39 protein-coding genes and 3 pseudogenes are annotated in these 46,226 nt (G+C 59.0%); 30 read left to right on the top strand and 12 right to left on the bottom strand.

The features are described 5' to 3' along the window. The first annotated feature begins 163 nt into the window (after nucleotides 1–163). Nucleotides 164–451, top strand: a complete 288-nt coding sequence (locus NKJ00_RS29355) for a hypothetical protein (RefSeq protein ID WP_352632252.1) — start codon at nucleotides 164–166, stop codon at nucleotides 449–451. Nucleotides 452–1,177: 726 nt separating this feature from the next. Beyond that, nucleotides 1,178–1,558 (top strand): hypothetical protein, encoded by a 381-nt coding sequence (locus tag NKJ00_RS29350; RefSeq protein WP_023760385.1) that lies wholly within the window; start codon nucleotides 1,178–1,180, stop codon nucleotides 1,556–1,558. A 385-nt stretch (nucleotides 1,559–1,943) separates the two neighbouring features. Here the strand turns inward: NKJ00_RS29350 and NKJ00_RS32265 are convergent. From NKJ00_RS32265 to NKJ00_RS29325, 5 genes and pseudogenes are all read right to left on the bottom strand, one after another. After that, nucleotides 1,944–2,132: pseudogene (locus NKJ00_RS32265) on the bottom strand (ABC transporter permease); the annotation flags it as partial. 264 nt (nucleotides 2,133–2,396) lie between these two features. Then, complete coding sequence (locus tag NKJ00_RS29340; protein WP_352632256.1) at nucleotides 2,397–3,017, bottom strand: nitrogen fixation protein NifQ; 621 nt, start codon at nucleotides 3,015–3,017, stop codon at nucleotides 2,397–2,399. A 329-nt stretch (nucleotides 3,018–3,346) separates the two neighbouring features. Continuing rightward, nucleotides 3,347–3,538: a ferredoxin gene (locus NKJ00_RS29335; RefSeq protein ID WP_352632250.1), complete on the bottom strand. Its 192-nt coding sequence runs from the start codon at nucleotides 3,536–3,538 to the stop codon at nucleotides 3,347–3,349. Between the two features lie 39 nt (nucleotides 3,539–3,577). Beyond that, entirely contained in the window at nucleotides 3,578–4,795 is a 1,218-nt protein-coding gene (locus NKJ00_RS29330; protein WP_352632248.1) for a cytochrome P450, read from the bottom strand. An 898-nt stretch (nucleotides 4,796–5,693) separates the two neighbouring features. Continuing rightward, nucleotides 5,694–6,761, bottom strand: coding sequence for a hemin-degrading factor (locus NKJ00_RS29325; protein WP_352632246.1), 1,068 nt, complete (start codon nucleotides 6,759–6,761; stop codon nucleotides 5,694–5,696). A 686-nt stretch (nucleotides 6,762–7,447) separates the two neighbouring features. Between NKJ00_RS29325 and NKJ00_RS29320 the strand changes: the two genes are divergently transcribed. The 9 genes from NKJ00_RS29320 (at nucleotide 7,448) to nifA (NKJ00_RS29280) (ending at nucleotide 16,715) form a co-directional block, all read left to right on the top strand. Beyond that, nucleotides 7,448–7,768: a HesB/IscA family protein gene (locus NKJ00_RS29320; protein WP_023766895.1), complete on the top strand. Its 321-nt coding sequence runs from the start codon at nucleotides 7,448–7,450 to the stop codon at nucleotides 7,766–7,768. Between the two features lie 431 nt (nucleotides 7,769–8,199). After that, nucleotides 8,200–9,366: a cysteine desulfurase NifS gene (gene nifS, locus NKJ00_RS29315; RefSeq protein ID WP_352632244.1), complete on the top strand. Its 1,167-nt coding sequence runs from the start codon at nucleotides 8,200–8,202 to the stop codon at nucleotides 9,364–9,366. A gap of 25 nt (nucleotides 9,367–9,391) precedes the next feature. Then, nucleotides 9,392–10,600, top strand: a complete 1,209-nt coding sequence (gene nifV / locus NKJ00_RS29310; protein WP_352632242.1) for a homocitrate synthase — start codon at nucleotides 9,392–9,394, stop codon at nucleotides 10,598–10,600. Next, the gene (gene nifW / locus NKJ00_RS29305) at nucleotides 10,597–10,977 is read left to right on the top strand and encodes a nitrogenase stabilizing/protective protein NifW (RefSeq protein ID WP_023736300.1); all 381 of its coding nucleotides are present in this window, start codon (nucleotides 10,597–10,599) and stop codon (nucleotides 10,975–10,977) included. The genes nifV and nifW overlap by 4 nt, the downstream gene beginning before the upstream one ends. Nucleotides 10,978–11,165: 188 nt before the next feature. Beyond that, a complete protein-coding gene (locus NKJ00_RS29300) occupies nucleotides 11,166–12,017 on the top strand; it encodes an electron transfer flavoprotein subunit beta/FixA family protein (RefSeq protein WP_023795975.1) in 852 nt (283 codons plus the stop codon). A 17-nt stretch (nucleotides 12,018–12,034) separates the two neighbouring features. After that, nucleotides 12,035–13,144, top strand: a complete 1,110-nt coding sequence (locus NKJ00_RS29295; RefSeq protein ID WP_023766900.1) for an electron transfer flavoprotein subunit alpha/FixB family protein — start codon at nucleotides 12,035–12,037, stop codon at nucleotides 13,142–13,144. 9 nt (nucleotides 13,145–13,153) lie between these two features. Beyond that, a complete protein-coding gene (locus tag NKJ00_RS29290; RefSeq protein WP_352566231.1) occupies nucleotides 13,154–14,461 on the top strand; it encodes an FAD-binding protein in 1,308 nt (435 codons plus the stop codon). Nucleotides 14,462–14,472: 11 nt separating this feature from the next. After that, nucleotides 14,473–14,772 carry a ferredoxin family protein gene (locus tag NKJ00_RS29285; protein ID WP_023678245.1) on the top strand — a complete coding sequence of 100 codons (300 nt, stop codon included), beginning with the start codon at nucleotides 14,473–14,475 and terminating at the stop codon, nucleotides 14,770–14,772. Nucleotides 14,773–14,951: 179 nt separating this feature from the next. Next, nucleotides 14,952–16,715, top strand: coding sequence for a nif-specific transcriptional activator NifA (nifA, locus tag NKJ00_RS29280; protein WP_502906419.1), 1,764 nt, complete (start codon nucleotides 14,952–14,954; stop codon nucleotides 16,713–16,715). Between the two features lie 217 nt (nucleotides 16,716–16,932). Here nifA (NKJ00_RS29280) and NKJ00_RS29275 read toward each other — a convergent pair whose 3' ends face one another. After that, a complete protein-coding gene (locus tag NKJ00_RS29275; RefSeq protein ID WP_352632258.1) occupies nucleotides 16,933–17,106 on the bottom strand; it encodes a hypothetical protein in 174 nt (57 codons plus the stop codon). On the opposite strand from NKJ00_RS29275, the gene nifB reads away from it, so the two are divergent. The 7 genes from nifB (at nucleotide 17,021) to NKJ00_RS29240 (ending at nucleotide 24,056) form a co-directional block, all read left to right on the top strand. Next, a complete protein-coding gene (nifB, locus tag NKJ00_RS29270; protein WP_352632240.1) occupies nucleotides 17,021–18,433 on the top strand; it encodes a nitrogenase cofactor biosynthesis protein NifB in 1,413 nt (470 codons plus the stop codon). The two genes, NKJ00_RS29275 and nifB, sit on opposite strands and share 86 nt — an antisense overlap. A gap of 31 nt (nucleotides 18,434–18,464) precedes the next feature. Beyond that, nucleotides 18,465–18,659, top strand: a complete 195-nt coding sequence (locus NKJ00_RS29265) for a 4Fe-4S dicluster domain-containing protein (protein WP_023672218.1) — start codon at nucleotides 18,465–18,467, stop codon at nucleotides 18,657–18,659. A gap of 95 nt (nucleotides 18,660–18,754) precedes the next feature. Further along, on the top strand, nucleotides 18,755–19,075 hold the full coding sequence (locus NKJ00_RS29260; protein WP_352632238.1) for a nitrogen fixation protein NifZ: 321 nt from the start codon (nucleotides 18,755–18,757) through the stop codon (nucleotides 19,073–19,075). Then, nucleotides 19,072–19,284: a putative nitrogen fixation protein NifT gene (gene nifT / locus NKJ00_RS29255; RefSeq protein WP_023678250.1), complete on the top strand. Its 213-nt coding sequence runs from the start codon at nucleotides 19,072–19,074 to the stop codon at nucleotides 19,282–19,284. The genes NKJ00_RS29260 and nifT overlap by 4 nt, the downstream gene beginning before the upstream one ends. A gap of 33 nt (nucleotides 19,285–19,317) precedes the next feature. Next, on the top strand, nucleotides 19,318–20,211 hold the full coding sequence (locus tag NKJ00_RS29250) for an SIR2 family NAD-dependent protein deacylase (protein WP_352632236.1): 894 nt from the start codon (nucleotides 19,318–19,320) through the stop codon (nucleotides 20,209–20,211). Between the two features lie 85 nt (nucleotides 20,212–20,296). Continuing rightward, nucleotides 20,297–22,141 carry an ABC transporter ATP-binding protein gene (locus tag NKJ00_RS29245; protein ID WP_352632234.1) on the top strand — a complete coding sequence of 615 codons (1,845 nt, stop codon included), beginning with the start codon at nucleotides 20,297–20,299 and terminating at the stop codon, nucleotides 22,139–22,141. Nucleotides 22,142–22,163: 22 nt separating this feature from the next. Next, on the top strand, nucleotides 22,164–24,056 hold the full coding sequence (locus NKJ00_RS29240) for an ABC transporter ATP-binding protein (RefSeq protein WP_352632232.1): 1,893 nt from the start codon (nucleotides 22,164–22,166) through the stop codon (nucleotides 24,054–24,056). Between the two features lie 599 nt (nucleotides 24,057–24,655). On the opposite strand, the gene NKJ00_RS29235 is transcribed toward NKJ00_RS29240, so the two are convergent. The 3 genes from NKJ00_RS29235 to nifA (NKJ00_RS29225) form a co-directional block, all read right to left on the bottom strand. After that, nucleotides 24,656–25,696 (bottom strand): LLM class flavin-dependent oxidoreductase, encoded by a 1,041-nt coding sequence (locus NKJ00_RS29235; RefSeq protein WP_352569645.1) that lies wholly within the window; start codon nucleotides 25,694–25,696, stop codon nucleotides 24,656–24,658. An 89-nt stretch (nucleotides 25,697–25,785) separates the two neighbouring features. After that, on the bottom strand, nucleotides 25,786–26,925 hold the full coding sequence (gene hisC / locus NKJ00_RS29230; RefSeq protein ID WP_352632230.1) for a histidinol-phosphate transaminase: 1,140 nt from the start codon (nucleotides 26,923–26,925) through the stop codon (nucleotides 25,786–25,788). 219 nt (nucleotides 26,926–27,144) lie between these two features. After that, nucleotides 27,145–28,911, bottom strand: a complete 1,767-nt coding sequence (nifA, locus tag NKJ00_RS29225; protein WP_352632228.1) for a nif-specific transcriptional activator NifA — start codon at nucleotides 28,909–28,911, stop codon at nucleotides 27,145–27,147. 1,776 nt (nucleotides 28,912–30,687) lie between these two features. Here nifA (NKJ00_RS29225) and NKJ00_RS29220 point away from each other — a divergent pair. Continuing rightward, a complete protein-coding gene (locus NKJ00_RS29220; RefSeq protein WP_023775538.1) occupies nucleotides 30,688–31,257 on the top strand; it encodes a hypothetical protein in 570 nt (189 codons plus the stop codon). A gap of 156 nt (nucleotides 31,258–31,413) precedes the next feature. Here NKJ00_RS29220 and NKJ00_RS29215 read toward each other — a convergent pair whose 3' ends face one another. Further along, nucleotides 31,414–32,250: a hypothetical protein gene (locus NKJ00_RS29215; RefSeq protein WP_023775537.1), complete on the bottom strand. Its 837-nt coding sequence runs from the start codon at nucleotides 32,248–32,250 to the stop codon at nucleotides 31,414–31,416. A gap of 587 nt (nucleotides 32,251–32,837) precedes the next feature. Further along, a complete protein-coding gene (locus NKJ00_RS29210; RefSeq protein WP_352632226.1) occupies nucleotides 32,838–33,791 on the bottom strand; it encodes an IS1595 family transposase in 954 nt (317 codons plus the stop codon). 560 nt (nucleotides 33,792–34,351) lie between these two features. Here NKJ00_RS29210 and NKJ00_RS29205 point away from each other — a divergent pair. Together NKJ00_RS29205 and NKJ00_RS29200 are read left to right on the top strand one after the other, a co-directional pair. After that, entirely contained in the window at nucleotides 34,352–35,680 is a 1,329-nt protein-coding gene (locus tag NKJ00_RS29205; protein WP_023770900.1) for a dicarboxylate/amino acid:cation symporter, read from the top strand. Between the two features lie 304 nt (nucleotides 35,681–35,984). Next, the gene (locus NKJ00_RS29200) at nucleotides 35,985–37,016 is read left to right on the top strand and encodes a LacI family DNA-binding transcriptional regulator (RefSeq protein WP_352632224.1); all 1,032 of its coding nucleotides are present in this window, start codon (nucleotides 35,985–35,987) and stop codon (nucleotides 37,014–37,016) included. Nucleotides 37,017–37,520: 504 nt separating this feature from the next. Here the strand turns inward: NKJ00_RS29200 and NKJ00_RS29195 are convergent. Then, nucleotides 37,521–38,546: a LysR family transcriptional regulator gene (locus NKJ00_RS29195; RefSeq protein ID WP_352603625.1), complete on the bottom strand. Its 1,026-nt coding sequence runs from the start codon at nucleotides 38,544–38,546 to the stop codon at nucleotides 37,521–37,523. 238 nt (nucleotides 38,547–38,784) lie between these two features. Here NKJ00_RS29195 and NKJ00_RS29190 point away from each other — a divergent pair, with 238 nt between their 5' ends. The 9 genes and pseudogenes from NKJ00_RS29190 to NKJ00_RS29145 all read left to right on the top strand — a co-directional run. Next, complete coding sequence (locus NKJ00_RS29190) at nucleotides 38,785–39,378, top strand: NodA family N-acyltransferase (RefSeq protein WP_023736281.1); 594 nt, start codon at nucleotides 38,785–38,787, stop codon at nucleotides 39,376–39,378. Continuing rightward, nucleotides 39,375–40,034: a chitooligosaccharide deacetylase NodB gene (gene nodB / locus NKJ00_RS29185; RefSeq protein WP_023766912.1), complete on the top strand. Its 660-nt coding sequence runs from the start codon at nucleotides 39,375–39,377 to the stop codon at nucleotides 40,032–40,034. Before NKJ00_RS29190 ends, nodB begins: the two co-directional genes overlap by 4 nt. A 14-nt stretch (nucleotides 40,035–40,048) precedes the next feature. Further along, nucleotides 40,049–41,407: a chitooligosaccharide synthase NodC gene (nodC, locus tag NKJ00_RS29180; RefSeq protein ID WP_023784692.1), complete on the top strand. Its 1,359-nt coding sequence runs from the start codon at nucleotides 40,049–40,051 to the stop codon at nucleotides 41,405–41,407. 35 nt (nucleotides 41,408–41,442) lie between these two features. Beyond that, the gene (nodS, locus tag NKJ00_RS29175) at nucleotides 41,443–42,051 is read left to right on the top strand and encodes a nodulation methyltransferase NodS (protein ID WP_352632222.1); all 609 of its coding nucleotides are present in this window, start codon (nucleotides 41,443–41,445) and stop codon (nucleotides 42,049–42,051) included. A 35-nt stretch (nucleotides 42,052–42,086) separates the two neighbouring features. Then, nucleotides 42,087–42,332: pseudogene (locus tag NKJ00_RS29170) on the top strand (carbamoyltransferase N-terminal domain-containing protein); the annotation flags it as partial. A 43-nt stretch (nucleotides 42,333–42,375) separates the two neighbouring features. Next, on the top strand, nucleotides 42,376–43,287 hold the full coding sequence (gene nodI, locus NKJ00_RS29165) for a nodulation factor ABC transporter ATP-binding protein NodI (protein WP_023736276.1): 912 nt from the start codon (nucleotides 42,376–42,378) through the stop codon (nucleotides 43,285–43,287). Nucleotides 43,288–43,290: 3 nt separating this feature from the next. Further along, nucleotides 43,291–44,079 (top strand): ABC transporter permease, encoded by a 789-nt coding sequence (locus NKJ00_RS29160; RefSeq protein WP_352632220.1) that lies wholly within the window; start codon nucleotides 43,291–43,293, stop codon nucleotides 44,077–44,079. Nucleotides 44,080–44,145: 66 nt separating this feature from the next. Then, nucleotides 44,146–45,096: a LysR family transcriptional regulator gene (locus tag NKJ00_RS29155; RefSeq protein WP_352632218.1), complete on the top strand. Its 951-nt coding sequence runs from the start codon at nucleotides 44,146–44,148 to the stop codon at nucleotides 45,094–45,096. 902 nt (nucleotides 45,097–45,998) lie between these two features. Then, nucleotides 45,999–46,226, top strand: a pseudogene (locus NKJ00_RS29145) (HlyD family type I secretion periplasmic adaptor subunit); the annotation flags it as partial.

Raw genomic sequence — 46,226 nt, 5'->3', positions numbered from 1 at the left:
CCGCGCACGATTCACCCTCCGCATTCTCGCGAAATGAGTGAATCACGGAGCTACCCCAACCGCGAGCCCCTTTTTCAACAGCCTGTTAGAGCACTACCTGCGAAGCTTCCTCCTTCTCCAAGGAAAAACACCGGCTGACATCCGGGGCTATCAGCATCATTTCTTGGACATGCTGGACGAAGGAAGACACCTCGGGTTGGAGATGCCGAGCGAGGTAGAAGACTTCATCCGCTCACGCACGGTCGCGAACGAATACACGCAGATCCGATACGACTACAAGCTTGACAAGGACGGGCCGCGTAGGACTGCGCGAACCATGGAGCGATTGCGGCTGGTGGTTTGGGAGATAGAGAAAGCCGTCGGTCTGGCTATCCGGAAGACGGGCATCGAGGCTGTGTATGGTGAACGACCATCGGCAAGTCCACTAAACGGATCGTTTGCCAAAGCATGAGGAGACCATTTCGGCTTCGGCACTGGCAACTCCCGCAGACCCACGGCGGCGCCAGGTTTTGTACGGCTGCCCGACCAGGTCGAACAGGGAACGAGGCGTCGGCCTCGGCAAAAGCTCCGATCAGCAGATTATCGATTGGCTTCACGGCTTGCCTCTAGCATGCCGGGTCATTATTTCGGTGCTTGGCACAAAGCCCAAAGGTCATATGAGTGAATGGTCGTTCTACTCGTTCGACAAAAAGGGCTTCAGCTTCCAAAACTGGTTAGACGAGAATGCACTTGGGTACATCGTCTTAGAGCGACCAACATTCGATTTTACCCCCGTACCGGTCGAGATCTGCCAATAAATATTGAGCGACGTCCAGAAGTGCGAGTCTAACTTTGGCTACATTCCAGTGATCATGGATTCGGGTGGGGTGGGCAGGACTGGTCAGGTGTGCCGGTGGATGAAAGCTGTGGAACGAAGCGACAGCTAACCCTGGCTTCATAGCCTAGGTTTGTAGCGCTCTTGACTGCCTGACCGCGCCGGATAAATTCCATGCCGTGCCTTGAGAGAAGCGGCCCTGGGCATCTTGGCTAAGCCGCGTGATAACCGACGATGGGGGAGCCCTTACGTCGTAGACAACGAGCAGCACGGCTGCCCAACAAAACTCCTTGAACACATCAACTGGCCCGCTGACCTGCTCACGCAGTCGGCGGCCGAACGAACACGTTTGGAGATGGAGTCATGCGGATACAGAGTGGCTATTGGTGGGCGATTAGCATTCGGCAGGAGGATGATCGGCCCGAGATCATCGACGTAGGTTCTTATTCCTTTGGCCAAATGGCCAATCGTGTTGGGGATGCCGATCCATTCGACTTAATAGAATTCGAGCTACTGCAATGGCTTGATGCCAGCCTCTGGCCAACGGAGGGCGCCGTCGATCCATCGACAGTTCGCGAGGGCTATTGGTGGGCGCTTGACCCGGCAGAGAACGCATATCAGATCGTCTTGGTGGGCAAAGATAGAGCAGTTCGAACCTTCAATGGCGATTTCGATAGCTGTCTGGACGAGTTCGAATTTCTGATGCCTCTGGATCTCATCCCCACGGCTCGCTCCGATCACTAGGGCCTGTCGCCGTCACGTTGGCTGCTTGCGCGTCACCTCGAACCTTGGTCATGTCGCCTCCTGATCCGTTACGCGATAGGCTCCATGGCCAACCTTGATGAGTAGGCGCTCGTTACACATCCGAATGAGATAGCAACGAGCTGAACGGTGCGCGGACAGAGGCAATTCTGCCGATGCGGCTATCTGAACCCCTTGATATCAGCGCATCAACTCGGTTGAAGCAAAACGAGATCTAATCGCATTAACTCACCGCGAATGGTCCGTTAGCAGACTATTTCAACAACAGCGCTGTATTGGCGGTAGCCCTCTCCCGACTCGAACCCCCGAATAAGCGGTTCGATCATGCTTGCATCACTGTATGTCCAGGGCCGTCAACTTCCTTCATGAGCGCGCGAAATTCAGCTGGAGGCGCAAGGCAGAAAGTTCGAAAAGCTTCCAGGAACCCCAGCGCGCGCGCCGCCGGAACCTGGCCGAGAATGATGGCGGAGCCGGCAGCAACGAAATTGATGGCGACGCCGGAGACAATCTGGCCGCCCCAATGGGTGATCGAGGCGAAACTGTGCACCAGCGCGAACAATGACGGCGGTGAACCGCGGCCGCCCAGGCGCCGCAACCGCCAGGCAGGCGAGCAGCAACGGCCCGGAGAACACCAGTTGCTCGGCGGCGATGGTGCGGGTCGCATCCCGCACCGCCATCATGACGGCGCCCGCCGAAGTGAGTATGGCGACTAATCGGACAGCAGGCACAGCATTCAATCCCCGAAGGCGTCAGTCTACGTTCGTAAGAGACATATGGCGCGGCGCGAGCGCTGCGGCTGTACGACAGACGAAAGCGGTTCTCAATCCGAGGCGATGCCGTTCTTGATCCGTGTGAGGCGGCTTTCGCCTTCCTCCGGGCCGAAGCAGCTTTCGACATCATTGCATTCCCGGCAACTGGGCGCGCTGCACAGCGAAAAACCTTCGGCCTCGCAGAGCTTGCGGTAGAAGTATTTCTTCCATTTCATGTTTTGGGTGTTGCCGGCCGCCAGCGTCGGAAAATGCGAGGCGAGCAGGCGGCCGAGCTCGGTCCGATTAAAAAGGCCAAGCTCCTGCCAGAGGTGGTCATTGCGCATGGCACGCCGGGCGATGATCCTGGCGAAGCGGGCGCTCGTCGGGTCGCCAGGACGGGCATGCGCCAACAGCAGTCCATGCAGCAGTTCTTCCTCCAGATCCGGCTCGGGCTCGCTCACCTCTTTCAAGGCAAACGCGTTGATAGGAATAGCAGGAAAACAGCGGGCCAGGACATCGCGCAGCTCGGCGCGCGAAAGTCCGGTTGCCTCCGTCACAGTCGCCTCGCCGGCCTCGATCTCCTCGAGCGCACGTGAAAGCACACAGGCAAGCACATGCTGGTCGAACCTCCTCTCCAGCTCGATCTGCGGCCATTGGCCGGTGCTGAGCCGGGCATAATGTTGGGCAAATATGGTGCGTTCTCCTGGTTTGTCCTATCAAATCATGCCGAGATCCGGCCTGCCGCAACATGGGTCGGGCAGTTCTTCGGGTATACGCAGTCGCCGATCGCCTCGCGGTCGAGTAGTTCGGCAATTTTCGTCTGGTTCACTCGGCTCTGTCGCAAATTCTGTGATTGGAAGGAGGCGTTTCGCGAACCCCGGCCCTGCCGTTTGCGCTCACGGGGAACACAGGCGCGGGAAATGCCCCCGCAGAGTTGGACGTGAACCGTGCGGGACCGTGCTGAGTGGCCACATGGTTCAAGCCGCCAGACTCACGGTTGAATGACGTCTGATTCAGAGCGTCAGAGAGTGAGTTCCAGCGCACGTTCAGGACAGGATCGCACGCCTCGTGATGCAGGCAGTTCCTCCCCTTCCGCAACTTGAATGTCACCAAGCAGGATGTAACCGTCATCATCGAGTTTGAAGATGTCAGGCGCTTGCGCCGCGCATCGCGCGTGGCCCTGGCATTTGGCCTTTTGGACGATGATGCGCATGGCACTGCCTCCATTGTTTGTGCCCGGCTCGGGGCGGGCCTAAGACCAGTCCAGGATCAAATTTTCGATCCCGAACACATGGCCGCCAGAAGTTATCGGTGCCGTACCCTGCTTGATCTTGAAAGCCGGAATGCGCGCCAGCCACTCCTCCAGGCCAATGACAATCTCCCGCCGGGCAAGGTGTGAGCCAAGGCAACGGTGGGGACCATAGCCAAACGCTGCGTGGCGGTTGTCCTCCCGCTCCAAATCGATAGCGTTGGGGCATTCGAATTCCGCCGGGTCACGATTGGCAATCATAGTGGCGCAGGAAACATAGTCCCCCTTCCGGATCGGCGCGCCTTCGAAGTCGATATCTTTCGTGGCCACGCGGATCAACTGAATGGGCGGATAGGCCCGCAGCAATTCTTCGGTTGCGAGCGGGATGCGGTCCGGTTCGCTCCGCAGCAATTGCTGATCTTTGAGATTGCGTGCGAGGTACGCCAAGTCAAAGCCTATAGCTGCTGCGACCGTATCGAGCCCAGCGACGAAGACAAGCACGCCGATGCCGCGGACTTGGGTGTCCGTCAGCCGGCGGCCCTCGACCTGTGCCTGCACGATAAAGGTCATGAAATCGTCAACCGCCTCATCGCGGCGCATGGCTGCAAGTTCGTCGATGAATGCCACGATCGTCCGGGCAGCCACAGGTCGTTCCATATCGTCACCGTGGAGCAGATCTTTCCCCCAGCCGACGAATGTATCGAGTCGGTCATCAGGCAACCCCAGAAAGCGAAGAAAGGTGCTCACCGCGAAAGGAAATGCAAAATCCTTCATCACGTCGCAGCTTGTGCCTGACGCGGCGATCCTTTCGATCAGCTCGACCGCCCGTTCGCGGACAGCCGGTTCCAAAGCCAACACCCGCTTTGGCGAAAGCAGCGGATTGAGCAGTGAGCGAAAGACGCCATGGGCCGGTGGATCGAGCTCAAGCGGGATCGTCGGCCAGTTTTCACCCAGTATGGAGGAGAAGATGCTGCGATGGCTGGAAAAAGTCTCTGCGTCCTGCAGCACCCTCCGCTGGTCCGCGGCACGGGTGATGACCCAGGTACCCCGGCCATCTTGCGTGTTGTAGCGGGAGTAAAAGATCGGAGGCCCGTCATGTACGCAAGCGACAGCTGCGTGTGGATCCCCGTTGGGTGTTGGTGGCATCCCTGGCGATGTAAACAGGCTGAAGTCCCTCACCATTTCGGGTGGGACATGATCTGGAACGGGGTTGGTCGCCATTTTGTTTTCTCTACATTGGCGTTCATGGCTCGATTGAGATTGCACGGCTGTTCATAAAGTCGATTTCCAGCATGGGCACGTCTCTTGTCGGGCGCCTTCTAGATTCTGTCGCCTGATACAGCCCACCTGCACCAGCGCGGATGAGATCGGTTGCGAAGTCGATCAGAAGGGGCATCTCCGCCGCTCTGCGGTCATGAAGCAAAGCCGCCGCTATCCCCGTTGGGGTTGAGAGGCTGGTCATCACCGCTGAGCTCCGTGACGCACTGCTGATGCCCTGCTGATCAAATCGTCGAAGCAAGTCGCGTGCCGGATAGGCGTACCCATGGCGCTGCACCAAGCGACGCCAGCCTGCACTGGGCCCGCCGCCGCTAAGTTGATGATCACCTGTCCATCATTCTTAGGACAACATCCGACAACCGACATCCACGGTCGGTTTTGTCGAGTCCGCGACATCGGGCTGTTCGGCCTGCCTGCTGCTGCACTGCCTTCCGGTCGATGAGCGAGGAGATCGTTCGCACGGCCCGGATTGAGCAACGACGCGATCCCGCGCAAGGATCGGGTGCGGTCCGACAAGACCCGGCGGCGCTTGCGCGCGATGATCGAAATTATCAACAAGGTCGAGCCGCGCTTCGATTCGGCGCTGATGGCGTATGCGTTGTATCGCTCGCAGCCGCTGCAAGGATCTCCGGCTAGACGGCGATGCACTCGTGCGGAGCGGTCCGGCCGACGACGAGCTTGACTGTATCGATGCGGACAATTCCGGCGTGCACACCTAACCGTGCGTATGCGCTGCGACGGCAAGCTCTATCGCACATGGACCTATATTTCCTCGCGAGCCGCTGTCGGAACGTGGTGCCGAGTCCTATGGCGACCGGTTCAATCCGAGGGCCTGTCGGCTCTACACATCCCTGTCGGTCGGACCGGGAACGCGTGGCAGACTCTCGGCCAGAAACCGCCAGTCGCTGCGCTCGCGTTCGCCTTCCTTGCGCGTGCCGAAGAACTGGATGATCATCTTGCCGTCGGCGCCATAGGCTTCAATGGACGTGACGTGACCGTCCCTCGTCGGCTTGCGCACGGCCCAGACCTCGCGGATGTGATGGGTCCTAAGATGCAGATGGAAGGTCTCGTCGAGCACATTGATCCGCGGCCCGATCTGCTTGACCGACTTGATCGGGCCGGAATGGATCTGGATGCAACCATGATTGCCGACAAAGCACATGATCGGCATCTCGTCTTCGGCCGCCTGTTGGAACAGGGCGCCGACGGCATCATTGTCGAGCAGCCAGGCGTAATCCTCGTCGGCCATACGCATCGCCTGGCAGCGGCTGAGCTTCAGTGCCTTCAACATATGGTAGAACTGATGCACGTCGCTCAGCCGGCTCCAGTGCTCGCGTAGGTCGTCGACCGTGGCGGCTTGGTCTGGACTCACTGCGTTATCGCGCGCCCCGCTCGCCTCGACCGATATGATCGGCTCCTGGTCGGAGGATGCGAGCTCTGCCGCCAGATTCTGATAGGCGTGCAGGTTCGAGGCGGGCCTGAGATGTACTTTGTGCATCGCCTCGCCGGTGGCATCAAAGAATTGCAGGCTGCGGCGGATCTCGGCTCCCTCGCGCTTCTCGACGGCGAAGCCATACGCCCACGCTTTCGGGAAGATGCGCAGGTCGATCTCGTCGCCGAGCACCATGGCATGCTGGTTGCCGGTGACAACTTTGTCGTAGACGCCGATCTTTTGGTGCACGGCACTTTCGTTGCGGGTGACCGCCATCACCTCGCCGACCGCTTCGAGGCCGGTCAGCAGATCATCGACGCGCGGCTTGATGCGCACCGCGCCGTGCCCACAATGCGCCGCGACCAATTCGGCTTCCGAAATGCCCAATCGAGCGGCGAGATCATGCTCCCGGATTTTCGGATTGTCTTCGCACGCACACCGTATTTCATCCGGCGACGGTTTCTCGCGCTGGTCCATGTCTTACCCCTGGTTCTACCTACGTTTAAGGATCAGCTGCCCTGCCGGGGAATCTTCAGCCGATAGGGCGGCCGTAATGCTCGCCCCTGATCTGCTGCTGGCCCATGAACAAAGTGTCGCTGGACAGCGTGCACACGGCGTCGCACCCGCGCCAAAACCGGCGAGCATGCACATGCCGATGGCAGCATCGCATCGAGCCTGTCGGCGGCTACTGGGCGGTGGTGAGCGAGTATGGGTGTTGTCGCAATCGGCCAGGCGGGCATTCGGATGCCACGGGCGGCGCTGCTTTGCCAAACAAGGCGTATCTGACCCGGTCCTGACATGTTGCCCCCTTGCTTCGCCCCATCCATCGCGAGGGCACCCACGGCATGATTGTGGATCGGCATACTCTTGCCGCCTCGCCTAAACGGAGCTTCAAAAACCGTGCCAATTGCGCCGAAGCAAGCTCAGAAGACGTTCTGTATTTGCTGATGTGAGTTCAACCAAGAACTCAGGCCCAACATCCCTCGTGGCGATCCCGACAAACCCGACAGTACGTGTCGGTTGGCCGACAGCTTCGCAGCAATACACTCACAAGAAGCACGGCAGTGTCAGAGATGCCGCGCTGTGTTGAAACGTTTCTTCGCTTTGGCACGGTGCATGCGACGTGATGCGCAAGCAGGTCCCGGACTGAGGAGAATGGAGCCATGATTACGCTCACCGACAACGCTGTTGCCGCCTTCAAGACTGCTCTTTCCCGCGCCAGCGAGCCGGCGGAAGGCTTTCGCATCATGGTCGAGGCCGGCGGCTGCGCCGGCTTCAAATACTTAATGGGCCTGGAGAGCGTGTCGCGCGAGGGCGACGCGATCACTGGCACAAATGGGATCAAGCTGTTCGTGGACGCGGGTTCCCAACCACATGTCGCCGGCATGACCGTCGACTTCCTCACCGGGCTCGAATCTTCCGGCTTTGTCTTCGATAACCCCAATGCGCGCGAGAAGTGCGGCTGCGGCAAGTCCTTCAGTTAAACGCCCGAAGCGCCTATGCGGCCGTCGGACTCATTTTGCGGCAGAGGAGACTTATATGGCCGGCACGACAGATGTCCCCGTCCTAAAGACCAAGGAAAACGGATCTCGGGACCGCCATTCGCTTCCGGTAAGGTGCAAAGAACGCCCCTCCCGAAACAGCTCTGGTCCTGGTGTCACCCGAGCTGCTTGCGGACAGATCGCGCTGCTGTGCCAAATTCGGCTCATCGAACACGTTATCGCGCTCGCATCCTTACCTGCGGGCTGACGACGGGCACCGCGAAGATGTCCATATCGACGGAGATCCGGTCTGCGTCAACACTCCGGCGTCTGCGCGGGCTGCCAGTTCAGGCCCATTATCATCAACGGCATGCGCCAGAGGCTCAACGAGTCGGTCCGCGCCGCGTCATTCTGGTCAACTGAGGATCGCACCTATGAAGCCTGTCTACCTCGACAACAACGCAACCACACGGGTCGATCCTGCGGTCCTGCAAGCGATGTTGCCGTTCTTTAGGGATCAATTCGCCAACCCTTCGTCGGCGCACGCTCTTGGCGCCTCAGTCAGTGCGGCGGTGAGAAATGCGCGGAGGCAATTGCAAGCGCTGATCGGCGCAGAGTTCGACGATGAGATCACCTTCACCTCGGGTGGGACAGAAAGCGACAATGCAGCGCTTCTTTCAGCGCTCGAGGCGGCGCCCAACCGAACCGAGATCGTGACGTCCGCGGTCGAGCATCCCGCCGTGCTGACGCTCTGCGCGCATCTTGAGAAGACCCGCCGCGTCAAGGTGCACAGGATCCCGGTGGATTGCCTTGGCCGGCTCGACCTCGACGCCTATATGGCCGCCCTGACCCCAAGGGTGGCAATCGTTTCCATAATGTGGGCGAACAACGAGACTGGTGTGATCTTCCCCGTGGCCAGGCTTGCCGAGTTGGCCAAGGAAGTGGGCGCCCTTTTCCATACGGATGCTGTGCAGGCGGTCGGCAAGCTTCCGATGGACCTGAAGTCGACCTTAATCGACATGCTGTCGCTCTCCGGCCACAAGCTGCACGGGCCGAAAGGGATCGGTGCGCTTTTCGTAAAACGTGGCGTCAATTTCCATTCGCTGATCAAGGGGGGTCACCAAGAACACAACCGGCGTGCTGGCACCGAGAATACGCCCGGCATAGCCGGGCTCGGCACGGCGGCCGAACTCGCCTTGAAATTCATGGACGACGAGACCACACGGGTAAAGTCGCTCCGCGATCGTCTGGAGGGCGGGATCCTCCAGCGCATCCCAGGCACCTGTGTCACTGGTGATCCCCTGCAACGGTTGCCCAACACCGCAAACATCTCCTTCGAACATGTCGACAGTGATGGAATTCCACTTCTCCTCAGCCGCATTGGCATAGCGTGTTCCTCTGGCTCGGCCTGCACCTCCGGCTCTCTGGAACCAAGCCATGTCCTAAGCGCGATGAAAACGCCGCACGCGGCAGTCCGCTTCTCCTTGGCGCGGGACAACAGCGAAGAGGATATCGACCGGGTGCTCGAGGTCATGCCGGCAATCGTGGGGAAGCTGCGCAGCTTTTTCGGTTCTGGGCCGGGTAATCCGGTCTATGCGTGAGCGGCAGAAGAACAGGCTACCGGTCATGACCCGTCATGTCTCTCTCAACGATACGACATTGCGCGATGGCGAGCAGGCGCCGGGCGTCGCCTTTACCACGACGGAAAAGCTGGAGATCGCTGAGTCTCTTGCGGCGGCCGGCGTCACAGAGATCGAGATCGGCACGCCGGTCATGGGCGTCGACGAGATCGAAACAATTCGCGCCGTGGTCGCGCGGCGTCTTCCGGTTCGGCTCATGGCCTGGTGCCGGATGACGTCGTTGGATCTCGATGCAGCGATCGAGAGCGGGGTCCAAGCGGTCAATTTGTCGCTGCCTGCGTCGGACATCCAACTTGCCGCCAAGCTCGGCCTCGACAAGGCGGGAGCGCTCCAGGTCATCGATGATATGGTCAGGCGCGCCGCCGCCGCCGGCTTCTTCGTCGCGGTGGGGTGCGAGGATGCCTCGCGGGCCAATCGGGATCATCTCGCCCGCGTCATCGAGACGGCCGCACGCGCCGGCGCAAGCCGCGTGAGGCTGGCCGACACAGTCGGTGTTCTCGACCCGTTTTCGACCTTCGAACTTGTCGCCCAGCTCGTGGCGCGGTCTCCAATCGACCTTGAATTTCATGCGCACAACGATCTCGGACTTGCTGGCGCCAACACGCTAGCCGCGATCCGCGCAGGCGCGCGCCATGCCTCCGTCACCGTCCTGGGGCTCGGCGAGCGTGCGGGCAATGCCGCGCTGGAAGAGGTGGCCGCCGCGATGGCGGTCTTCGGCGGCGCGGATACCGGCATCGAGCTGACCGCATTGCCCGGCCTCGCCGCCGAGGTGGCCTGGGCCGCCCGCCGGCAGACCGCGGCCACTAAGCCGGTCGTCGGCGCCGATGTTTTCACCCACGAATCCGGCATTCACGTCGCAGGGCTGCTGAAGGACTCGCGTACTTATCAGGGGCTTGATCCGGCTCTCGTGGGCCGCTGCCGGCGGATCGTCATCGGCAAGCATTCCGGCGCCACTGCGATTGCCCATGTGCTGAGCGAAAGCGGTCGCGATCTCGACCCGGATCTGGCAGCCGCGATGGTGGCCCGCGTCCGGCGCGAGGCGGCCGAGACCAAATCGACGCTCACTGCAACTCAACTGGTCGAGCTCTACGATAGGATGTGCAGCGAGGCGTCCCTCCTCGAGCTGTGCGGGTCCAGGTCAGCCGTGCGCGCGCGCGCAAAGGCCACAGTTTTGCGACCAGGGAGAATGCAATGAATTGTTCCGCTGACAGCCGCCCCATCGATGTCACAGACATCCTCGCACGACTGAAGCGCCTGTCGGCCGCGGAGGAGTTCTTCTCAGTCCTTGGCGTCTCCTATGACCCCAAGGTGCTGAATGTCTCGCGGCTCCATATAATGAAGCGCGTGGGCCAATACCTTGCCGAAGAAGATTTCTCCGGTCTGCCCGACCAGGTGATTGCCGCGAGGGTGCGCGCGACGCTCGAACGCGCTTACGAGGACTTTGCGATTTCCTCGCCGCTCACGCATCGGGTCTTCAAGGTGCTCAAGGACCACGATCCGAACAAACCTGCCGCGCCGGGTCACACCTTTGTCCCGTTCGACTCGGTACTGAAGCGGTTCGGACGGGAATGAGCGGCGACAAGGGTTGCGACGCGACAATGTCGAGCAGCCGACAAATCCGGTCAACACCACAGCGCCGTCAGAAGCAACCAGCCGAAGTTGTAGGAAAGGGGGCAGCGCAAGAGACTTGGCACGAATTATGCGGATCAAGGAGATAACCGCAATGCCCGCACCCGGACAGGAGCCTAGAGAAACCGCCAATGCACATCGTAATCTGCATCAAGCAGGTGCCGGACTCGGCACAGATAAGGGTCCATCCGGTGACGAACACAATCATGCGCCAGGGTGTTCCGACCATCATCAACCCTTACGACCTGTTCGCCCTCGAAGAAGCGCTCAGACTGCGCGATGCCTATGGCGGCGAAGTCACTGTGCTCACCATGGGTCCGCCCATGGCAGAGGACGCGCTGCGCAAGGCGCTCGGCTACGGCGCCGACCGAGCGGTGCTCTTGACCGACCGCTATTTTGCCGGCTCCGACACGCTGGCGACCTCGTTCGCCCTTTCCCAGGCAATCGCGAAGGTCGGCGAGACGTTCGGCACGCCAGACCTCGTCTTCACCGGCAAGCAGACGATCGATGGCGACACCGCCCAGGTCGGGCCCGGCATCGCCAAGCGCCTCGGACTCCTGCAACTGACCTATGTCGCGAAGATCCCCTCTATTGACCTTGCTGCAGGCGAGATCAAGGTCGAGCGCCGCTCCGAAGGCGGCACACAGATGCTGAAGAGCAGGCTGCCTTGTCTCATCACCATGCTGGAAGGCACAAACGAGATCCGCCGGGGCTCGATCCACGACGCCTTGTGCGCCGCGCGCAGCCAGGTCTTGAAATGGAGTGCGGCTGACGCCGGCATCGAGGATCTCACCAAATGCGGCCTGCGCGGCTCACCGACGGTCGTCAAGCGTGTTTTCGCCCCTCCTGCGCGAGCTGAAAAGGCGGCACTAATCGACACCGCCGAGAAGGCCCTGCGCGATGTCGCTGACGAACTCATCACCGCAATCTTCACCCGCCAGCCGGCGCTGGAACATGAACTCGCCTTCAACGGCGGCGCGTGACGGCAAGGAGCAAAACGATGTCGACCGCGAACCGAGAAACCCCTCGCCCTGCCGCCGGCCGCGCCGGCATAAAGAAGGAGCTGCCCGCCCATTTCAAGGACTACCGGCACGTCTGGGTCTTCATCGAGCTCGAACGCGGCCAGGTCCACCCCGTATCATTCGAGCTGCTCGGCGAAGGCCGCAAATTAGCAGACAAGCTTCAGGTCCAGCTTGCAGGCGTCGTGCTCGGACCGCCGGGAGAGGCCGTCGGGAACGCCGTTGCCGAAGCATTCGCCTATGGTGCTGACCTTGTCTACATCGCCGAGGCGCCCCTGCTCGCCGACTATCGGAACGAGCCTTTCACCAAGGCGATGACGGATCTGGTCGATACCCACAAACCCGAAATCCTTCTTCTCGGTGCCACCACACTCGGCAGGGATCTTGCCGGCTCCGTGGCGACGACCTTGCAGACAGGGCTCACGGCCGACTGCACCGAACTCGATGTGGATACCGACAGTTCGCTCGCCGCCACGCGTCCGACTTTCGGCGGTTCCTTGTTGTGCACGATCTATACGCTCAATTTCCGCCCTCAGATGGCGACAGTGCGGCCAAGGGTCATGCCCATGCCGCAGCGGACGGATAAACCGGTCGGGCGTGTCATCCGGCACAAGCTCTCGCTTGCCGAGGACGAGATCGCTACCAAAGTCCTCGGCTTCCTGCCGGACAATCAGTCGGCAAAGGCAAACCTTGCCTATGCCGACGTCGTGGTTGCGGGAGGCCTTGGTCTTGGCGCGGCGGAGAACCTGCAGCTTGTGAAGAACCTCGCGCGAGCAATCGGCGCCGAGCATGGCTGTTCGCGCCCGTTAGTCCAGAAGAGCTGGATGCCAGCTGATCGGCAGATCGGCCAGACTGGCAAGACCATCCGGCCGAAGCTTTACATAGCGGCCGGGATTTCCGGCGCCGTCCAGCATCGGGTTGGCGTCGAGGGGGCGGATCTCATCGTGGCCATCAACACCGACCCGAACGCGCCGATTTTCGATTTCGCTCACCTCGGAATCGTCACCGACGCGATCCGCTTCCTGCCCGCACTGACGGAAGCCTTCACCCGGCGGCTGTCGCCCCACAGTCGCGATAAGCTTGCGAGCTAAGGGACGGACATGATCGAGGAAAACTTCGACGCCATTGTTGTTGGGGCAGGCATGTCCGGAAACGCAGCTGCTTACACCATGGCCAGCCATGGCCTAAAGGTGCTGCAGTTGGAGCGCGGTGAATATCCGGGCTCCAAGAATGTCCAAGGTGCCATCATGTACGCGAACATGCTGGAGAAGATCATCCCCGATTTCAGGGACGATGCGCCTCTCGAGCGGCATTTGGTTGAACAGCGGCTTTGGGTGATGGACGACACATCCCATACCGGGATTCACTATCGGTCGGACGACTTCAATGAGGCCAAGCCCAACCGATACACAATCATCCGTGCCCAGTTCGACAAATGGTTTTCGCGTAAGGTGCGCGAGGCCGGCGCGACGGTTCTGTGCGAGACGACCGTGACGGAGCTCATCCGTGACGCCAAGGACAGGGTGGTCGGAGTCCGCACAGATCGGGCCGGCGGAGCCATCTACGCGGACGTGGTCGTTCTCGCAGAAGGTGTCTGCGGACTGCTTGGCACGCGAGCCGGCCTGCGCCAGATGCCGAAGCCACAAACCGTGGCGCTCGCCGTTAAAGAAATGCATTTCCTGCCCGAAGAGGTCATTGAGCAGCGGTTCGGCGTCAAGGGCGATGAAGGCTGCGTGATCGAGGCGGTGGGCACGACCTCCCGCAGCATGGCCGGGCTCGGCTTCCTCTACACCAACAAGGAGTCGATCTCACTGGGCATTGGCTGCCTCGTCTCCGATTTTGCCGGGATGGTCGAGAGCCCCTACGTTCTCCTTGATGCCTTAAAGAGCCATCCTTCGATCCGGCCGCTGATCGCCGGCTCGGAAGTGAAAGAATATTCCGCACACCTCATTCCCGAAGGCGGCTACAAGGCTATTCCGCAGCTGTTTGGCGATGGTTGGGTCGTGGTCGGCGATGCCGCGCAACTGAACAACGCCATTCACCGCGAGGGTTCGAACCTCGCCATGACCTCCGGCCGCATCGCGGCTGAGGCAATCGTCGAGGTCAACAGCCGCAACGCTCCTATGACCAAACGAAATCTCGCTCTTTACAAAGCCATGCTGGACAAGTCCTTCGTGGTCAAGGACCTAAAGAAATACAAAGATATGCCGGCCTTGCTCCACACCAATTCCTGCAATTACTTCACAACTTATCCGCGGTTGATGTCGCAAGCCGCGCAGAACTTCATGCGTGTCGACGGCACTCCGAAGATCGAGAAGGAAAAGGCGACCACGGCGGCCTTCATCAAGGCGCGCTCGCGTTGGGGGCTGGTCAGCGACGCGGTCCGCCTTGCATTGGCGTGGCGCTGAAGGGAGACGAAATGACGATCGCAGTGACAAAGTCACGTGTCGAGGACAAGCTTTACCAGAACCGCTACTTGGTGGATTCCGGCCGTCCGCATATCAAAGTGCGACCGCACGAGAGGCCAAGCGCGAACTTGCTCGCGCTTACCCACGTCTGCCCGGCGAAATGTTATGAGTTGAACGACAAAGGTCAAGTGGAGATCACTGCTGACGGCTGCATGGAGTGCGGCACCTGCCGGATTTTGTGTGAGACCAGTGGCGAGATCGAGTGGAACTATCCACGCGGCGGTTTCGGAGTCCTCTTCAAATTCGGATGACCGACGCACGCACGTATTAAGAGGGGTGATCTTGATACAGTTTAGGTCTCGCCCAACGCCAAGTCTATTTTCTTTGCTTCGATCGTCGCTTTGACGAAGAGAAGCTCGTGAATACTGTGCTTTCAGAATTCAGATAAAAAAGGAGGAGCACTCTGGACGACAACCCCTGAGGTGTTTCCATGACCCACGGACCGCAAGATCGGGTCGACGAGGTTGGACCTCGGGAGACCCGCCCTGAACCGCCCATCAAAAGCATGCCCCAATCAGATATCGCGCTCAGAGGACTCTACGAGATATCGAAGGTGCTGACCGCCCCCAGCGAGCTGGAGATTACGCTCGCCAATGTCGTGAACGTCCTGCCTTCATTTCTGCAGATGCGTCACGGAGCAATCGTCGTCCTGGACGCTGAAGGAGAGCTGGAGATTGCCGCGACTGCCGGCAATACCCACGTACGTCAATCAGGCACTCGCCGCGTCATACCACAGGCCGTAACAGATCAAATCGTCGCTACGGGGACGCCGCTCTTCATACCGGACGTGCGCAAGTCCGAACTATTTCAGGCTGACCTTCAAACGTCTTCGAGCATCGGAACCATCCCAATTGCCTTTATCGGTATCCCGCTAAAGGCTGATCATGATATCCTTGGGACATTGTCGATCGACCGCGCCGGAGACGGCGCCACCGACTTTCGCGACGACGAGGCCATTTATTTCCTGACGATGGTCGCCAACCTTGTCGGCCGGACCATCCGCCTCCATCGCGCCCTGAGTACAGATCGTCAGCGGTGTGGCCATGAGCAATCGGGACCGGAGAAATCGCCCAACGAGGGGAGGACCTACGACCCTGCCCGGCATGCGGATGCCAAAATCGACGGGATCATCGGGGAAAGCCCCGCACTCAAGCAGGTGCTCGAAACCGTCTCGGTCGTAGCAGGGACCAATTCCACCGTGCTTCTGCGGGGTGAAAGCGGCACCGGCAAGGAATTCTTTGCGCAGGCCATCCATAAGCTCTCACGTCGGAGGAAGAAGTCTTTCGTCAAATTGAACTGCGCCGCACTGTCTGAAAGCGTTCTGGAGTCAGAACTGTTTGGGCATGAAAAGGGCGCTTTCACGGGTGCTATCTCCCAGCGCGCCGGTCGTTTTGAATTGGCAAATGAGGGAACGCTGCTACTTGATGAAATCGGCGAGATTTCGCCGGCCTTTCGAGCCAAGCTGTTGCGTGTCTTGCAGGAAGGCGAGTTGGAGCGAGTCGGCGGCACCAAAACGCTACAGGTCGACGTGCGCCTCATATGCGCCACCAACAAGGACCTCGAGACGGCCGTCATAAAAGGGGAGTTCAGGGCCGACCTTTATTACCGCATCAATGTCGTGCCAATTATCCTGCCGCCGCTCAGAGAGCGACCCGGCGATATTCCACGCCTTGCGAACGCCTTCCTCAACCGGTTCAACAAGGAGAACGATCGCGCACTAGCCTTCGCGGCGCCGGCGCTTGACCTGATCTCGCAATGTTACTTCCCTGGTAACGTCCGCGAGCTGGAGAACTGCGTCCAAAGGACGGCCACACTTGCGCGCTCAAGGACGATCACTCCATCCGATTTCGCCTGTAAGAAGGGCCAGTGCCTTTCCTGGCTCCTCTGGAAGCGAGCCGACCGCTCGAATGGCGGCAATGCCGTCGACGATCTCGCACGGGTCAACGCAGTGCCGGTCGGATTGCGGCTGCCGGCCAGTTGCATCGGTGCCTCCGCAGGCAAGATATCTCCCCTTACGGCCGGCGATCCGAACGATCCCGCTTGTCCCCCGCGTCTGGCGGAACGCGACCGGGTGATCGACGCGATGGACAAGGCCGGTTGGGTTCAGGCCAGGGCGGCTCGTATCCTCGGCCTCACGCCGCGGCAAGTCGGCTACGCCCTGCGCCGGCATGGTATCGTGGTGAAGAAATTCTAGACGTCGTGATGACGTCAACCGTAAGCAGCCCGGAGTGGTCTCGCTCACACTCTGCGCGCCCGAGGCTGCTAGCCTCGCGACCCTATTTGCTTGTCCACTGTCGTAAGCCCGACAAAGGTTTGTCGGAGCAATCCGAAGGAATCTGACACGACAAGCCCATTCGTGAACCGAAACAGCTCTTTGAGCTGGCATAGCTCTTGCGCTTTGGACTGCGACATCACGCAGCAACGGAGCCGTTCATGTCCGCACCGGCAATTTCGCTTGAGAGCCTCAGCACGACATTCGGTGACCAGTTGCTTGGCACCATGAAAGCTGGTGGCTGCGCCTCTTCGTCCTGCGGCTCGTCGATAAAGCCCGACGACACGGATCCGGCTGTCTGGGAGAAGATCAAGGATCACCCCTGCTTTTCAGAAGAGGCGCATCACTATTTCGCGCGCATGCACGTCGCGGTCGCGCCGGGCTGCAACATCCAGTGCAACTACTGCAATCGCAAATATGACTGCGCCAACGAAAGCCGGCCTGGGGTGGCCTCTGAAAAGCTGAAGCCCGACCAGGCGCTACGCAAGGTGATCGCGGTCGCCAACGAGGTGCCGCAGCTTTCCGTGCTCGGCATCGCCGGACCGGGCGATGCCTGTTACGACTGGAAGAAGACGAAGGCAACGTTCACGCGGGTCGCCAGGGAAATCCCAGACATCAAGTTTTGCATCTCCACGAATGGGCTGGCGCTGCCGGACCGTGTCGATGAGCTTGCCGACATGAACGTCGATCACGTGACGATCACCATCAACATGGTCGACCCTAAGATTGGTGCAAAGATCTATCCTTGGATCTTTTACGACCATCGCCGCTACGTCGGCATCGAAGCCGCCCGGATCCTGCATGAGCGGCAGATGTTGGGCCTGGAGATGCTGACCGCGCGCGGCATCCTCACCAAAATCAACTCGGTGGTGATCCCGGGCGTGAACGATGAGCATCTGATCGAGGTGAATAGATGGGTCAAGGAGCGAGGCGCGTTCCTGCACAACCTCATGCCGCTGATTTCGGACCCGGCACACGGCACGCATTACGGACTGAGCGGGCAGCGCGGCCCAAACGCAATGGAGATGAAAGCTCTTCAGGATCGTGTCGAAGGCGGCGCCCAGTTGATGCGCCACTGCCGGCAGTGCCGGGCAGATGCCGTCGGCATGCTTGGCGAGGATCGTGGCCAAGAATTCACGGCCGACCGGATTCCCGGCGAGGTCACCTACGATGCCAGCAAGCGTAACGCCTATCGGGAGCTGGTCGCGCAGGAGCGCCGTGATCACGTGGCGGCCAGAAGTGAAGCGATCGGATTGGTCAAGGCAGCGAGGCCCGGCAAATCCGTCCTCTTCGCGGTGGCGACCAAGGGCGGCGGCCGCGTCAACGAACATTTCGGCCATGCGAAGGAATTCCAGGTTTACGAAGCCTCGCCGAGAGGCATCAGCTTTGTCGGGCATCGCAAGGTCGAGCAGTATTGTCTCGGCGGCCGGAGCGCAGAGGCCACCCTCGATGGCGTCATCGCAGCGCTGGAAGGCGTAGACATCGTGCTGTGCGCCAAGATTGGAAATTGCCCGCAGGATCAGCTCGCGGAGGCTGGAATACAAGCGACCGATGCTTATGCCCATGACTATATCGAGACCGCAATCAGTGCGATTTGCGCCGCCGCATCTGGAACTCCCGCACTCGCGGCGACGGCCTGAGCTGTCTCATTCATTCGGACCAGGAGTTAAAATGGCTTTCAAGATCATCGCATCCCAATGCACCCAATGCGGCGCCTGCGAATTCGAATGTCCTTCCGGCGCGATCAAGTTCAAAGGCGAGAGCTACGTGATCGAGTCACAGAAGTGCACCGAATGCGAGGGGGTCTTCGATGCGCAGCAATGTGCCTCGGTATGCCCGGTGCCGAAGACCTGCGTTCCTGCGTGACCACATGGCTGCCGACATGGTTGGGGCTGCCTACGCAGGACGCCTGGAACGCCTTGTTCACAACCTGCAGCCGCAAGAGAAATCAGGGAACGGACATGTCGCTCAGACGCGAAGAGGAGATCGAAATCCGCAGGCCGCCACGATTCATGCCGGGAGAGCGGGTACGTGCTACTCGCCACATAAAGAATGACGGCACCTATCCTGGCAGGGAGATCGGCGAAGATCTCGTGCGGAAGGGCGATGAGGGATATGTGCGTGACATCGGCACTTTTCTCCAGCAGTTCTTCATCTATGCGGTCGAGTGGATCGACCGTGGCACCGTCGTCGGCATGCGAGCGCGTGAACTGATGAGCCTCGACAAAGCCGAGGCGTCCTGCAGTGCTGAAAGCAATTCCAATGAAGGGAGGGCCAGATGAAAGTCATGATCCGCAGGACCGATGCTGGCTTGTCGGCGTATGTCCCCAAAAAAGACCTCGAAGAGCCGATCATCAAGCTCGAGAAGGAAGAGTTGTGGGGCGGAACGGTCACGCTCAGGAACGGGTGGCGGCTCCTCCTACCCGATCTTCCACGGGATACGCGTCTGCCGATCACTGTCGAGGCAAGGAAGGTTTCCGAAGAGGACTGATGCTGCCCCTAGGTGCGTCGCGAGGAGACGAGCATGAACACGATCCTGACATCGGACCACCTCGTCATCGTGCGGGACAGTTTTGCCGATAAGCTGCTTGACTTGGCGAAGGAAGCGCTCGCCGCCGATGAGGTGATCCCCTATCTCGGTCCGGGTCTTCTTGGGTTGAACTGTGCGGAACCGCCTGTGCCGCATACTCCGGAGGTCGTTGCCGCGGCACTCAATGCACGGGCGCCCGCCCCTTCCAGGATCCGCACCAATATGTGGTCGGTTGCGCAATTCATCGAACAGCGCCGGCATCGCCGGACGCTTCAAGCTTGGATGACCGACATATTCGCAGCGCCGGTGAGCCCAACCCTCCTCCACGCCTGGCTCGCAAGGCTGCCGCTCTCCCTCATCATCGACAGCTGGTATGACAGCGCGATGCGCACCGCTCTCGTGGAGACCGGCCGAACGGACGTCGTTGAGATACAAGGCGTTACGCGGGCGAACGAAATCGGCAACATTTGGACAAAAACCTACGATTTGTCCGGGAGGGAGCTCGATGCTCGATCGGGGGCAAAGACGGTCCTCTATGCACCTCACGGGAGTAGTAGGCCCTCGCAAAACTTTCTCGTCGCAGATTCCGACTATGTCGAAGTCCTGACCGAAATTGATATCCAGACACCGATCCCAGACGTGGTGAAGGAACGGCGGATCACCCGTGGATTTTTCTTCCTTGGCTGCCGCTTCAACGATCAGATGCTGCGCACCTACGCCAGACAGATCATGAAGCGCTCCTGCGGTCCATATTGCACTGTAATGGACGCGGAAACCCTGACCAGAAACGAAGCGCGTTTCCTTGCGTCAAGCGGAATAACGGTGATCGACATGCCAGTAGGTGAAGCGGCGGCTCGGCTTCTGGGAACGGGCACGGCTGCAGGTTGAGGACGGGATTAACAATGGCGGTCGCCTTTGATGATGCGTCCTTCGGCTTTCCACGAAGGCGCAAAATGCAGTCGGGAATACACCCGTGAACAGTGATGCTGTCGGCAGCGCAACGAACGCTCTGAATTCGTTGACTCATGTTGAAGCGGCGCGCTGGGGCCGGGATTTGAGTACGCTGTTGCGCATAACGCGTATGAATTTTCGGCATCCCTGGCAGGTCGCCTTCGCTATGGGCTCGACGATCATGGCGGCAATCCTCCAGTTGCTCATTCCCCAGCTTCTCGGCCGGGCTGTCGACCAGGCCCAGACAGCCATCGGGGGCGGTGTCGCCGGGAGCGCGGCAGGACAAGCGCTCTGGACCCCGGCTCTCCTGCTGCTCGCCGTCAGCGCGCTACGCGGCCTTTTCACGATGGCGCAGAACTATTTTGCCGAAGCCGTCGGGCATCATGTCGCGTACGAACTGCGGCTCGCCTACTACGACAAGATCCAGCGTCTCAGCTTTTCCTTTCACGATCGGGTCCATTCAGGCGATCTGATCACCATCGGAATGCTCGATCTCCAAGGCGTGCGGATGTATTTTTCCACCGCGCTCGTTCGCGTGGTCCTGCTCACCATGCTGATCGGGATCGGCGCCTACATGATGATCTCGATCGATCTCATGCTCGGCCTGGTCGCGCTGAGCTTCGTGCCTTTTGTCGCCTGGCGCTCATCGACCACACAGCTTAGGCTGCGCGCCACCTGGCTCGACCTCTATGAGCGCCTTTCGGTACTAAGCCGCGTGATGAAGGAAAATCTCGCAGGCATCCGCGTGGTCCGCGCTTTTGCGGCTCAATCCTATGAGATGCTGAAGTTCGACCGCGCTTCCAAGACCGCGCTCGCCCTCGCCAACGATCTCGTTGACATCTACGTACCCAGCACGTCGGCGATGACCTTGTCCTTCTTTTTCGCAATGGGATTGGTGCTTTGGATCGGTGGCAACAAGCTCGTCGCTGGCGAGATCAGCGTCGGAACCATGGCGACCTTCCTGACCTTCATGACCATCCTGCAAATGCCAGTCCGCCAGATCGGCCTCATGGTCAATGCCTTTGCCCGCGCTTCCAGCTGCGGTTCGCGGCTTTTCGGTCTCCTCGATCAGGAGATCACGATCAGGGATGCTCTCGAGGCCAGACCGCTTGAGATAAGCGACGGCACTCTACGCTTCCACAATGTCTCATTTGCGTACCCCAATGTCGAAAACCGCGCCATTCTGAAGAACCTCAGCTTTGAGGCCCGGAGAGGCGAGACGATCGCGATCGTCGGTCCGCAGGGTTCCGGCAAATCGACGATGGCTCATCTGATCCCCCGCTTTTACGACGTGACCGGTGGCGCCATCACGTTGGACGGCCAGGACATACGCAATGTCACCCTCGAGAGCCTTCGCAAGGCGGTTGCCGTTGTACAGCAGGATGCGTTCCTATTCACCACCACGATCGAGAACAACATCGCTTATGGCGACCCCTGGGCGAAGAGACAGCGAATTGAACACGCTGGCGAATTCGCCCAGCTCCACGACTACATCCTCGGGCTCCCAGCAGGGTATGAGACGGTCGTGGGCGAACGCGGCGTTTCTCTCTCTGGCGGCCAGCGCCAGCGTCTCACGATTGCTCGCACCATGATGCTGCGCCCCTCTGTCGTCGTTTTCGACGACTCAATGGCCGCGATCGATGCCGGCACCGAGCAGCGCATTCGCGCGGCGACGCGGCGCTTCGCCAAGGATCGGGTGACGATCATCATCGCGCACCGGCTGAGTGCGCTTATGCATGCCGATCAGATCCTTTTTGTCGATAACGGCGAAATCGTAGAACGCGGCAAGCATGAAGAGCTTCTGGCGAAGCGGGGACGCTACAGGGCCCTTTACGATCTCCAGACGCGCCCAGGTGGTAGCATATGACCCAGTATGGGGGCGCCCGCTGATGGACCAAGGCCCCGGCGAACTCGAAGCCGAACGTGACGACGGCAGACGCCCTCCGCGCGCGGTCGTCGGCTCGCACCGGATCGAGGAGGAGATGTTCGGCCGGGCTTTCGACAAGAGCATCCTCCGTCGGATCTGGGGCTTCGTCCATCCCTATCGGGCAAAGGTAGTTGTCACGATTGTCGCGATGCTGATCTTCACCGGGACGCAGCTTCTCATCCCCTTGATCATCCGCTACGCGATCGACAACGGCATGAACCCGGCAGGGAGCGATCGCTCAGCCCAGCTTGCGGCCGTCGGCGCGTTCCTTTCGGCGATTTTGGTCAATTTCGCCGCCGGTTACATGCAGGAAACCTTGGATGGGAAAATTGCCGAAGCTGTCCTGTTCGACATCCGCCGCGCCATGTTTGGCCATCTGCAAAAGGTTTCGCTCTCTTTCATGGACAAGACTGAGGTCGGACGCCTGATGTCGCGCCTGCAAGGCGACGTTAACTCCATACAGGAGTTCCTGGAAACCTCGGTATATTCCCTAGGCGATGTTGCACTTCTCTTCGGCATCGTTTTCGTAATGCTGTGGCTCGACTTTCGCCTCGGCCTCCTGACGCTGTCGGTTCTGCCGATCCTGGTGATCGTCCGCATTGTCTGGCTGCCGCGTGCCCGCGGCGCCTTCATGGCTGCACACGAAACCAATTCCGTCGTCAATGGCGCGCTGGCCGAAGCCATTCACGGCGTGCGGACCATACAGTCGATGGATCGCCAGCAGGTGAATTTCATTCTTTTTGACGACCGGGCCCATGCCAACCTCAGGACCCAACTGATCGCTGCCAGATATGCACTGGTCATGGTGCCTATCGTCGATGGCCTCACGGGCCTCGCCTTGGCCGCCGTTATTGTGGTCGGCGGCTCGATGGTCGTGAATAGCCGTATAGATGTGGGCGTGTTGGTAGCCTACCTGTTTTACATCCAGCGCTTCTTTGACCCGATCCGCTCACTCACCCTGCAATATTCGATCATGCAGCGCGCCATGGCCTCAGGCAAGCGCCTGACCGATGTGCTCGATGTCAAGATCGATGTTCAGGACAAACCCAATGCCGAGGTACTTTCGCCCGAAATGGACGGCTCGGTTGAGTTTAGGGACGTCACATTCGGCTACGATTCGAACCGTTCGGTTCTGAAAAATGTCTCCTTCAGGGTCAACCCCGGCGAGACGGTCGCACTGGTCGGACCGAGCGGTTCTGGCAAATCGAGTGCGATGGCCCTGGTCCACCGCTTCTATGATGTTCAGCAGGGTCAGGTGCTGGTCGGCGGGCATGATGTGCGCGACCTCACCCAAGAATCGCTCGGCCGCCAGGTCGCCATGGTGCTGCAGGAGCCATTCCTGTTCACCGGGACGGTCTTCGAGAACATTCGATACCAGAAGACGGAAGCCACGCGCGACAAGGTGATCGAGGCGGCGAAGGCGGTCGGCGCGCATGACTTCATCATGAGCCTCGCCGACGGGTATGAGACCCAACTTGGCGAACGCGGCGACAACTTATCTCTCGGCCAGCGCCAGCTTATCAGTTTCGCCCGCGCCCTCGTCGCTGACGCCAAGATCCTCGTGCTCGACGAAGCTACCGCCAACATCGACAGCTACACGGAATTGCAGATTCAGAAGGCTCTGATCAAGCTGCTTGAAGGGCGGACTGGCCTCGTCATCGCCCACCGTCTCGCCACGATCCGGGGGGCCGACCGCATCATCGTGCTTCAGAATGGCCAAGTTGTTGCGACTGGCAACCACGATGAGCTAATAGCCATGGGCGGCCTGTATTCCAAACTCTACTATCTCAACCACGCCTCCTTCGACGACATCCCCGAACACGAGACCACCGTGCAAGCTGGCTCCCAGACCTAACTTTTTGGCGGCCTTGTGGTAGTGGCGTTGACTTTCGGGCGTGTCGGCGGACCACTCAGGCACCGCAGACGGCCAGCAGGCAGCATTCAAGGACAAGTACTCCTCGCAGTTCGTGAAGACCGGCTGCGAACGATTTCCTCCAGCATCGTATCCCGACCGCGGTGCACCCCATCATCGGGCGAGCTCGCTCCTGGTGGTGGCTGGGCGTAGCAAAGCCGCTCGCGAGCGCGCCCTCAACAGCGCCGTAGCGAGTGGCGGCTTTGCTACCGCCGGGCCGCTGATGAAGCTGGAGGCGCCGCACCGACGCCGCCCCGGGCGAGAAGAACCTCTGCGGCGGGCTATGGGCAACGGGTACCGCGAGCGCGAGAGCAGACGCGTGCCTGCATCGTGACGCGCTCGGCCATCATCTCCTTAGGATCATCCAGGTTCACAAGATGGCCCAGACGCCAGCCAACGCACAAACCTGGTATTCTGTGCCGCCGGCTCGTCGTCAGTTTGGCCTCCCTCCCGATTGCCCGTCCCCACCACGTGCACGCTCGAGCACGTGGATGTGAGGGAGCGCTGTACAACGATTCAACCTCAGACTGCGAATTTCATGGTCAGCCAAATCGAGCCATGATTTCGGATTGAATGGTCGTCGCGGTGTACAGGGAAGCATCTAGCGGCAGATTTCCAAATGCCAGTTGACAAAGGAGGTAGTTGGCACCTGCCTCTTCCAACTGACCTAACAGAGCTTTTCGCACAGATTCTGCTGATCCTACCACGCACAATTCACTCTCGACTGCCGCATCGAAGGTCAGCGGCAGGTTTGGTGGAGTGGGGATAGCGTTAAGCTCGTAAAGGAATTGGAAGCTCTTGAGCCAGCGTTCGTAAGCAGGTGCCGCGAGCGAATAGGCATGTGTGTCACAACGCCCAACCACGACCATGCGGAGCAATCCGATAAATTGCGCCTGATCCCCCGCGCCAGCGTTGTCCTCTCGATAGGCGCGGAACGCATCAGTAGTTTTGCGAACAGAAGAGGAAGGTCCTACACACGCGATATTTGTTCCATTCGCAGCCGCCCAAGCTGCGGACTCGGGTCGATTGGCAGCGACCCATGTCGGCGGATGTGGACGCTGATGAGGTCTTAGCGTCAAAGGAACGTCATTGAGATCAAAATGGCGGCCTTGATAGCATAGCGTGCCGACCTTCATCGGATTAACAAGTATTTCCATGAGAATTTCGCTGGCTTCGGCATAACGGCCCGGCACCGCGTCCGCACCAATCCCGAAGTAGCCCAATTCGATCGGGAGAGCACCGCGCCCTATGCCCAGTTCGAGCCTGCCACCGCTCAACTGGTCCAGCATACAGATCTCTTCGAACGCACGCAGCGGATGATAAAGCGCAAGCAGCATCACCAAGGGTCCGAGACGCAAGCGCCGGGTGCGCTGGGCGACGCTCGATAAGAACAGATTCGGCGATGGACCTCTCCCATGGGGAGTACAGTGGTGTTCTGCCAGATGATAGGCATAGAACCCTAGCTGATCGCACGCCTCTGCTAATATCAGGCGATCTTCGTACTGCCGGCCGATATCGCGGCCATCCTCGTCCAGATGATCGAAGATGCCGAACGCTAGGTTTGAAGGAAAGACGTTTGTCACTCGATAAGTCCCCGATTTTAAAAGCAGGCTGTTCTCTTGCTGGGACGACCAAGCAAGTCGGAAGAGATGTGTGTGATCGCCGATTAGCGTCAGCGTAACGAAGAAGCAGAGCCTGACGCTTCCCTGCCCTTGGAGCTTGGCACCGTTAAGCTTCCAGCAATGTCGCCAGCGGCAGCAAGAAATGCATCCATCTGCTCTTTTGCGCCGATGCTGACGCGGATGCAGTGTTCCAAGCCTTTGTCCGGAAAAAACGCGACAAGTATCTTTTGCCTTTCCAATGCTGCTTGCCACCATGAGCCGTCCTGTCCCGCGGGCACACGGGCCAGCAAGAAATTTGCGCGGGAGGGCGTTACGGAAAATCCGAGTTGCGACAGCGCGACTGTCACTCGCTCTCGTTCATCCTTGATGTGCTTGTGGTTCTCTGCGTAGGCGCCGCGATGCGCAAGCACGCTGATACCAACGGCATGCCCGATGACGTTCATGTTGAAGACGTTCTGGATGTTTCGCAGCCTGCCAATAATTTCAGGGTGACCGAAACCGAAACCGACGCGAATGCCGGCGGCGGCATAGCTTTTCGAGAATGACCTCAAGATCAGAACGTTCGGATACCGGTTGATGAGGCGCAGGCCATGATCGGGTGCAAAGTCGACGTAGGCTTCATCAAGGACAACCAAGCGGTCCGATTGTGCTACGAGGCGTTCGATATCGCTTATCGGGAGGAATGTTCCGGTCGGATTGTTTGGATTGGCCAACATAATGAACTTGGCGTCTTTTGCCGGACCGGAAAGCAATTGCTCCATTGGAAGGGAATGAGCTTGACATCCGATTTCGAGAAACTCGGCGCCCTGAATCATGGCAAGTTTGCGGTTGAACGAAAACCCTGGCGACATCATCGCAACCTTGTCGCCAGGCGCGAGGAAAGCTCTGTAAATGAGTCCGAGCAGTTCAGACGACCCGTTGCCTGCGATGACCTGATCCCTGGAAACGCCATAGGTGCTGGACGCCGCTTCCCTCAAGCTGACGTTATCGTCATCCGGATATAGATACTGGCACTTGAGGGCCGCCACTGCACTTTGCATTATGATTGGCGGCAACGGAAACGGGTTCTCATTCGTATTCAGCTTGACAAAATTTCCGTCCGGCGCTGGTCCGTTGGACGGCAGAGGATCTAACTGTCGCGTCACTGGCGGAAGAGCCGAAAGCACAGTTTGCAGTTTTGCATCGGACATATTTTAACTCCGTTTCAGTCAACAGGGGGCATCCGTATGAGCTCGCAACGAAAGCAACATGGCGGACAGGATTGACGATGGAAGCGTTGCCTCTCACACGATGGTCGCAACGCAGACACGGGAATTCGGCCAGGCTGTCCTCGGTGAATCGAGTGGACGCGGACGCGGATCTGCATCGCTGCCGCAAGGCGCTATGCAGCTCAGCTCATCTCCTCGGTTTCAGATACGCTTGATCTCGACGCCGTATTTCCTCAGCACGTAGCCAATCTGGCGCGGGGTCAGTCCAAGGAGGCGCGCTGCCTTTGCCTGCACCCAGCCACATCTTTCCATGGCAGCAATGACGCGCTCTATGTCGGGGGTCCTCGCGCCAATTGGGTGTGTTGCGCCGGCACGCGGGACTGTGGTCGCGGCCGAACAGGCTGCCGCATCCGGCGGCGTGGCCGGATTCACTGACTCCGGCAGGATCGGCGCTGGTTGCAGCGCGGCCTTGCCCGATCTGCACTTCCACAGCGCCTCGGCAAAGCATTGGCCTTGCGAGCAGGCAAAGTCGTTTCTCCCGATTGATAGTCCCTCGGCCAGGATCGCTGTCCGGTGCACGCAATTTTCAAGCTCGCGAATGTTGCCGGGAAACTCACATTTCATCAGCACTTCAATCGCACATGGATCGAAGGTAAGCGTACAGCCGTTCTCGTCGTTGAACTTCTTGAGAAACTCAGCTGCGAGCAGCGGAATATCGCTGCGCCTCTGGCGCAATGCTGGTACCAGCAAGGGAACCACGTTGATGCGGTAGTATAGGTCGGCGCGGAACTCATTCCTTGCAACCGCCTCTTCCAGGTTCCTGTTCGTGGCGGCAATCACGCGAACATCGACCTTAATGGTCTGATTGCTGCCGACGCGCTCAAACTCCTGCTCCTGCAGCACGCGCAGTAGCTTTGCCTGGAACGAGGCCGAGATCTCGCCAATCTCATCCAGAAACAACGTCCCCTTGTCAGCGAGCTCAAAGCGCCCCTTGCGGGAATTGAACGCGCTTGTGAAGGCACCCTTCTCATGACCGAACAATTCGGATTCCAGGACTGTCTCTGGGAGCGCTGCACAATTGAGTTTAACGAAGGGCCGCTTGGCGCGCGGCGACAACTCGTGAATTGCCTTCGCAGCCAGCTCCTTCCCGGTACCGGACTCGCCTCGCAACAGAACCGTGGTTTTTGCCTTGGCTACGACCGCGATCTTCTCCAGCAGCGCGCTTATCGCCGGACTGTCACCAATCATCCCCTCGACATGAACTTTTTTGCGCCGGGGTGCAGGGTGCTTAACATCTGAAAATTTCGTTTGCAGCCGGTCTTCCAACTCCGGCGGTCGCTCGCGGTCCCCCGCGCAGAAGCGGTGCAACTTGACTGTCTGTCCCACCATGTTGGCAATCATGGTGAGCAGTCGGACATCGTAATCGAGCCGATAGCTTGACCTGCTTTCCAAAGCCCTGTCCATAGTCAGCGCGCCTACGGCGTTCCCATCAACACGAATGGGAACGCCGATGAAGGACACGGTATCGGAGGCCCCAAGCACCTCGATGTCAGCGGCAGTGAAGGCCGGATGCATCGCTATGTCCTCGGCGATGAGCGGCGTGTCCGTCGTCACAATCTGATCGATGGCGTTGCGCGGCACGCGCGACCGGGAGGGCTCATTGCTGTTCGTGTCGCAGTCGCTGGCCACGGTGATGTCCAGTCCGGCCTCGGCATCGCAGAGAGTGATGATGCCGTGCCGCATCTGCACTAACGAGTGCAGGAGATCAACGACCTTGGCCAACGTGAGTTCGAGCCGGGCGGGACCGGTGAGTATTTTCGATATTTCGAAGATTCCGATGAGGGCGCGCTCGTGCAATACCCCATTCGCAGGATTCGTCTCGGACGTTGGACAACCTCTTATCGCATCCGGCAGCGATATGCCGCACTCGCTGGCATTTTGTTCTGATTTGCGAATGTTGTGGTGCATGTGATCCTCGATCTCGCGCCATCAAACGTAAGCCGGCGGCATGTGCGCCCGCGGCGTCGCGAGCAGGCCCGAAAATACTCCGACGTGAACTCGTGCCGCCGTTTGGTCGAGTGCGAAGCGGATCGAACCCTGATGCATCGCTTGGCTCTCCCCTCCACGAAGCTTGGCCATGGTCTCGGCTTGCACCAAGGCAACCACACGTTGTTCTCAAAAGACTGGAGCGAGGCGGGATAGTCAATCGAGCTTTCTTTCATTCGTGAAAGGAAACCTCGCGGCATATGATAGAATACATCAATTCTTTTTTGCCGTTGAACGACGGAAATACTTGCGCCGGCGATGCGGTGCCCGAGCGGCTGACCGCGCCGAGTGTAAATGCCGGGCCGTGCCATTCACCAGCGCCGAGGAGGGGCGGGAGCGATAATAACCGCCAACGACACTGGTCGGTTGCGGCAACCGCCATTTTTCTCGAGTTGATCATGCGGCGGCGGTGTCGCGTGTGAAGGCGCGAAGCTGGCGTCGAGTACGGCTTCGTAGGCGGTGCTCGCAACTTCTGAATCACATCGTCGTGGTCATCACCAGCGGCGTCAAGCTCTACGTCTCGACGTCGCTTTCATGCAGCGGGAGCGCTGCAAAGAGCACAGCAATTCTCCGCTCTGATGCCACCGATGAAACCGCGAGCCAGAGGGATCGACCGGCAGCACTCTGTCAGTGAACATCAACGGGTCGTGCTGGACCCTCGTCATTCCCGCCTTGTGCCGGCGATTATATGGTTGACAAACCCAGTAGGCAAAATACTGTGGAGCGAGCGCTACAAGGCCCGCCCCTCCACAAGGCGGGCCGCACCCACAACCATGTGAATTGCGGTTCTAGCGCTGTCTGCTACCTACCGCCCATGAACAAGACGAAGCTCACGCTCTGGGTGGTGCTGGCGGTGCTGATCGTGATCGGCATTTATCTGTTTATGCAGGCGGACGCGCCCGATTGGTCAGTGCACCTTTGACCACAGCCCGCGCCAGCATATAGGTTTAGCATAATCGCGGCCTTAAGGCGCTACCCAGCCGTAGAGGAATGCTAGCGGTACCTCTGGAGGTAAGTGGCGATGGGGATGGCCGCCGATGGCCACGTTTCTGGCAGAAACTGCTAGCCGGCGAGTCTGCTACAGGAGTTGGAGTCGATTGGCGGAATGGCCATCGGTCCAACTTTCGTCACGAAATTTGTCTATAGAATTCCGGCTCGCCGGAATTGGTAGGCCCTCAGCGGCAACCATAAACCGCCATTATCACTTCCGGAACAATCGCCGGAATTTAACCAGGAATTTCAATTAGACGCTTTTTTGGCATCAAAACATTGTAATTTGCAACGCAATGGCTATGTGACGCACTTGACGCTTGACAATTTAATTGCAACCTTTTAGCGCGAGCGCACGTTAAAAGGATCTAAAGATTTTTATGTGCTCTCTGGAGGAACGTCCAAACAAACCTGATTTGGACAAATGGCGGTAGGTGGTGGCGAAATGCGAAATGAACTAAGCGAAGATATCAAGGTTGGCCAGCCTTTGCACCGCGACAATGCGCGATTCCGTTTTCTTTTCCCGAATGGGAAGCCTGTACTCCCGGAAGGCTTGATGGGAAGCCTTCCTACCCTGACTTCGTATGAGATCGTGCGGAACCGGAAGAGAGTTTCTGTAGAAGACGCAAAATAGCTGTTCTTTATTTTGTCGTATTAGGCTAAGGCCGCATCACTCCGATGCGGCCTTTTTCACAAGACAAAGCAAAAATGATAAACCTTGATAACGGTACCGTCGAACGGTGGCTTGGTAGTGCCGAGGAGTTCAGCTACGACTTCCTCCGGTACTTACATATTTATATGCATGCTATAGGCGTCCATGCCGATTTCGTAAGGGCTGAGGTAGAAGACGCTCACCGCGAATGGGTTGCCGTGTGCAATCATTGGCAAACGCATCTCTTCGAGCAGGACGTCGAAAGTCTCTCATACACGAAGATTTTCTCCGTTCTCCTTTTTTGTCTCGCGAAGAGGACCTTTATCGAAAGCCTCTCAACCTATGCGAGCTCCGGGAGGCGGTCGGATCCAATCTTCAATGGCACTGACGTAGAACAGGAAGAGGCTAGAAACGACTTCCTCGGGGCGCCCGAGGCTATTGCGTCCTTCGACTTCTGCATCAACATCATAAACTTCTATGAAGAGAGGCGTATCGACCGGGAAGACCCTTTCCAGCCAAAACTCACCGAAGCCATGCGCCACGACATGATCTACTTCCTTGGTAGCGGGCCATCGGACCCTCTGTCCGTCTATATGGCTCTCAAAGCGATCTATACCAGGGACTAAGAACCCTTGCGTTTTTGCCTGACCAATTCCTTTATCTGCTCTTTGGTCATCTTCGGCGAATGGGCAATCTTCTGCACGTCCGCCTCAAAAGCAGCGTCTGACTGATCGATTTTAAGTTCGCGCGACGCCTCTCGGAATTTGTCGATCTGCGGTTGGCTAGTCGAATGCGCCTTTGTTTTTCCCGGTTCCTTCATCGTCCTCGTTGTTCTCCAGTCGGATTCTATTCGCAAGTCGTTCACTTTGCGCGCTCTCAGGTTGAGCGGGTGACGATACCGTATCCCAGTCGTCGTCATCTTCCATCGCCTCGAATGCACCTTTTTGGGCCGCCAATACCTTCATCAGCCTATCGATATCACGAGAGGATCGGATGGAGATTGTGCCGCTCAACACCATGCCATCAAAAGCGATGGTGAACGGACGGCCATGCGCGGCCGGCGGCAAAGATGTAACTTGCGGCGTGGGGGCTGCTGGGGCTTGTGCTGGCGTCATCTTTTCCTCGTGCGTGGGTGTTGCAGATGACGAATCATGCGCCGTTTGCTTAGGCACCGCAATTTCTAATGTTTCTCGATAAAATTGGATAACTTGCTCCGCTGCGGATGACGAGAACCCTTCCCGCACCAGATAGGAACGCAGGCTTTCCTCAGTCGGGGCACGGTCTGGCCACTTCTCGCGCAATTTAGCAAAGAGAACAGGACGGAACGCCGCCTTCTCTATCGCCTCTTGCTTTTCGTTCGGGTCGTGAGGGAAAAGAATCGTAAGCGCCAGTTCGCTGACTTTAGCCTCACCGTCACCAACAGCTTCAAGAAGTCCATATTTTGCAAGGGCTGAAAGCACCGTAGCAGAGGCGCCATTGAGCCCTCCGAACCCTAGGTGCTTCGCTATCACCTCTCGCGGAACGGCATTCTTGCCCTCTAGACCCTGCAGGGTTCGAACGCGGTCCAGTGCCGCTGGTAGGCTGAGTGCCGGATAGTTTGGGCTGCGAACGCGTGCCATGGCCGAGTCTCCTTGCGAGGATCACTGCCAGACATTTATCTAGGCCTGGCGAAAAAATCAAGGTTTATCTAGATAAAGTAATTTAACGCCATCCGCCGTTGCCGATAACGCGAGTTTCGACTATATCGAACGAATCGAAAAGACGGAGCGGTAATGATTAGACCTGCATAGCCCCTCGCGTTCTGGCCATCGGCGTCAGAGGGGCGGAAATGCAAAGGGCCGCAAACCCGGTGAGACGGGAATGCGACCCAGATGGACCAGCAATCGAAAGGGCGGTAGAGGCCCGCGACCACTAGAGGTTCACACCTTAGAATCGCATCTCTGCCGCTTCTTTTCAAGGCCCCTCGCCTGAAAGAGGTGACGTTATGGTTTGGGTTAGCCCGTACCACCGTTTCCGTTTTGGCCGCACCGAATTCGTTTGCGGCCACTATCGCAGCCGATAAGACCGGCGCCAGCGGCGTAGCCGCCTAGCCGTCCGATCAACGCAACTTGCCGGGGATTACCTCCCCGGCTTTTTCTTGTGCCTCGCATATCGCCAGAGCGGCAATTCGAGTTGGACGGGCTTGCGGAAATGCGTTCGCTTCTCGTCAAGCAGGTCTATGATAGGTAAGGCGCTTACCGGCAGCACCCTTCAGGGCGATGAAAGCGCGAGTGCCGTCATCAACTCCCAAGGCAATGCGGTTGCTGTAGCGGAAGTCGAACTCGGCAAGGTAGCGGTGCAAGTGATGCTCTGCACAATGCTGGTAGACGCCTTTCATGCCGCGCTTGAAGATCGAATAGAATCCCTCCACGGTATTGGTGTGGATGGTCTTTTCGCCTTCGTAGCGGACATATTCGTCCTTGGAATGCGTGACGACATCGTGGGAAGCGAATTCCTGGCCCACGCGGCGATACATGCCAGCCTCGTGAGTCATCAAGGCGCTTTCCTTGGCGATGTTGGCGCGAACGATCGGCATGACGGTTCCAATGCGGGCGGTATCGACGTGGAAGGAACGGGCGCGGCCACCACGCTCGACCAGCGTAACGACAGTGTTCTTGTGAGCGCCGCCGCCACGCTTGACCTGAGTGCCGGCAAGGCGACCTGTGTAGGTCTCGTCAACCTCGACGGTCTTGCCATTGCCGCCCATTGGGGACAGGTCGCCAGACGCCATTGCAAGGCGAATGCGGTGGCACAGGAACCAAGCGGCCTCATAGGTGCATTCGAGTATGCGGTGCATCTGGTGGGCGCTAATGCCCTTCTTAGATGACGACATAAGGTGGATAGCCTGAAGCCACTTGGTCAGCGGCAAGTGGCTTTCCTCGAAGATCGAACCCATGCGCACGGTGAACTGCGAACGGCAAGCGCTGCACTTGTACAGGCCGTGACGCTCTACGCCGTGGGGGTTCTTCTTAGACGGCTTGGTGCGGACGCCCTTTAGGGAATAGTGGCGATCCATGGAGCCGCACTTGGGGCAAACCGGGCCCTGCGGCCACAAGATGCCTTCCACATGCTCGAAAGCCTTGGCTTCGTCGTGGAACTCGGGGCGGGACAGAACGGACATGGCGAAAGTTCCTAAGTTGTTGGAATCTTTCTACCTCTCCGGATTGGGTTTGTCAACCATATAATCGCCCTTGTGCCAGCGCATTCATTCCATCATGGGTGCCACGGCTAGTCAGGGAAAGCGAAGCTCTCGGCCTCCTCTAGACCAACGGATTTCGTCATGTGGCGCAGGCGTTCCGGCGAGAGGAACTCGCCTCTCACAGCGCTTCCGAACAGGGGTAAGTTAGCCTGTCATCTGGACGGGCTTATGAACAGGCGACCTATTTGGAACGCGCTGGCGCCAGCGATGCGGCCCGGTCCAAAGCCGGCTAAAACGAGGAACCCACCACGCTCTGTGCAGCAAACCGCTAGCCAGAGGGATCGACCGGCAGCACTCTGCCAGAGACATCCAGGCCTTATCCCGCTGGTCTGACACCGCATTCCTCCGTCATTGGCGAGCCCACGTCAGTTCAGCGGATTCATCTGGCATGGGTATTGCGGCGGCGTTGGTGCAGCGTTCGACCGGAGCGCCGCGATAGGGAGAAGTCACGCCACCTCGATCCGGTCAGGGAGAGAGAACCAGTGTCAGCTGCACAAGTCCGCGGCGCGAGTCCCGCGCCCCGCAAACCCTTCTACACCAAGCTCTACGCCCAGGTGCTTGCCGCCATCGCGCTCGGCGTCGCAATTGGCTATTTTTATCCGGAGACCGGCGAGAGCCTGAAGCCGCTGGGTGATGCCTTCATCAAGCTGGTCAAGATGATCATCGCGCCTGTCATCTTCCTGACAATTGCCACCGGCATTGCCGGCATGAACGATCTTCATAAGGTCGGCCGGGTCGCCGGTAAAGCAATGGTCTATTTCCTCACCTTCTCGACGCTCGCGCTGATCGTCGGCCTCATCGTCGCCAATGTCGTCCAGCCTGGCGCCGGCCTCAACATTGATCCGGCCTCGCTCGATGTCCAGGCCGTGAATACCTATGCCGCAAAAGCCAGCGAGCAGTCGGTCACCGGCTTTCTGATGAACATCATCCCGCCAACGATCGTCGGTGCCTTCGCGGAAGGCGACATCCTGCAGGTGCTGTTCTTCTCGGTTCTGTTCGGCATGGCGCTTGCGATGGCCGGAGAGCCGGGCAAGCCTGTCGTTTGCTTCCTTCAGGCGCTCATCGCGCCTGTCTTCAAGCTCGTTGGAATTCTGATGAAGGCCGCGCCGATCGGCGCTTTTGGCGCAATGGCCTTCACCATCGGCAGATATGGCATCGGTTCGGTGGTCAACCTCGCGATGCTGGTCGCGACGTTCTATTTCACCGCCTTCCTCTTCGTGTTCGGGGTTCTCGGCGCGGTCTGCCGCTACAACGGCTTCTCGATCTGTTCTCTCATTCGCTACATCAAGGAAGAGCTGCTGCTTGTCCTCGCAACGTCCTCCTCGGAGGCGGCGCTCCCTTCGCTGATGCAGAAAATGGAGAAGGCGGGCGCCAGGCGTTCGGTTGTGGGTCTCGTCATCCCGGCCGGATACTCATTCAATCTGGACGGCACGAATATCTACATGACGCTGGCGGCCCTCTTCATCGCGCAGGCGACGAACACGGATCTGTCCATCGGCGATCAGGTGCTGCTGCTGCTCGTAGCAATGCTTTCCTCCAAGGGCGCTGCAGGTGTCACAGGCGCGGGCTTCATCACCCTGGCGGCTACGCTCGCCGTAGTTCCGAGTGTTCCCGTTGCTGGGATGGCACTGATACTCGGCATCGACCGCTTCATGTCCGAATGCCGGGCGCTGACGAATTGCGTCGGCAACGCAGTGGCATCCCTCGTCGTCGCCCGCTGGGAAGGAGAATTGGACCGAGCACAGATGAAAGCCGCCTTCTGCGGTCATCAGCTTGCCGAGGCATCAAACCGGCTACCCTCCTCCCAATAAGGTGGGCGGCCCAGGACCTGTTAAGTCGCCTAGCTGGTCACATGAACTGAACGACCGACCCGCAGCCTCTAAACGGCTCCTCACGGACCATGTAGCCGAAGCGCTAAATGTGTGAGTGCAAACCGTCACCGCCCTTTAAGCGAATGAGCCTTCCAGTATACCCGGCCGGTTTACGTCTGGAATGATGTTCGTCCAACACGCTGTTGGCCATTCGTATGGGACGTTTTCACTTTGCCACCCGAAACCGAAACGCGTTAGGCGACAGAGATCCGGCCCGCGTCAAAAACCGATCAGAATAGGACCTATGACCAAGCGCCCCACAATTGCCGATCTCGCCCGCGAAGCCCGAGTCAGCGTAGCAACGATCGATCGGGTTCTGAACGCCCGCCATCCGGTGCGCGAGGAGACCGCGCGGCGGGTCCACGACGCCGCCCACGCGATCGGCTATCATGCTGCCGGGCTAATCAAGCAGCGCTTGCGGCGAGACCTACCGCACTACCGTCTGGGCTTCATCTTGAGAAAACCGGCCCAGCATTTCTACCAAGATTTTGCGCGCGAGGTCGAAGCATCGGTCAATTTGGCCCAGTCCTTCCACGGCATTCCGCTCGTCGAATTCGCCCCGTCACATATGCCGAGCGACCTGATCGCGCGGCTCAAGGATTTGGGCGCACGCTGCCATGCGATCGCGATGGTGGCACCGGACCACCCGAAAATTACAGCAGCGGTTGAGGACCTCAAGGCCAAAGGCATTCCGGTTTTCTCGCTGCTTTCCGACTTCGCCGCCGGCGTGCGACAGGGGTATATCGGCCTTAACAACCGCAAGGTGGGGCGCACGGCCGCTTGGATGGTGTCCAAGGTTGCAAAACGGCCCGGCAAAGTGGCGGTTTTTGTCGGCAGCCATCGTTTCCAGGGGCACGAGCTCCGTGACGTCGGCTTTCGCTCCTATTGCCGTGAGAACGCGCCCACGTTCGAGGTGCTGGATCCAGTCATGAACCTCGAGAAACGGCAGATCACCTACGAGGCAACGCTTGATCTCATGCAGCGAGAGCCCGAGCTCGTCGGCTTCTATGTCGCCGGCGGCGGCATGGAGGGCGCCATCTCCGCGCTCCGAGAAGAGGGCAAAAGTCGCGATCTCGTCGCGATCGTGAATGAAATCACGCCGGAGTCTCGGGCGGCGCTCGCAGATAATATCGTCACGATGGCGGTCGCCACGCCAATGCGCCGACTTTGCCAGGAGCTGATAATGCTGATGACGCGGGCTATCGAGACCGGCACCGCTGAAACACCCGGACAGACATTTCTCCCGTTCGACATCCATCTGCCGGAAAATATATGAAACTCATGGACTCTATCGTGAGCGGGGAGTTTCCTTTCATAAACGAGAGAAAGTTGAATGATGATCCCATCCCGCGGGGTGGCCGCACCCACGGACATCAGCCGGGCAGAATGAAGCGCCGATTAGATGAACGGATCGGCCACGCGTTCACGAAAGCGCGGGGTCAATTGCCTGGGTCCGCAGCGTCAAGCTCGACCGGCTTCATTGCCAAGTGCCCGACTTACTCGGTGCAGGGGACTGTCGTCGACGCCAGTAGCCGAGCGAGGCTGGCACAGATTGGATCGACCACGTCGACCGCCATCTCCTCGCCTGGCCGCGCGTGAAAAGCCGCGGCAAGGCCTGCGACGTTGGCATTTAAGTGGGGCTGAGCATCTTCTGGGACTCCGCAATCAGAATCGGAGGCGGCAGTCAATTCAGTAGCTACCCCGGGCGTGTGTTCTGCTCGTTCCTGGCCCTCGTACTTGACGAGCAACTGCGCCGCTCTGCTGGGCAAAGGCCCGGTGTTTAAGTGGGGCTTAACATCTTCCGGGACTTCGCACGCGAAATCGAGGTGGCAGTCGGTACCAACAACCGCAAGGTCGGATCGGCGTGCCCGAGGGGCTCAATGATTTCAGGCAAAGGCGCCAGGCAAGATGCCTCCTGCACCATCATTTCCCGCATCCACATGCTTGCCGGATCAGTATTGTGAAGCTCAGGCCACTGGACGGCCTCCGTGAATGCGGGAGGAGGAAGTGGCGGCGGAAGTTGGACAATCCGCAGGGGTGTTGTTTTTGCGAAATGCTGCGCCAGCCGCAACGGCATGGTCCCGATGCGGTTGCTGCCTGACAGGACGGGCGCGATCAGGCTAAAGCCCTGTACGACGACCTCGACACGTCTCTCGAAACCGTGCTCGAGCAAATACCATTCCTCCATGGTGGGCTGCCGGGTGTGCCTGAATTTGAGCACGACATGCCCCATGGACAAGTATCGCTCGAATGTAAGTGGCTCTGACAGCTGCTTGTTCGTGCCGCAGCCTACGCATACGAGCATATCTTCGAACAGGACTGCGCGAGGATGTTTCGACATGAACACTTCCGGCATAATCAGAAAATCAAGGTCGCCGCGCCGGAGAAGCTCCTCGGGGTCGTCGCAAATAGGCAGACATTCAAAGCGAACGGCGGGAGCTTCCCGCGCAGCACGCTCTACGATCTTCTTAAAAAATACGAGCGTGATGTAATCGGAAAGCATCATTCGGAAGAGACGATCCGATTGGGCCGGGTTGAAAGCGTCGGAGGAAATAATCGATAGCTGGATGTGCAGCAATGCCTCCCGGACTGCTGTGGCGAGCCCGTCGGCGCGCGGTGTCAAAATGAGCTCGCGGCCGTTCATCGTAAATAGCTCATCGTTGAAATAGGCGCGTAACCGAGCAACGGCGGCGCTCATGGCCGGCTGGCTCAGGTTGATACTGCGAGCCGCGGCAGTGACTTTGCGCTCCCTCATCAGAGCGTCCAGCACAACGAGGAGATTTAGATCGAGTCCCTTGAAACGCATGTCATGTTCTATCCAACGTGTGGATGCGTATCATTCAAACAATCAATTTTACGAATTTACGAGCCATGCATTAGAGGAACGTTAATGAGCGACGTCAAGCTCAAATCGACGACACGGGCCGGAACTTCGAGAGAGCGTCTGGCTCACCTTCGCCAACGACAACGGCTGAATGCAGCCAACAGCGCCGCTTTGGTCGGGTAATGCGGCCGCAAAAAACTAATATGAAGAGAGGTCCTGAATGCGCCACCAGGTGCAGTGGAAGTTGTGCTGGGAAAACGAATTGCAGCTCTCCGATCACGTTGAGCTCGCCGAGTTCTTTCGTGATACGTACGGGCCGACTGGGGCGTCCAACGCAGAACCGTTCGAAGGTAGTCGAAGCTGGGCCGGAGCCAGGCCTGAACTCCGCGTGATCGCCTATGATTCAAGTGGTGTAGCGGCTCACATGGGCATACTGCGCCGTTTCATCAAGGTTGACGCGGTCGACCTGTTGGTGGCTGAGCTGGGCCTGTACGGGGTACGCCCGGACCTTGAGGGTCTCGGAATCGCCCATTCAATCCATGTCATGCTTCCAATACTGCAGGAGCTTGGCGTTCCATTCGCTTTCGGAACGGTCCGGGACGCGCTGCGGAATCATGTTGAGAGGTTCGGGCGGCGATACAGGCCTTTGGCCGTTTTGTCGGGAATCCGCGTGCGCTCGACCCGACCAGAGGCCCGCCTCGACCTGCCGCCCACACGCATCGATGACGCACTCACCATTGTTCTGCCGGTTGGACGGCCGATCAGCGAATGGCCCACGGGCACGATGATAGATCGGAACGGACCAGAGCTATGAGCCGTCCCGATTGCTTGTACGAAGTGCGCCGTGAGTGCTCTGACGGCACCGGCCGTCGCAGCGTTTATCTGACGTTTGACGACGGTCCCAATCGACTTTTCACACCGGAGATTCTCGATGTGCTGGCAGAGCAGCGGGTGCCGGCGACTTTCTTCGTCATCGGCGCCTACGCCTTAGAGCACCCAGATCTAATCCAACGGATGATCGCAGAAGGGCACGAGGTAGGCAACCACACGATGTCTCATCCGGATCTGTACCAATGCGGTTTCGGCGAAGTGCAACGTGAGGTCTTTGAAGCGAACGACGCCATCATGAGAGCCTGCCCGCAGGCCTCGGTGCGCTATGTTCGCGCGCCCTACGGCGCCTGGAGCGAAGAAGTCTTCACAGCGTCACAGATCGCCGGGCTGGCGGCCCTCCATTGGTCCGTCGACCCTCGAGATTGGTCTCGCCCTGGGGTCGACGCGATTATCGATAAAGTGCTCGCCTCTGTCCGGCCGGGCGCAATCGTACTCTTGCACGACGGATGCCCTCCCGGCGAGTTGGGCCGGGGCGCTCACGCCGGTCTGCGCGACCAGACGGTCACGGCGCTGTCCCGGCTGATTCCAGCATTGCGTGAGCGCGGATTTGTAATCCGCTCACTTCCTCAACATCACTGAACAAACGAGATCCCATGACTCTTCTTGGTACAACCAGCACTGTGGCCATATCGCTTTATGCGCTGCTCTCGACTGCTTATAAGAGCATGCAGGGGCTTTATGCTCTGCCGACAAACGACTCATCGGCGTTGGAGGTTCTCGTCGGCTCCGATCAACTGCCCAGCGTGGATGTCATCGTCCCCTGCTTCAACGAGGATCCGCGCACGCTTTCAGAGTGCCTGGCTTCCATTGCCGACCAAGAATACGCCGGAAGACTTCGGGTCTATGTGGTTGATGACGGTTCTGGAAATCGCGAAGCCTTAGGAACTGTCCACGAAGCCTACGCGCGCGACCCTAGGTTCGACATCATTTTGCTTCCCGAGAATGTTGGAAAGCGCAAGGCGCAGATCGCCGCGATACGCCGCTCATCAGGGGATCTGGTGCTTAACGTTGATTCAGACACGTTACTCGCGTCCGACGTCATTGCCAAGCTTGTACCGAAGATGCGAGATTCAGCGGTCGGCGCAGTCATGGGTCAGTTGACGGCCAGTAACCGGACCGAGAGCTGGCTGACCAGGCTGATAGACATGGAGTACTGGCTGGCTTGCAACGAGGAGCGCGCGGCGCAGGCTCGCTTCGGTGCCGTTATGTGCTGTTGCGGCCCATGTGCCATGTACCGCCGGTCTGCGCTCCTTTTGTTACTGGACCAGTATGAGTCGCAGTTTTTTCGGGGCAAGCCAAGCGACTTCGGTGAGGATCGCCATCTTACTATCCTGATGCTGAAAGCAGGCTTTCGAACCGAGTACGTTCCGAGCGCCATCGCGGCCACAGTCGTCCCGAACAGACTAGGACCGTATCTGCGCCAACAACTCCGTTGGGCACGAAGCACATTCCGGGACACGCTGCTTGGGCTGCGCTTGCTGCCCAGCCTGAATAGCTATCTCACGTTGGACGTGGTCGGACAGAATCTCGGCGCGCTACTCCTCGCCGTATCGGTATTAACGGGCCTCGCACATTTCGCACTGACAGGCTCTGTGCCTTGGTGGACAGGACTGATGATTGTGTCCATGACCATGCTCCGATGCAGCGTGGTAGCATTTCGTGCCCGACAGTTTCGATTTCTGGGCTTTTCGCTGCACACGTTCATCAACATCTTTCTCTTGCTTCCGTTGAAAGCCTACGCGCTGTGTACATTGAGCAATAGCGATTGGCTGTCGCGAGGCTCTGCTGTCGCTACATCGAACACTGGGGGAAAACAGGCCCCCACCCAAACTCCGATCACTGGTTCCAGCAGGGCAGAATTCTCGCCGCATGCGGCTCCGCTTCGCAGGCTCAATCTTGCGCGGGATTCTTCGGAATTAGTGCTGTCGGGCAACATTTGCGGCGACGAGTGATCGCTAATTACCTAGTGGACGAGAGGTGCACGAGTTTGACCCAGAACGTGAATCATCAGTTGCTTGATCGGGAATTGGCCGCAGACGATCCGTGGCTTCTCGACGGCAATCCGTTCGAGCGGAAGCGCCACACGCAAATGCTCCAGCTGGCGCTTGCCCAAGGCTCCATTTCAAATGCCCTCGAAGTCGGGTGCGCTGCCGGCGCATTCACGGAAAAACTAGCCCCCTACTGCCAAGGGCTCACCGTCATCGATGTCGTGGCGCAAGCGATTGCTCGAGCACGTCAACGGATAAACGAGCCGTCGCGCATCAACTGGATAGTCTCCGATGTTCAACAGTTTTCGACCGACGAGTTGTTTGACCTGATCGTTGTGGCGGAGGTCCTCTACTATCTCGAAAACATAGCCGAGATGCGCGCGGCCGTCAAAAACCTGGTGCGGGTGCTTGCGCCTGGCGGGCATCTGATCTTCGGATCGGCAAGGGATGCTAATTGCCGTCGCTGGGGTCACGCCGCTGGTGCTGAGCCGGTCATCGCCATGCTGAACGAAACGTTGATCGAGGTAGAGCGTCTTGAGTGTCGGGGCGAGTCGGTCAACGAAGACTGCTTGCTCGTCCGTTTCCGAAACCCGCTTTCCGCTTCCTGATGAATCGAATCTATCGCCGTTAACCTGGAGACACTATGCGCATCTTTGGTATCAAGCTGACCCATGATGGGGCGATCGCCCTGGTCGAGGATGGACGGCTCGTCTTCTGCGTTGACCAGGAAAAGCGGCACAACGATCCGCGTTACCAAGCCATCGATAATCTCTACGCAATTGTCGCCGCTTTACCGGAACAGGGGCTAAATCCTTGTGACGTCGATCAGTTCGTTATCGACGGCTGGGATGGCGAAGACGAGTCACAGTTTCAGGTCCGGCAGGCAACCAAGCAACCGCCAGTCTTGGCGTCCCTCTCGGTAAAATGAACCCATGTCCATGGTAGCGATCGATCTTACTGACGTAAGCAAAACTTATGACAAGCTCGTTGTCGACAGACTGTCGTTCCGCGTTGCGGCGGGGGAATGCTTCGGGCTCTTGGGACCGAACGGCGCGGGCAAAAGCACGATTGCGCGTATGGTCCTCGGCATGACATCGCCCGATGCGGGGAAGATTACTGTGCTCGGCGTTCCAGTGCCGGCGCGCGCGCGTTTGGCACGTATGCGCATCGGCGTGGTCCCGCAGTTCGACAATCTTGACACCGCGTTCACTGTACGCGAGAACCTGTTGGTGTTCGGGCGCTACTTCCGGATGAGCAGACGCCAGATCGATGCGGTCATACCATCGCTGCTTGAGTTCGCCCGCCTCGAGAACAAAGCGGATGCGCGCGTCGCCGAACTGTCGGGCGGCATGAAGCGGCGCCTGACGCTCGCGCGTGCGCTGATCAATGACCCGCACTTGCTGGTGATGGACGAGCCGACCACCGGCCTCGATCCGCAGGCCCGCCACCTGATCTGGGAACGGCTGCGATCGCTGCTGGCGCGGGGCAAGACTATTCTTTTGACTACCCATTTCATGGAAGAGGCCGAGCGGCTGTGCGATCGGCTGTGCGTTATGGAGGAGGGGCGCAAGATCGCCGAAGGCCGCCCGTCCGCACTCATTGACGAGCAGATCGGCTGTGACGTGGTCGAGGTCTACGGCGGCAATCCGCATGAACTGGGTGCGCTGATCCGGCCGTACGCACAGCGCATCGAGGTGAGCGGTGAGACGCTTTTTTGCTATGCACCCGATCCGGAGCAGGTGCTGGCGCAGCTACGCGGGCGCGCGGGTCTACGCCTTCTGCAGCGTCCCCCCAATCTCGAGGATGTGTTTTTGCGCCTAACCGGGCGCGAGATGGAGGACTGAACAATGGGCGAACGTTATGCGGCGGGCATGCCCGCCAATGCGTGGAATTGGGTCGCGGTTTGGCGCCGCAACTATCTTGGATGGAAGAAAATCGGGCTTGCATCGGTGCTCGGCAACCTCGCCGATCCGATGATCTATCTGTTCGGTCTCGGCTTTGGAATCGGAACAATGATAGGTCCTGTTGAGGGCACTTCGTACATTGCGTTTCTCGCGGCTGGCATGGTTGCCACAAGCGCGATGGCATCGGCGACCGCTGAAACGGTTTACGGGAGTTTCGGCCGCATGGGCGACCAGCGCACCTGGGAAGGAATGCTATGCACTCAGCTGACGCTCGGCGATATCTTACTCGGCGAATTGGCGTGGGCAGCCACCAAGGCCCTGATGGCGGGCACAGCAATCACTATTGTTGCGACCACGCTAGGCTACGCATCGTGGCCATCCATCCTCTGCTTGCTGCCAGTCATCGCTCTCAGTGGCCTCGCCTTCGCGAGTCTAGCGATGGTCGTCACGGCGCTTGCGCCCAGTTATGAATATTTCATATTTTATAATACGCTTGTTATAACACCCATGCTGTTCCTTTGCGGCGCGATGTTTCCGGTCAACCAATTGCCCGGCGCTTTTCAGGACGTCGCCTCCTTGTTGCCGCTCGCACATGCAATTGACCTCATTCGTCCGGCGATGCTTGGCCGTCCCGCCGGCAGCATGGGCCTGCATATCGGCGCGCTTGGCATATACACGGTTTTGCCGTTCTTCCTATCGGTTGCTCTGTTTCGTCGTCGGCTGATGCGTTGACGCTCTCACCATTCGTGAAATTGATTGTTTGGGCGATACCCATCCACGCGTCGGATAGGTCAATGCATGCGTTTTAAGGGACTCGATCTAAATCTCCTCGTTGTGCTGGACGCTTTGATCAGGGAGCGTAAAGTCACTGCCGCGGCTCGCAGTATTAACCTGAGCCAGCCGGCCATGAGCGCCGCCGTCGGTCGGTTACGCGCCTATTTCAGCGATGAGCTATTTACGATGAACGGCCGCGAACTCATTTTGACACCGCGCGCGGAGGGGCTCGCCACAGCAGTCCGGGAGGCATTGCTGCACATCCAGCTGTCGATTATTTCCTGGGACCCCTTTAACCCGGTCGGATCGGATCGTCGCTTCCGCATCATCCTTTCCGATTACCTCACACTCGTATTTTTTAAGAAAATCGTAAAGCGTGCTGCGCGGGAAGCTCCCGCCGTCCGCTTCGAATGTCTGCCTATTTCCGACGACCCCGAGGAGCTTCTCCGGCGCGGCGACGTTGATTTTCTGATTATGCCGGAAGTGTTCATGTCGAAACATCCTCGCGCAGCCCTGTTCGAAGATATGCTCGTATGCGTAGGCTGCGGCACGAACAAGCAGCTGTCAGAGCCACTTACATTCGACCGATACTTGTCGATGGGGCAGGTTGTGCTTAAATTCGGGGACACCCGGCAGCCCTCCATCGAGGAATGGTATTTGCTCGAGAACGGTTTCGAGAGACGTATCGAGGTCGTCGTACACGGCTTTAGCATGATCCCGCCCCTTCTATCAGGCACCAGCCGCATCGGGACCATGCCGTTGCGGCTGGCGCAGCATTTCGCGAAATCAACACCCTTGCGGATTGTCGAACTTCCGCCGCCACTTCCTGCCGCATTCACGGAGGCCGTCCAATGGCCTGCGCTTCACAATAATGATCCGGCAAGCCTATGGATGCGGGAAATGATGTTGCAGGAGGCATCTCGTATGATTGCCCTGCCTAAGAGCACCGGACGTCTCAGTTGTCGGCCGAATTGAGAAACTGACCCCTCGGTTATGAGAGGAGGCATGGATGGCGATTGGGATTGGGCGATTCCTGCATTGTCGAGAACGATGCAGGGAGAGCAGATCCTTCAGCCTGAAGAGGTGGCAGCGATGCTGCGGCGGCATGAGGTTGGCGGGGAACCGACGGGCGAAGGAATTCGGGTGCGCGCGCAACACCGTGCCTCGGCATCTAAGCGAGGGCTGGACTGTTCCGTTTCGCAAGCCCGTGCGGCCGACGGCGTTTGACGGACTGGACGATTGGCTGCGGGAGCGCTTCTTCCCCCATGGGTCGAGCCGGATGACGATCTCGATCCGCTCCAGATGCACCGCGAACGCCTTGCGCGGTCGCGCAGCACGTCGCGGCTCGCCTGTCGGTCTTGCGGTCTTGCGGCCTCGAGTTCGGACTCAATCGCGCCGAGCCCGGTGGATTCGAAGGCGAAGGCCTGCTGGGCACGTTCGAGCTTCTCGGAGCTGCGACCGAAGCGGCGCGCTCCAGCTGCTTGACGATCCCTGAAGGTCGGCGAGCCTCTCCTGGGCACGCTCGTTGAGTGTCGCCATCCGGACTATCTCGGCCTTGAGTGTTCGCTCCGGAGTTGTTGCAGTTCGGCCTTCTCCGCCGCCATGGGGACGAATATCGCCTTGAGCGGAACGATTTCGTGGACACGGGCCAAAGCGCTTCTCGTCATGACGCCGACAAAAGCTTATTTTGCACGGCCAGAGGCCCGCCTTTTGCGCCTGAGTCACTTCGCCACGGCCTATCCGGCCGACGTCGGACGCCGTCTCCGTTCGGCTTAAGCGCGCCAGTCCATGCCTTCGACGAGCGCCATCAGTTGGGCGCGGCAAGCCGGATCACGCCGTTCTCCACCCGCGGCCAGCGGAACTTGTCCTCGTCCAGCGAGGCGCAGGTCGGGGAGTATGGTGAGCGCAAGGTGGCGGCTGAACAGGAACTGCGACGGATCGATATCGTCGCGCCGCAGTCAGGCACCATTCAACAACTCGCAGTTCATACGCTCGGCGGAGTGATTACGCCCGCCGATCAATCATGCTAATCGTGCCGGAAGGCGACGATCTTGCGCTGGAAGTACGGATCACCCCGAAGGACATCGACCAAATCCAGCTTGGTC

The sequence above is a fragment of the Mesorhizobium sp. M0227 genome (assembly GCF_040321855.1).
In the GTDB taxonomy this organism is placed as follows: Bacteria; Pseudomonadota; Alphaproteobacteria; order Rhizobiales; family Rhizobiaceae; genus Mesorhizobium.
The sequence above is the reverse complement of the archived record's forward strand: the minus strand, read 5'-3'. Positions and strand labels throughout refer to the sequence as shown.

Excerpts from the sequence above, each read along its gene's own strand:
- NKJ00_RS29190 (WP_023736281.1), top strand. The coding sequence starts at position 38,785 with ATGCGCCACCAGGTGCAGTGGAAGTTGTGCTGGGAAAACGAATTGCAG.
- NKJ00_RS29240 (WP_352632232.1), top strand. The coding sequence starts at position 22,164 with ATGGACCAAGGCCCCGGCGAACTCGAAGCCGAACGTGACGACGGCAGA.
- nodC (WP_023784692.1), top strand. The coding sequence starts at position 40,049 with ATGACTCTTCTTGGTACAACCAGCACTGTGGCCATATCGCTTTATGCG.
- NKJ00_RS29320 (WP_023766895.1), top strand. The coding sequence starts at position 7,448 with ATGATTACGCTCACCGACAACGCTGTTGCCGCCTTCAAGACTGCTCTT.
- NKJ00_RS29330 (WP_352632248.1), bottom strand. The coding sequence starts at position 4,795 with ATGGCGACCAACCCCGTTCCAGATCATGTCCCACCCGAAATGGTGAGG.
- NKJ00_RS29200 (WP_352632224.1), top strand. The coding sequence starts at position 35,985 with ATGACCAAGCGCCCCACAATTGCCGATCTCGCCCGCGAAGCCCGAGTC.
- NKJ00_RS29335 (WP_352632250.1), bottom strand. The coding sequence starts at position 3,538 with ATGCGCATCATCGTCCAAAAGGCCAAATGCCAGGGCCACGCGCGATGC.
- NKJ00_RS29215 (WP_023775537.1), bottom strand. The coding sequence starts at position 32,250 with ATGGCACGCGTTCGCAGCCCAAACTATCCGGCACTCAGCCTACCAGCG.
- NKJ00_RS29260 (WP_352632238.1), top strand. The coding sequence starts at position 18,755 with ATGTCGCTCAGACGCGAAGAGGAGATCGAAATCCGCAGGCCGCCACGA.
- nodB (WP_023766912.1), top strand. The coding sequence starts at position 39,375 with ATGAGCCGTCCCGATTGCTTGTACGAAGTGCGCCGTGAGTGCTCTGAC.
- NKJ00_RS29220 (WP_023775538.1), top strand. The coding sequence starts at position 30,688 with ATGATAAACCTTGATAACGGTACCGTCGAACGGTGGCTTGGTAGTGCC.
- nifW (WP_023736300.1), top strand. The coding sequence starts at position 10,597 with ATGAATTGTTCCGCTGACAGCCGCCCCATCGATGTCACAGACATCCTC.
- NKJ00_RS29295 (WP_023766900.1), top strand. The coding sequence starts at position 12,035 with ATGTCGACCGCGAACCGAGAAACCCCTCGCCCTGCCGCCGGCCGCGCC.
- nifB (WP_352632240.1), top strand. The coding sequence starts at position 17,021 with ATGAAAGCTGGTGGCTGCGCCTCTTCGTCCTGCGGCTCGTCGATAAAG.
- nifV (WP_352632242.1), top strand. The coding sequence starts at position 9,392 with ATGACCCGTCATGTCTCTCTCAACGATACGACATTGCGCGATGGCGAG.
- NKJ00_RS29350 (WP_023760385.1), top strand. The coding sequence starts at position 1,178 with ATGCGGATACAGAGTGGCTATTGGTGGGCGATTAGCATTCGGCAGGAG.
- NKJ00_RS29210 (WP_352632226.1), bottom strand. The coding sequence starts at position 33,791 with ATGTCCGTTCTGTCCCGCCCCGAGTTCCACGACGAAGCCAAGGCTTTC.
- NKJ00_RS29250 (WP_352632236.1), top strand. The coding sequence starts at position 19,318 with ATGAACACGATCCTGACATCGGACCACCTCGTCATCGTGCGGGACAGT.
- NKJ00_RS29300 (WP_023795975.1), top strand. The coding sequence starts at position 11,166 with ATGCACATCGTAATCTGCATCAAGCAGGTGCCGGACTCGGCACAGATA.
- NKJ00_RS29155 (WP_352632218.1), top strand. The coding sequence starts at position 44,146 with ATGCGTTTTAAGGGACTCGATCTAAATCTCCTCGTTGTGCTGGACGCT.
- nifT (WP_023678250.1), top strand. The coding sequence starts at position 19,072 with ATGAAAGTCATGATCCGCAGGACCGATGCTGGCTTGTCGGCGTATGTC.
- nifS (WP_352632244.1), top strand. The coding sequence starts at position 8,200 with ATGAAGCCTGTCTACCTCGACAACAACGCAACCACACGGGTCGATCCT.
- NKJ00_RS29325 (WP_352632246.1), bottom strand. The coding sequence starts at position 6,761 with ATGGACCAGCGCGAGAAACCGTCGCCGGATGAAATACGGTGTGCGTGC.
- nodI (WP_023736276.1), top strand. The coding sequence starts at position 42,376 with ATGTCCATGGTAGCGATCGATCTTACTGACGTAAGCAAAACTTATGAC.
- NKJ00_RS29195 (WP_352603625.1), bottom strand. The coding sequence starts at position 38,546 with ATGCGTTTCAAGGGACTCGATCTAAATCTCCTCGTTGTGCTGGACGCT.
- NKJ00_RS29285 (WP_023678245.1), top strand. The coding sequence starts at position 14,473 with ATGACGATCGCAGTGACAAAGTCACGTGTCGAGGACAAGCTTTACCAG.
- nifA (WP_352632228.1), bottom strand. The coding sequence starts at position 28,911 with ATGCACCACAACATTCGCAAATCAGAACAAAATGCCAGCGAGTGCGGC.
- NKJ00_RS29160 (WP_352632220.1), top strand. The coding sequence starts at position 43,291 with ATGGGCGAACGTTATGCGGCGGGCATGCCCGCCAATGCGTGGAATTGG.
- hisC (WP_352632230.1), bottom strand. The coding sequence starts at position 26,925 with ATGTCCGATGCAAAACTGCAAACTGTGCTTTCGGCTCTTCCGCCAGTG.
- NKJ00_RS29265 (WP_023672218.1), top strand. The coding sequence starts at position 18,465 with ATGGCTTTCAAGATCATCGCATCCCAATGCACCCAATGCGGCGCCTGC.
- NKJ00_RS29290 (WP_352566231.1), top strand. The coding sequence starts at position 13,154 with ATGATCGAGGAAAACTTCGACGCCATTGTTGTTGGGGCAGGCATGTCC.
- nifA (WP_502906419.1), top strand. The coding sequence starts at position 14,952 with ATGACCCACGGACCGCAAGATCGGGTCGACGAGGTTGGACCTCGGGAG.